40 protein-coding genes and 4 pseudogenes (1 of these 44 running past the window's edge) are annotated in these 57,671 nt (G+C 69.9%); 16 read left to right on the top strand and 28 right to left on the bottom strand.

Translation table 11 applies throughout. The features are described 5' to 3' along the window. Together ACFWPS_RS37645 and ACFWPS_RS37640 are read left to right on the top strand one after the other, a co-directional pair. Positions 1-387, top strand: the final stretch of a protein-coding gene (locus ACFWPS_RS37645) for an aldehyde dehydrogenase (protein WP_383713937.1). The gene continues 1,062 nt to the left of window position 1, outside the view; the window shows 387 of its 1,449 coding nt (coding positions 1,063-1,449); its start codon lies off the left edge, out of view; its stop codon occupies positions 385-387. Positions 388-487: 100 nt separating this feature from the next. Then, complete coding sequence (locus tag ACFWPS_RS37640) at positions 488-1,357, top strand: DUF2637 domain-containing protein (RefSeq protein ID WP_383713935.1); 870 nt, start codon at positions 488-490, stop codon at positions 1,355-1,357. Here the strand turns inward: ACFWPS_RS37640 and ACFWPS_RS37635 are convergent. After that, positions 1,306-2,529 (bottom strand): ISAs1 family transposase, encoded by a 1,224-nt coding sequence (locus ACFWPS_RS37635; RefSeq protein WP_383713934.1) that lies wholly within the window; start codon positions 2,527-2,529, stop codon positions 1,306-1,308. The two genes, ACFWPS_RS37640 and ACFWPS_RS37635, sit on opposite strands and share 52 nt — an antisense overlap. 133 nt (positions 2,530-2,662) lie before the next feature. Between ACFWPS_RS37635 and ACFWPS_RS37630 the strand changes: the two genes are divergently transcribed. Together ACFWPS_RS37630 and ACFWPS_RS37625 are read left to right on the top strand one after the other, a co-directional pair. After that, positions 2,663-3,922 carry an MFS transporter gene (locus ACFWPS_RS37630; protein ID WP_383713931.1) on the top strand — a complete coding sequence of 420 codons (1,260 nt, stop codon included), beginning with the start codon at positions 2,663-2,665 and terminating at the stop codon, positions 3,920-3,922. Positions 3,923-4,512: 590 nt separating this feature from the next. After that, positions 4,513-4,881: pseudogene (locus ACFWPS_RS37625) on the top strand (DUF5655 domain-containing protein); the annotation flags it as partial. 177 nt (positions 4,882-5,058) lie between these two features. Here the strand turns inward: ACFWPS_RS37625 and ACFWPS_RS37620 are convergent. Continuing rightward, positions 5,059-5,376: a DUF317 domain-containing protein gene (locus tag ACFWPS_RS37620; protein ID WP_383713928.1), complete on the bottom strand. Its 318-nt coding sequence runs from the start codon at positions 5,374-5,376 to the stop codon at positions 5,059-5,061. A gap of 158 nt (positions 5,377-5,534) precedes the next feature. Then, a pseudogene (locus ACFWPS_RS37615) lies at positions 5,535-5,741 on the bottom strand (DUF317 domain-containing protein); the annotation flags it as partial. A gap of 501 nt (positions 5,742-6,242) precedes the next feature. Here ACFWPS_RS37615 and ACFWPS_RS37610 point away from each other — a divergent pair. Next, positions 6,243-7,154, top strand: coding sequence for a DUF3592 domain-containing protein (locus ACFWPS_RS37610; RefSeq protein WP_383713925.1), 912 nt, complete (start codon positions 6,243-6,245; stop codon positions 7,152-7,154). A gap of 860 nt (positions 7,155-8,014) precedes the next feature. Next, positions 8,015-8,203, top strand: a complete 189-nt coding sequence (locus ACFWPS_RS37605; RefSeq protein ID WP_383713923.1) for a hypothetical protein — start codon at positions 8,015-8,017, stop codon at positions 8,201-8,203. 120 nt (positions 8,204-8,323) lie between these two features. Here the strand turns inward: ACFWPS_RS37605 and ACFWPS_RS37600 are convergent, their stop codons facing one another. From ACFWPS_RS37600 to ACFWPS_RS37555, 10 genes are all read right to left on the bottom strand, one after another. Continuing rightward, entirely contained in the window at positions 8,324-11,503 is a 3,180-nt protein-coding gene (locus ACFWPS_RS37600; RefSeq protein ID WP_383713920.1) for an ATP-binding protein, read from the bottom strand. Between the two features lie 18 nt (positions 11,504-11,521). Continuing rightward, positions 11,522-11,944 carry a transposase gene (locus tag ACFWPS_RS37595; protein WP_383713918.1) on the bottom strand — a complete coding sequence of 141 codons (423 nt, stop codon included), beginning with the start codon at positions 11,942-11,944 and terminating at the stop codon, positions 11,522-11,524. A 746-nt stretch (positions 11,945-12,690) separates the two neighbouring features. Then, positions 12,691-13,509: a hypothetical protein gene (locus tag ACFWPS_RS37590; protein ID WP_383713917.1), complete on the bottom strand. Its 819-nt coding sequence runs from the start codon at positions 13,507-13,509 to the stop codon at positions 12,691-12,693. 482 nt (positions 13,510-13,991) lie between these two features. Then, on the bottom strand, positions 13,992-14,132 hold the full coding sequence (locus ACFWPS_RS37585) for a hypothetical protein (protein WP_383713914.1): 141 nt from the start codon (positions 14,130-14,132) through the stop codon (positions 13,992-13,994). Between the two features lie 57 nt (positions 14,133-14,189). Further along, positions 14,190-15,962 (bottom strand): family 43 glycosylhydrolase, encoded by a 1,773-nt coding sequence (locus tag ACFWPS_RS37580; RefSeq protein WP_383713912.1) that lies wholly within the window; start codon positions 15,960-15,962, stop codon positions 14,190-14,192. A gap of 136 nt (positions 15,963-16,098) precedes the next feature. After that, a complete protein-coding gene (locus ACFWPS_RS37575; protein WP_383713909.1) occupies positions 16,099-17,514 on the bottom strand; it encodes a glycoside hydrolase family 5 protein in 1,416 nt (471 codons plus the stop codon). Positions 17,515-17,625: 111 nt separating this feature from the next. Further along, positions 17,626-19,743, bottom strand: coding sequence for a beta-galactosidase (locus ACFWPS_RS37570; protein ID WP_383713907.1), 2,118 nt, complete (start codon positions 19,741-19,743; stop codon positions 17,626-17,628). Positions 19,744-19,869: 126 nt separating this feature from the next. Next, positions 19,870-20,610 (bottom strand): carbohydrate ABC transporter permease, encoded by a 741-nt coding sequence (locus ACFWPS_RS37565; protein WP_383713904.1) that lies wholly within the window; start codon positions 20,608-20,610, stop codon positions 19,870-19,872. Between the two features lie 158 nt (positions 20,611-20,768). After that, positions 20,769-21,674, bottom strand: a complete 906-nt coding sequence (locus tag ACFWPS_RS37560) for a carbohydrate ABC transporter permease (RefSeq protein WP_383713901.1) — start codon at positions 21,672-21,674, stop codon at positions 20,769-20,771. Then, complete coding sequence (locus tag ACFWPS_RS37555; RefSeq protein WP_383713899.1) at positions 21,674-23,008, bottom strand: ABC transporter substrate-binding protein; 1,335 nt, start codon at positions 23,006-23,008, stop codon at positions 21,674-21,676. Before ACFWPS_RS37555 ends, ACFWPS_RS37560 begins: the two co-directional genes overlap by 1 nt. Positions 23,009-23,357: 349 nt before the next feature. Here ACFWPS_RS37555 and ACFWPS_RS37550 point away from each other — a divergent pair, with 349 nt between their 5' ends. Together ACFWPS_RS37550 and ACFWPS_RS37545 are read left to right on the top strand one after the other, a co-directional pair. Next, positions 23,358-24,410, top strand: coding sequence for a LacI family DNA-binding transcriptional regulator (locus tag ACFWPS_RS37550; protein ID WP_383713897.1), 1,053 nt, complete (start codon positions 23,358-23,360; stop codon positions 24,408-24,410). Positions 24,411-24,432: 22 nt separating this feature from the next. After that, positions 24,433-27,099, top strand: a complete 2,667-nt coding sequence (locus ACFWPS_RS37545; protein ID WP_383713895.1) for a family 78 glycoside hydrolase catalytic domain — start codon at positions 24,433-24,435, stop codon at positions 27,097-27,099. Positions 27,100-27,306: 207 nt separating this feature from the next. On the opposite strand, the gene ACFWPS_RS37540 is transcribed toward ACFWPS_RS37545, so the two are convergent. The 4 genes from ACFWPS_RS37540 to ACFWPS_RS37525 are packed head-to-tail and all read right to left on the bottom strand — an operon-like array spanning position 27,307 to position 32,438. After that, positions 27,307-28,143, bottom strand: a complete 837-nt coding sequence (locus ACFWPS_RS37540) for an ATP-binding cassette domain-containing protein (protein ID WP_383713893.1) — start codon at positions 28,141-28,143, stop codon at positions 27,307-27,309. Further along, positions 28,140-29,900 carry an ATP-binding cassette domain-containing protein gene (locus tag ACFWPS_RS37535; protein ID WP_383713890.1) on the bottom strand — a complete coding sequence of 587 codons (1,761 nt, stop codon included), beginning with the start codon at positions 29,898-29,900 and terminating at the stop codon, positions 28,140-28,142. Before ACFWPS_RS37535 ends, ACFWPS_RS37540 begins: the two co-directional genes overlap by 4 nt. Continuing rightward, entirely contained in the window at positions 29,897-30,841 is a 945-nt protein-coding gene (locus ACFWPS_RS37530; RefSeq protein WP_383713887.1) for an ABC transporter permease, read from the bottom strand. The genes ACFWPS_RS37535 and ACFWPS_RS37530 overlap by 4 nt, the downstream gene beginning before the upstream one ends. A gap of 10 nt (positions 30,842-30,851) precedes the next feature. Then, a complete protein-coding gene (locus ACFWPS_RS37525; protein ID WP_383713884.1) occupies positions 30,852-32,438 on the bottom strand; it encodes an ABC transporter substrate-binding protein in 1,587 nt (528 codons plus the stop codon). Positions 32,439-32,865: 427 nt separating this feature from the next. Here ACFWPS_RS37525 and ACFWPS_RS37520 point away from each other — a divergent pair, with 427 nt between their 5' ends. From ACFWPS_RS37520 to ACFWPS_RS37510, 3 genes are all read left to right on the top strand, one after another. Next, positions 32,866-33,483: a TetR/AcrR family transcriptional regulator gene (locus ACFWPS_RS37520; protein WP_383713881.1), complete on the top strand. Its 618-nt coding sequence runs from the start codon at positions 32,866-32,868 to the stop codon at positions 33,481-33,483. Further along, entirely contained in the window at positions 33,480-34,277 is a 798-nt protein-coding gene (locus ACFWPS_RS37515) for a sugar phosphate isomerase/epimerase family protein (RefSeq protein ID WP_383713879.1), read from the top strand. Before ACFWPS_RS37520 ends, ACFWPS_RS37515 begins: the two co-directional genes overlap by 4 nt. Positions 34,278-34,959: 682 nt before the next feature. Beyond that, a complete protein-coding gene (locus ACFWPS_RS37510) occupies positions 34,960-35,922 on the top strand; it encodes an alpha/beta hydrolase (RefSeq protein WP_383713877.1) in 963 nt (320 codons plus the stop codon). Positions 35,923-36,177: 255 nt separating this feature from the next. Here the strand turns inward: ACFWPS_RS37510 and ACFWPS_RS37505 are convergent, their stop codons facing one another. Continuing rightward, positions 36,178-36,762 carry a TetR/AcrR family transcriptional regulator gene (locus ACFWPS_RS37505; RefSeq protein ID WP_383713875.1) on the bottom strand — a complete coding sequence of 195 codons (585 nt, stop codon included), beginning with the start codon at positions 36,760-36,762 and terminating at the stop codon, positions 36,178-36,180. A gap of 149 nt (positions 36,763-36,911) precedes the next feature. Here ACFWPS_RS37505 and ACFWPS_RS37500 point away from each other — a divergent pair, with 149 nt between their 5' ends. Beyond that, entirely contained in the window at positions 36,912-37,382 is a 471-nt protein-coding gene (locus tag ACFWPS_RS37500) for a hypothetical protein (RefSeq protein ID WP_383713873.1), read from the top strand. Between the two features lie 470 nt (positions 37,383-37,852). On the opposite strand, the gene ACFWPS_RS37495 is transcribed toward ACFWPS_RS37500, so the two are convergent. Then, on the bottom strand, positions 37,853-38,437 hold the full coding sequence (locus tag ACFWPS_RS37495; protein WP_383713870.1) for a TetR/AcrR family transcriptional regulator: 585 nt from the start codon (positions 38,435-38,437) through the stop codon (positions 37,853-37,855). Between the two features lie 426 nt (positions 38,438-38,863). Between ACFWPS_RS37495 and ACFWPS_RS37490 the strand changes: the two genes are divergently transcribed. The 3 genes from ACFWPS_RS37490 (at position 38,864) to ACFWPS_RS37480 (ending at position 42,661) form a co-directional block, all read left to right on the top strand. Further along, positions 38,864-39,646, top strand: coding sequence for a hypothetical protein (locus tag ACFWPS_RS37490; RefSeq protein ID WP_383713869.1), 783 nt, complete (start codon positions 38,864-38,866; stop codon positions 39,644-39,646). A gap of 501 nt (positions 39,647-40,147) precedes the next feature. Beyond that, entirely contained in the window at positions 40,148-40,774 is a 627-nt protein-coding gene (locus tag ACFWPS_RS37485; RefSeq protein ID WP_383713866.1) for a DUF1269 domain-containing protein, read from the top strand. A gap of 516 nt (positions 40,775-41,290) precedes the next feature. Beyond that, positions 41,291-42,661: an alpha/beta hydrolase gene (locus ACFWPS_RS37480; RefSeq protein ID WP_383713863.1), complete on the top strand. Its 1,371-nt coding sequence runs from the start codon at positions 41,291-41,293 to the stop codon at positions 42,659-42,661. A gap of 659 nt (positions 42,662-43,320) precedes the next feature. Here the strand turns inward: ACFWPS_RS37480 and ACFWPS_RS37475 are convergent. The 9 genes and pseudogenes from ACFWPS_RS37475 to ACFWPS_RS37435 form a co-directional block, all read right to left on the bottom strand. After that, positions 43,321-43,821, bottom strand: a pseudogene (locus ACFWPS_RS37475) (cation:dicarboxylate symporter family transporter); the annotation flags it as partial. After that, positions 43,809-43,967, bottom strand: a pseudogene (locus ACFWPS_RS37470) (LysR family transcriptional regulator); the annotation flags it as partial. The pseudogenes ACFWPS_RS37475 and ACFWPS_RS37470, both read right to left, overlap by 13 nt. Positions 43,968-44,603: 636 nt before the next feature. Next, complete coding sequence (locus tag ACFWPS_RS37465; RefSeq protein ID WP_383713860.1) at positions 44,604-45,206, bottom strand: DUF1269 domain-containing protein; 603 nt, start codon at positions 45,204-45,206, stop codon at positions 44,604-44,606. Positions 45,207-45,733: 527 nt separating this feature from the next. After that, entirely contained in the window at positions 45,734-47,518 is a 1,785-nt protein-coding gene (locus tag ACFWPS_RS37460) for a family 43 glycosylhydrolase (RefSeq protein ID WP_383713857.1), read from the bottom strand. 276 nt (positions 47,519-47,794) lie between these two features. Further along, complete coding sequence (locus ACFWPS_RS37455; protein ID WP_383713854.1) at positions 47,795-50,452, bottom strand: family 78 glycoside hydrolase catalytic domain; 2,658 nt, start codon at positions 50,450-50,452, stop codon at positions 47,795-47,797. Between the two features lie 62 nt (positions 50,453-50,514). Further along, entirely contained in the window at positions 50,515-51,855 is a 1,341-nt protein-coding gene (locus ACFWPS_RS37450; RefSeq protein WP_383713851.1) for an MFS transporter, read from the bottom strand. Between the two features lie 624 nt (positions 51,856-52,479). Next, on the bottom strand, positions 52,480-54,291 hold the full coding sequence (gene uidA / locus ACFWPS_RS37445) for a beta-glucuronidase (RefSeq protein ID WP_383713848.1): 1,812 nt from the start codon (positions 54,289-54,291) through the stop codon (positions 52,480-52,482). Positions 54,292-54,334: 43 nt separating this feature from the next. Then, on the bottom strand, positions 54,335-55,150 hold the full coding sequence (locus ACFWPS_RS37440; protein ID WP_383713845.1) for an SDR family NAD(P)-dependent oxidoreductase: 816 nt from the start codon (positions 55,148-55,150) through the stop codon (positions 54,335-54,337). A gap of 28 nt (positions 55,151-55,178) precedes the next feature. After that, on the bottom strand, positions 55,179-56,381 hold the full coding sequence (locus tag ACFWPS_RS37435; RefSeq protein WP_383713843.1) for a glycoside hydrolase family 1 protein: 1,203 nt from the start codon (positions 56,379-56,381) through the stop codon (positions 55,179-55,181). 480 nt (positions 56,382-56,861) lie between these two features. Here ACFWPS_RS37435 and ACFWPS_RS37430 point away from each other — a divergent pair, with 480 nt between their 5' ends. After that, positions 56,862-57,383 carry a VOC family protein gene (locus ACFWPS_RS37430; RefSeq protein WP_383713840.1) on the top strand — a complete coding sequence of 174 codons (522 nt, stop codon included), beginning with the start codon at positions 56,862-56,864 and terminating at the stop codon, positions 57,381-57,383. The last annotated feature ends 288 nt before the right edge of the window (positions 57,384-57,671 follow it).

Below are 57,671 nucleotides of genomic sequence, written 5' to 3'. Positions count from 1 at the left end.
AATATCCCGCCGGGGCTGGAGAACGGCAACTACGTCACCCCGACCGTGTTCGCCGACGTCGACAACTCCCTGCGGATCGCCCGGGAGGAGATCTTCGGCCCGGTCCTCGTGGTCATCGCCTACGACGACGAGGACGACGCCGTACGGATCGCCAACGACTCCGAGTACGGCCTCTCGGGCGGCGTGTGGTCCGCCGACGAGACCCACGCCCTCGCAGTCGCCCGCCGACTGCGCACCGGCACGGTCACCGTCAACGGCGCACCCATCTCCTTCGACGGCCCGTTCGGCGGCCACAAGGCCAGCGGCATCGGCCGCGAGTACGGCGCGGCAGGACTGGCCCAGTACGTCGAGTACAAGTCGGTGACGCTGCCGGCATCAGGGGCCTGACTTGGAACGCCGCTGACCTGGGTCAACTCCCTGACACCCCGTCAGCAGTTCCCGCGAGTTCCCTGGATTTCCCGGGAATTCCCGTCCGGGTGTGCACTGGATGTGCACTGGGGGCGGGGAGGGCGGAGGCCGGGTGACCAGGAGGGAAGAGCCCGGCGAGCACCCGATTTCTCGCCCGGCGTTCGACATGGAGGCGTGGGTGCGGCCGCTGTGTGCGCTGGTTGTGGCAGGAGTCGCGGCTTATGCGTCTTATGTTCATCAGCGGTCGTTCGCCTTGCAGGGTGGCGCGGACCGGGTGAGTGCGTCGTTGTGGCCCTTGTCGGTGGACGGGCTACTGCTGTTGGCCACGCTGGGCCTGTTGAAGCAGGAGAACGGTGTCGGCCGTCGCGCCAAGTGGGCAGTCTGGCCGCCTTGTTGCTGTCGGTGGAACTCCTGGTCCACCGGACAGGTGGTCGTCCTCTGGACGGGGAAGAGCGGTGGCTTGACCGAGATGGGGCGGAGGCGGGCGGGGTGGAACTGGATGAGGATCCGCTGCTGGCGCGAGCGAGGAAGCTCGATCTCCAGCATCGGGAGCTGCATCAGCGGCCGGCTTCGGCAGAGACGCTGCGCAAGGAGCTACACATCGGAGCGAGGAAATCGAGGGTGTTGGCTGCGCGGATGCGTGGTCGGCTGGAAGAGGGTGCGGTCGGAGAGGGAGCCGGGGTTGGATGACGGCACGTTTTGCTCTGTGGGTGGGAGAGAGAGGACTGCCCTTTGCTCGACGCCCGTCGCATGGAGCCAAACCCTCAGCGGAATTGAGTTCGCAGTGTTGTCATTCCCTGCGTCCTACGAGTCCGGGTTCGGCAGGACAATTGCAGCGATTTGGCGGCGGGTGAGGTCAATTCAGTCCTCTGCTTGCTGGTCAGGCGTGATGCGTGCTCATCCGGTGAGACCGAGTGCGCGTAGGGCGTCGGCGGGATGGTTGCGGTAGTGGTCGTGGGCGGCGGCGTTGTTCCTCCACCCGGCGAGGTGGGCGAGGCTGATCGCCAGGCTGCGGAAGGTTGCGAGTGCCCGGGGCAGGCTGCCGGTGCGGGCGCGGCAGGCGTCCTCGCCGAAGGTCACGTCGCGGACGAAGTGCTGTGCCTCGATGGCCCACTGGCCGCGGACGCAGCGGGCGAGGACGGCGGTGTCGGCAACGTCGAGTGGGGCAGTGGTGATGCCGAGTTCGGCGTCCGTGTGGATCTTTCCGTCACCGCGTCCGGTGGTGTATCGCTCGACGGGCAGGGCCCGGGTGGCGTGCGGGAAGTTCACCTGCCCCGGTGTGAGGGGCTGCGCGCGCACGATGCGGATCTCGTGGCGGCCTGAGTTGGTCTCCTGTGTGCGGTGCACGGTGATGTGCGAGTTGGTGGTCTCGTCCCAGTCGAGGGTGTCCAACTGGCCGAACGGGGTGGAGCGGTTCTCCTTGACGGGGAAGAGGCCGAAGGCGCCGCGGCGGTGAAGGTAGTGGGCGTGACCGGCGACGGTGTGCAGGGCATCGGCGGTGATGATCGCGCCGGTGATGTCGGCGATCAGGTCGAGAGCGGCGGTGAAGTGCACCGTCTCGTGCGGTTTGTGGCGCATCTCCTGCTGGGCGAGCATCACAGCCGGGTCGACCTGGTAGACGCCGAGCAGGTGCAGCTGCAGGCCCTCGCTGTCGCGGGCGCCGCGCACGGTCTTGACGTCCGTTGCCAGCTGCAGCACGGGGGGGTCTCCGGCGATGTCGGCCAGCGGGTCGGCGGTGTGGGCCTGCACGAACGCACCGACGGCGGCGTCCAACGCGTCGGCGTCCACCCGGGCCGGCGCGCGGGTGAGGGTGGTGGCCACCGGCAGTCTGTCCGGGGCGCCGTCGGGGACTTCGAGGGCAGCGAGGGTGCCCGCGCCCTGGCCGCTCGCCCAGCGGACCACGCCGCGGACCGAGCGCACCCCGCACAACAGGGCGCAGGCGACCAGGCCGAGCAGCGTCGGCAAGGGGTGAACGACCAGGTGCGCCGTGCGCGGATCTGGGACGGTACGGACCGCGTCCAGCAGCGAAGGAAGCGCCTCGGGTGTGCACAACTCCTCGGCAGCGAGGCCGTGTTGCTCGGCGAGTTGGCGGGACGTGGGCAGGGTCGGGCAGGATGCCATGCGGGCACGGCCTTCACGATCATGCTGAGTGTAATCAACGTGATCAAGGACAGTCGCACCCTTCGACGTTCACCCGGCTCCCTGTCCAAGATCGGACACCTGGGCGACGACCTCGGCGCCTATCGTGTTGGGGGTGAGCGACGCCAGCGGAATCGAGACGGCCACCGATGTGCCACAACAGGTTCCGCTCCGGCGCAACAAGGGCTTCCGGATGCTGTGGATCGGGCAGCTGCTGTCCGATACCGGCACGCAGATCAGCGGGATCGCCTACCCGCTGCTCATCCTGGCCCTGACCCACTCGGTGGTGCTCGCCGGGGTGGTGGGCACGGTGCGGGCCATTACCGTGCTGTGCCTGCAGCTGCCCGCCGGGGCGCTGTCGGACCGGTTCGACCGGCCGCTGACGATGATCATCTGCGACATCACGCGGACCGTGCTGCTGGCTCTGCTCGGCATCCTGATCGTGCTGGATCTCGCGTCCTGGCAGGTGGTCCTGGTCGTGAGCCTGATCGAGGGGGCTGCCGGTGCCATCTTCGACCCGTCCGCCGCCGCCGCGCTGCCGGGAATCGTGCCGGACGGGCAGCTGGAGCAGGCGTGGGCCGCCACCGAAGGCCGGACGTACGGTGCCAGCCTGGCCGGCCCGGCGCTCGGCGGGGTGCTGTTCGGGATGGGCCGGGCCGTCCCGTTCCTGGCCGACGCCGTCTCCTTCGCGGTCTCGTTCGGCACGGTGAGCCGGATCCGCGGGCGGTTCCGCCCGGAGAGCGCGGGCGGGCGCAAGGCGTTGTGGCGCGAGGTGACCGATGGCCTGCGGGTCGTCTGGCAGGTGCCCATTCTGCGAGCGACGGTGATCCAGACGCCCCTGCTGAACTTCGCCTTCAGCGGCGTGATCTTCAGCATCACCCTCGCGATGCGACAGGGCGGTACCTCCACCGCGGTGATCGGTCTGGTGCAGGCAGCCATCGCGGCCGGCGGGCTGCTCGGCGCGGTGGTCGCACCCCGGCTGCAAGGGCGCATGCGCCTGGCAACCCTGGCCACCACGATCACCCTGGCCGGGGCCCTGCTGTTCGGCGCTGCGGCCTTGCTCATCCCGTCACCGCTGGTGGCGGCGCCGGTCGCCCTGGCGCTGCTGCTCGCGCCGGCCGCGAACGCCGCGCTGGTTGCCGCGGTGCTGCGCAGCGCGCCGGAGGACATGCGCGGCCGAGTCATCAGCACCGTGATGATGGCGGCCACCGCGCTGGCAACGCTGGCGCCGCTGATCGCCGGCCTGATCATCCAGCACGCGTCGGGCGCCTGGGCGGTAGGCGTCTTCGCCGCCACGACTGCCGTCGCGGCCGTCCTGTGCCTGACCCTGCCAGGTTTTCGACAGGCGGAGTCCCCGGCGGCCGCACCGGGCTGAGTGGCTGAACGAACAGGCCGCCTGGGGCGGTGCCCAGCCTTCGGGCAAGGACTGAACCCGCGTCCTCGCATTCGCGCCGAGCACGCATCACACCTGACTTGCTGGAGGTGCACGGCAGATTCTTCGTCTGCTGGTGGTACACGACTTGCATGGCTCTGACCAGTACGAATGCGGGCTTTGAAGCAGGGGTGGTGGGCTCTGGCCCGTGTATGGTCCGGAACTTGGTCCTGAACTGGGCGAGGTGGGAGTCGGAGATGGCCTCGCTCAAGACGGGGCGTGATGCTCGAAGTCGGGAGGACGAAGAGATCTTCTTCAAGTCGTTTACCTGGTGGCGCTGACCTGCGGCGATGCTGCTAGGAACGCCTCTGGCCTAGGCCGATCCGTCTTTCTGGGCCTTTCGCGCTCGTGCCCGGTTACGCAGTCGATTCTCCCCACGTGCTCCCCAGCGCCGCTCATACTCCCCAGATTCTCCCCAGGGAATGGCCCCGAGCGGGGTCGGTGGGGCGTGCCAGGGAAGCTGCTCCGGTGAGTCCGATGATCACAGGCGGTTGCTGCCGAGGGTTGCGACGAAAGCCGTCGGCAGCCGCTGCCGCCTGGCACGGCGCCAGCCGGTTGCCCGAGCGGTGGCCGGCTTCCAGGGCGCGGCGATGATGGAGTTGGCGGGCGCGGTCGACGAGGTTCTGCTCGGGCTCGGTGACGGCGTGAACCGGGTTGAGCGCAAGAGCTACCGGGCGTATCAGCGGCTGCGGAACTTCGCCTGCCTGTGTCCGCCGCAGCGCAGCAAGCTGCTGGTCTACCTGAAGGCCGACCCGAAGGACGTCGACCTCGTTCCGGGCTTCACCCGGGACGTGTCCGGGCTCGGTCACCACGGGACGGGCGACCTGGAGGTCCAGCTCCGTACGCCGAGAGACGTGGAGCGGGCGCAGGATCTGTTCTGGGCGAGCTATGCGGCGGCGTGATCGGATGCCGCCGCCCGTCTCGTGGCGGGCTGCGCTTCGTGCTGTGTCTGCGGTCGTGGGCGGGGCCTTTCGACGGTCGGGCAGGGGGTGGCGGTGGACTGTCTATGGTCTGCGGGATCGCCGGTTCGGCCAACCGGCGATCCCTCGTTACGTTGCCCTGCTCGGGGAGGCCGATGATCAGCGTGAACGGCTGACGGGTCGGCCGGCCGTGACCGCCGGAGCTGCCGGCGTACTGGCGGCGAGGCGGGTCTTGTGCTCGCGGCCCGGCTGGGCCTGGCGCGTGCCGGTCTCGTGGGCGAGGGATTCGGAGAGATCGGTCGGCAGCCAACGCGGGGTGTGCGGGGACGCGGTGATGGCCCAGGTGGGCCGGTCCGGACCGGGTGCGGCCCAGACGGGCCAGGTGGCCAGGTGGCCAGGTTCTGATCCGGGTGCTGTGCGGTGAAGGCGTCGAACTGGACGCCAGCGTCCTCGTCGGGGGATGTCCGGCGGAGCCATCGCCCGTCCACGGTGTGCTTCCATCCGGCGTCGGAGAGCGGCTGGGTGGCTGTGGTGACCTTCTTCTCGTCCACCGGGGCGCCGATGGCGGTGTCCCAGCCGTTGCCGTCAGCGAGGTGGGTGAGCAGATCCTGCAGCACCGGGGCGGGGGTGGCGCCGGTCGCGGTGAGGACCCACATGCGGTCGGAGACGGGTGTCTCGTAGGCGGCTACGGTCCAGGCGGTCTCGTGGGCGGGGGTTTCGTGGACGCGCTCGATGCGCAGGGTCTGCGACTCGTGGACGGCGTGGGTCGTGTCATCCGACCGGGTCCGTTCCCTGTCAAGTTCTGCGTGTTGAGGTGCTGTTGGACTGCGCCGCCGGCCCATGGCTTTGGCGGCGGTTCGTGACCCACTTGGCAATCCGGGCTGGGGCCACCGGTGTTGACGGCAGGGGGTGTGAGGGAGTTTTGGCTCCAGCGTCGACTCTGCTACTCAATTCGGCCGGGCAGCAGAATCCGGCTGGGGAGACCGTAGTCATCGCCTCGGCATCGCGGTCGCGGTCCTTGCGGCGGAGGCATCTCGGAATTGCGCAGCAGAGCCACCGCGTACAGCAAAACATCGATGCGGACAGGGACACCAGGAAGAAGAACCGGACGGAATACCGGAAGTTTTACCGGAACAAACCAAGAGCGCGAGCCCCACGCTCCTGGTCACGCGCCACCGACCGCGATCAGACTGCGGGATCCTTGGGCATATTTCGGTCGGAACGCGCAAATCAAAGGGTGACCACGGCTGAAGGACCGAAGTTGACGCCAGGATTCGGCGCAGGGTAAGACTCCTGACGATTCGAGGGATTGACGTTGAGGGGCAGTTATGTGGTTGCTATTCGTGCTATTGCCGCTAGCCGGCCTGCTGGCCGTCGATATCGGCGCCTTCTTGTGGTGGGCACGCCGGAGTCAGCTGCTGAACAGCGGCGTGCCCACGACCGGCGAGGTCGTGCGGATCAACATCACGGTGACCCATCACGTCGACACGGCCACGCGGTTGAGCTCCTCCTCCACCACGATTCGCCCGGTGGTGCGCTTCACCACGCAGACCGGTGAGCTGATCACCGCCTCACCGATGCGCAGCGCGGTCGACAAACTCCTGATCCCCGGCGATCCGGTCAGGATCCGCTACAGCGCGGGGAACCCGATGCGCTGCGTGGTGGACCAACGCGGCGCCAAGCAGGGCACCGTGCCCATGCTGGCAGGCCTGGTCTTCTTGAACATCTTCCTGATCGGCTTCGCCTCCATGGGCGGGCGCATCGCCGGGGAGTTGCAGAGCGACGACCAGCCGCCTACACCACCGCCCATCGCCCAGGGGCTCGGCCAGCCGGCCGGTTCCGGGACCGGAAGCCGGACGACGTCCCCCACACCGCTCCCCGCCGCGACGGCCACCGGCGCGTGGTCCGCCGCCGACGGCGCCCTGACCGTGACCGTCGTCAAGGTCGTCAACGCCGGCGGGAACGTCAGTCTGACGGTCAGCGCGCACGACGGCGCCGCCGCATCGGTGACCCTGCCGATCTTTTCCAACTTCACCGCGACCGATGGTCAAGGCAACTCCTACACGGCACACCCGCTCGCACCGATCAGTGTGCCGGCCGGCGGCACCGTCTCCGACACGCTGACGCTGGATCAGACCGTCCCGACATCGGCGCGGAGCCTGAAGGTCGCGTGGACCCATGTCTTCTCCCAAGATCCGGCACTGAACGGCTCGATCACCGTCACGGGAGTTCCGCTGCCACATCACTCAGGTTGAACGTACGTCCAGCAGTCCGAGGCACCGGGCGAGAAAGGAGGCCTGGTGCACCGGATGCCAGCTCGGCGCAGCCGGCCTGGGCACCGACGATCTCACCTGTTCTGGTCCCGGGTGTGGATGGTCGACGTCGTCACGGTTGATCTGGTCCCGCTCACTCGCGTCGGTCACTCGGTACACGAGCGACCACGTCGTCTCGCAGCTGACAGGCGCGGCTCACAGTCCTACCCGAGGTCCACATGACAGTCGGCATCACCACCAACGGCCTTCGGCCGAATGGGCGACGGACGCCATCGGACCGAACCACAAGATCAACAACAAGCGGCTTTTCGGGCCTACCACGATCTCTCAGAGGGCCCTTGAGGTAATCACGGGCTCCGGTCGGCGCGAGGCCGGGACGGCAATGCCGTTACAGCGACTCCGGGTTGGGACAGCGCTTCACGCAGTTGCCGGTTCTCCACGGTCAACTGGTGGCGGCGTCTCTTGCAGGATGCGGTCCATGGCCGCGCGGATGCGGTCGCGTCCGTCGGGTGCGGGGCTCATGCGGTTCCGTCCTGGAGGGTGATGCGGGTGCGGTGGTGGGCGTCGGCGAGGTCGCGCAGGCGTTCGGCGTTGCCGTGTAGCCGCTCGCCGAGCGGGCCGGGTACGTGGGCTGCCCGCTGATCGAGTGCGGTGGCGCGGTGCTGGAGGCCAGCGGCGTGCTGATCGGTACGGGCGATGTTCGTGCAGGTGGGGACGGACTGGTCGGGGCTGGGGGTGTCCTTGATGTCGCGGTGGCGGCGGCCTTGTGGGGGAGTTCTGCGAACGGCTGGGCGGAGCCCACACGGACGCCGTCCCGGCCATGCCCGACACCGTCCGGAGTGATGACGGTCGTGGAAGACCTCCTGCGGGGCTTGGGAGCCGAGTCCCTTCACCAGCCGGCGCTCTTCGGGTTCTCCACGAGGAGGGGCTGCTCGACACCTCACAAGCAGAACATCGACACGGACACGAGTACCGGGAAGAAGCAGGGGACGGACTACCGGAAGATCCACCGGAGCGAAACGGGAGCGTGAGCCAGAAGCCCACACCTCCGGCGACGTCCGGTTCCAGGCTCCCCGGCGACCGTGACATCCAGGTCCTGGGCAAGCCGGCTGGGGGTGTGGCGGGAAGCCCGCTCTCGAGCCCCACGGTACCTACCGGGCGTGGCCGGCTCCCGCCAGGCGTGCCAGTTCCGACCGGTTGGTCACCCCCAGCTTGCGGCCCACTCGCTCCACCAGGCCGGTCACGTCCTGCGTAGTCAGCAGCAGGGCCTGGGCGACCTGACGGTCGCTGTAGTCGGCGCCTACCAGCTCCAGCACCCGGTGCTCGGTCAGCGACAGACTCGGGGCGACTGCCGACGCGGCTCTCGGGCGCACCCCCAGTTCGGTCAGCGCCCGGCGTACCCGGCCGGACAGGAGGAGACTGCCGCAGGCATCGGCGAGGTCCAGCGCCTGGGTGAGAACCTGGCCGCTCTGGTGGGTCTCTCCTCTGCGCGACAGCGCGACGCCCAGCTCGTACCGGGTCCGGGCCAGTTCCAGGCGGGCCGGAGACCGCTCCAGTATGGCGGTGGCCTCGCGCAGGAGGGCCTCCCCTTCGGGGCCGCCCATGACGACCCCCAGGCAGCGCGACGCCAGGCCGATCACCCGCTCGGTGCCCCAGCGGTGGGCCAGCTCCAGTTCCTCGGTGGCCAGTTGAAGCGCGTCGGTCCGCTGTCCGAGCGCCAGGTGCAGCAGCGCCGCCCGCGACCGCCAGGGCGCCCCGGTCAGGTTCGTGACCCGCGTCCGCTTCTCCTGCGCACCGTACTCCAGCAGGACCGTGAGGGCGGCGGCCCGATTGCCCCGCGCGGCGTACACGCGGCTGCGTGCGAGGAGCATCGGTCCCTGCCACACCCAGCCGCCCCGGTCGGTGCCGGCGTCCGGCACCAGCAGCCGTGCGGCCGAGGCCAGGTCGCCCCGCTCGATCAGCGATTCGCCCACCTGGGCCATCAGCGCCAGCCGTGCCCGCGGCTCCAGGCCCTCGCCGTCCGTGACGGCGGGATGTCCGAAGTCCGCCGTGAGCGCCAGCTGTTGGCCGCGGCGCGCGCGGACCCTGAGCTGCCATATCATCGCCGTCGACACCATGAGGAACACGCCCCACCGCGCACCGATGTCGGCGATCTGCTCGAACCGGGCGGCCGCGTCGTCGAGACGGTCCGTGGTCAGGAAGACCGTCCCGGCCAGACTCACGAGCATCTGCGACTGGTCCATGGCTGCCAACCCGCCGCGCAGAGCCCGGTCCAGAAGGCTGTTGGCGACCTCGGCGCCGGCATCCCCGGCGACGGCCGAGGCGGCCAACGCGGCCAGGACCGCGCACTCACCCGGGGTGTCACCGGCCAGCTTGTAATCCCACAGCCGGCCGGCGAGTTGCCGGGCCGCGGGGAGAGTGGACAGCTGGTCATAGCCGATCAGGAGCATCTGGGCCTGCAGAAACCATGACACCTCACGGGCCGCCCCGGTGCCGTCGTCGGCTTGCCGCAGGTCCTCCACCGCGCGGGCGAGCACCTCGACGGCATCCGCGTGCTCATGCCCGAGGAACAGCGCGTTGGCGAGTAGATAGGCCGCCTGAGCGCGGGAGTACGGGTCCGTCAACACCGCGGATGCCTGCGTCAGATGATGCCGCGCGGCACCGACATCGAGCTGCAACTCGTCGCCGCCCAACTCCAGCAGCAGTGGGCCGCGTTCTTTGCCGGACATCGGCTCCCGCAGGGCACGGCGCAGATAGGCCGCGGTGACCTCCGGGGCGCCTCGGCCACGCGTGGCCCGCGCCGCCTGCCGCAGGGCTTCGACCCGCCAGGGCTCACCGCTCGGTTCGGCCAGCAGCAGGTGGGCGGCCACCAGATCACCGGCCGCCCCCTCGCGCCGCAGTAGTTCGGCCGCCCGCGCGTGTCCGGCGGCCAGCTCCACCGGTCCGACGACGGTCTCGGCGATCGCAGCACGGATCAGGGGATGATCGAACCGCACCGGCTCACCAGGTGCCAGCACACCGATCCGCCGCAACCGGCGCCCGTGCTCACGGGCCTGCGCCTCGCCCAACTCCGACAGTTCGGCCGCCAGATGCCAGTCAGTTCCGTCCCCCAGCACCACCAGGGCCTCGGCCAGCCGCCGGGTCGGCTCGGGCTGGCCGATCAGCCGCTTGACCACGGTGTCCGCCAGGATCCGGCCGCGGAACTCCTCGACCAGCCGTGCTCGGTCATCGACGGGCCTGACACTCTTGTCGGCAAGGGTGCGGAGCAACTCGCGCAGCAGCAGGGGGTTGCCCTGGGTCGCCTCGGCGCAGGCGGCGACGAACCGCGGTTCGGCGTCCTGGCCCAGACTCGCCCGCACCAGCCCCGCCACGCTGTCGACGCCCAGCGCCGGCAACCCGACCCGCACGCAGTGCGGCTGGGCGGCGATTCGCTCCAGCAGCGGTTCGGCCCCGGTCCCGCTGTCCGGCCGTGCCGTCAGCACCAGCAGCAACGGCAGACCGCGCAGACGTCGCGCCAGGTACTCCAGCCACCGTACGGACGGGCCGTCCGCCCAGTGCGCGTCGTCGACCACCAGAGCGATCGGCCCGTCGTCCGTGACATGCACCATCAGCCAGTACAGGCTGTGCAGCAGGCCCTGAGACGCCTCCGACGACAGGCCTCCGGCGTCACCGAGTCCAGCCACCCGCAGGGCGTGCGACGCCGGCTCCGCCGGACCCGAGAGCAGCCGCTCCCGCCCGGCCCGACCGGCACGGGCCAGCAGCGGCTCGGCCAACTGCCGCAGTACCGAGAAGGCGAAGTCCTGCTCCAGCTCCGCCCCGCTGCCCCGCACCACCCTGATCCCACGCGGCTGCTCGGCCTCCGCCCAGGCGTTCACCAGGGAGGTCTTCCCCATCCCCGCGCCCGCCCGCACCAGCACCACCGCACCCCGACCGGCCCGGGCCTCACCGGCCGCGCGGTCAAGTACCGCCAGTTGACGGCGACGATCGAGCAGACCCGATTCGGTGGCGCCGTCATCGGCCGGAGGACCGCCCTGCCGACCAGAACGGTCGGCGGCAAGCAGCGCGACGGCGTCGGCGTCGGTCAGTCCCAACGCCGTCACCAGCAGCTCCAGCGTGCGGCGCTGCGGCCGCTGCCGACGGCCCCGCTCCAGATCCCTGATCGACCTGGCCGTCAGCCCGGCGGCCTGGGCGAGCTCCTCCTGTGTCAGCCCTGAAGCCCGGCGCAGATCCCGCAACTTCTCACCGAAGGTCATCACACGCCCCCACAGCCAGCCCAGAACGCCGACCACCGAGAAGACGTGACGGTATGTCGTCGTGCCAATAGTGATCATCAACGTCTGGGCAGAACCCTACCGGGGGACCACGAGGCCTGCGAGCACGACGTCCGGTGTCCAGGATCCACTAGAGGTGTTTGGTGAACTTTCCCTCTCTGTATGCCAGTTGCTCTCGCAGGTCAGACCGGCCTCGCCCAAGGCGTCGATGATGCGGTGAGTGCGGGCCGCCTTGATGTCGTTCCCGGTTCCGGGCAGTGCGGCGTAGGCCCGCAGCAGGCGGCCGAACGGGTCGGCGAGGGCTTGGACATGCATGCCGTGCTTGCGGTGCCTGCCCGAGTGGAAGGGCCGGCCGGTGGCGATCCGGTCACTGGGCAGCCGGGTGTCGTCCAGGATCACGAACGCCTCGGATGCCGCGCGATCGAGGGCCTGTTGAAGTGTGGGAACCAGCGTGGCCAGGGGGCCCACGGCCTCGCGGACGCAGCGGTGGACCGTGGCCACACCCTTGCCGGAGGAGGCCGCGAGCCGGGTGCGGGTGTCCCCGGCTCGCCGGGGGAGGATCTGCCTGAGACGTACGGTTCGTGGAAGGGCGTGGACAACCGGCTGCGGGCGTGGGCGATCGACGGCATGTGGCAGACGGTGTTCACCGTCCTGACGGCGCAGGCCGACGCGCGATCTCGACGTGTCTCCCTCAGTGGCCTCGGCCTCGGCGGAGTATTTCCTCGAGTGCCCCGCCATCGAGGTGGAGCTCCCCTGAGGCGGTCCGGAGGATGACCAGGAGAGGAAGAAGTTCCCGCTCTGTCTTCGGCGTTCCGGTCCCGAAGTGCGCTTACCCTCCGTGATGCTCGGCGTCTGCCTTTGATGCTGATGCCCCAAGTTTCGGCAAGACCGTTGGCCCGCGGCGGGGAGAACCGGCCGACATGGAGTACATCTCGTTCTCCCCGGATTCTCCCCAGCGGCTTTGGCGGCCCTTCTGGCGACCACCTCGGCTCCCTCGCGGCCCCGGCGTCGGTCCTCAGCAGCCGGTTGCTCAGAGCCAGTCCTTGCGCTTGAAAATTCTCCCCAGGGAACGGCCCCGCGCGTGGTCGGTGGGGCGTGCCAGAGAAGCTGCTCCGGCGGATCAAGTGATCGCAGAAAGTTACTGCCGAGGGGCGGGGCAGAAAGCCGTCGGCAGTTGCTGCCACCCGTTTTGCGTGCCCCGCTATGACCACCGGAAGATACTGGTCCACTTGGCGGCGCACCATTCGTCAGGGCAGCAGGTGAATGGCCAGGACGGAGCCGTCCTGGTGTATCGAGACGGGACCGTCCCACTTCTCGTCCCACGTGTCCGAAGGCCACGCGGAGCGCAGAGCGTAGACATCTCCGCGGTACTGCTCCAGGCGGCCGTGGCTCAGGTGGCCGAAGAGATCGGCGTGGACTCCGGAGAATGCCTCCACGCGTGTTCCATTGAGTCGGAAGATGTGGTCGGTGCCGACGAACGGGATGCCGAGCAGACTGTATTTGACGTCCTGGACGCTGTCGGTGGCCGCGTGGGCGATGCCGGCAGAAAAGCGGCGGCATCCCTGGCGGGTAGTGAGGTACGGGGTGGTGGAGTTCCCGTCGCCGGCGAAGGCGGTGAGCCCCGCGGCGGATGTGCGTGCGAGGACTCGCTGGAACCACCCGGTGATTTCCTCGGTGACGTGAATGCCGGGTTCCGCGGACGGCCCTTTGCCATTTTCGGCCGGTGGGTGAATGCCTGGAGGCCATGCCTCGTCCTGGAGCAGTGTGTTCAGGCTCCCGAGCGGGGTAGTGCTTGTACCGGACAGCCAGCCGTCCGAGCCTTCGGCCTTGAGAGCGTGCACGGTGAGCGCCTCATCCAGCGGCAGCCGCGTACTGAAGACCAGGCCGGGAGTCTCGTCGTAGGCGCCGACGTGGACTCCCTCTATGTAGGCAGAGGCGTCAGCGAGTTGGCCGTAGGAGGTGGTCGCCGTGCCATGGTTTCCGCGGGAGACGATAGGAAAGATCCGCGAGGGCTCTCCTGGTTTCCAGATCTCGCCGAAGTACTGCGGGCGGTACCGGTAGCCCACCGTGGCGCCCTTGTCCTTGCTGTTCGGGGCCCAACCCGCGCGGAGGGCTGTGTCCGAGGGAACGACTGAGAACCGCGAGCGAGAGCCCTGGCTGGGCGGGGTGCCTGAGGCGGGTAAAGCGAGAACGCTGGTCACACGCCGTCTGGCCGCACACGATCGTCACGACTGCACTATGCCACCTGCGACGGCCGCGCCCCTCGACGGTGCTGTCCTGCCCACGACGGCACCGTGGAACCTGTCATTGGTCGGAACCCGGAACATAGGCACGAGCACAGGCCGCCGCCGACAGGGCCGCTCGTAAACGCGGCCGTGACCGCCTAGAGGCGTGTGCCCTACTGGATGGACGGCGACTCAACCGGGCGCTGGACATGCCGCGCCACCGACGCCGGTACGCAAGGGTCACCCCGGCGGTATGGATGAGCGGGCGCGAGTCGCCCTTTGGCTCAAAGAACGGGAACAGCAGGACCAGGGCCGTCCCAGCATCATGCGGGCGACGTCGTCGCGGGTACGCCCCGTCGGCCGATCGGGTCTGGCTCGATCACGGACATCAGGGTCTCGGCGCCCAGCTCGGCCCCGGCCGCGGCGAGGCAGGCCCGGGCGTCGCCGTCGTCTACGACGTACACGACCGCCTTGCCGTCAGGATCACGCCGGGCGGCAGGCTCGTCGCGCGCTGCCTGCGATCACCTCACTCGCACTGCAGTGCCAGGTGTGATGCCACCTTCGCCGAACGCGTCCACCGCCACCCAGTACTGTGCGTCAGAATTGAGCGAGCGCAGGTCGAGCGAGGTCCGCTCGTGTATCAGCCAGCTGTGGTAGAGCTTCTCCGGATGGCGGCCGTAACGGATGTTGTAGCCGGTGGCTCCGGTGACGGCGTCCCACTCGATCCTGGCGGTGCGCCCGTCTGTCCGGCTGGCCTTGGCGCGGACAGAGCGCGGAGCCGCGCCGTCACCGATCCCGAAGACCCGTACACCGCTGACCGCGAAGACACCGTCGAACGGCATACGGCCACTGGTGATCCGGACGAATCGGGCGCGAAGGGGGGAATCGAGCACGATGAACGCGTGTGGAGCATCGGTGTCCGCTCCCCGGGAGTCGCGCAGGACAGTCCACTGCTGCCCGTCCTGAGAGATCTCCACCACCGTCTCCGCCGGCTGGTGGCTGGGAAGGATGCCGCGCCAGATGTGGTCGTTCCAGTCTGCGCCTTCGCAGCCCAGGGGGACCACGTCGCCCAGTCCGTGATCCGCCAGGTTGACCTGCACCGCGTGTACGGTCTTGCACGCGCCGAGGTCGACGGTCAGGGATTCGCCAGGCTCGCGGCCGGCCGCCGCCCACCAGGTGCGGATGTCCTCGTCGACCGCCGACGCCGGGGTGTGGCCAGGGGCTGAGGACGAGGCTGTCGCATGCGCCTTGTAGGACAGCAGCATCCAGGCCGGCGGCGTCCACGGGTCGAAGGGGCCGTCGGGGACGGTGAAGGGGTAGTCGGCGAAGTTCTGGTTGCAGAACAGCACGCCGTCCTGGTCGAATCCGGCAGGGAAGATCCCGATACGCCGCTCGAAGTCGTCGTTCACCGAGATGCGCATGGTCGCCGCGTGCCACCAGTTTCCGTGACGGTCCTGGAAGGTGCTCCCATGGCCTGCCCCGGTGATGAAACCGCCGGGTGTCGACGAGAACGGGCTGTCGAGCGAGTACTCGAACGGGCCCAGAGGAGATGAGGCCGTGTAATACCCGTCGGCGTAGGTGTTGAGTTGCGTGCCGGGGGCCGCGTACTGCAGATAGTAGGTTCCGTCGTGCTTGGTCATCCACGCGCCCTCGATATACGGGTTGCCGTCGAGCCGGGCGAGGAGTTCCTCCTGACCGGGGGGCGTCGGTGTGGCGCCGTAGTCCTCGCCGACCTGTTCCCAGCCGTGGGCCGCGGCGTCGGCCCGGATCAGCGGTACTGGTTGGCCGACAGCCTCGAGGGTGTCCGAGAGGCGCACCCCGTAGAGGGGGGTGTGGTTGTCACAGCCCCAGTAGAGGTAGACGGCGCCGTCGTCGTCCTGGAACAGGTTCGGGTCCCAGAAGGGGAAGGTGCCTGGCGTGACCTCGACGAAGTCGTCGGCCAACGGGTCCACGCTGCGGAAGAAGGGGCAGTTGTCCTTTCTCCTGGACGCGCTGATGTACAGGGCTCCATCGACCTCCCGGACATCCGGAGCGTAGTCCAGGGCGGGCAGCTTGGAGGTCGCGCGGTACTCCCACCGCAGTAGATCCTCCGAGTGCCAGAACCCGGCCGACATCGACGCGAACATATAGAAGTGGCCTTGGTACAGCACGATGGAGGGGTCCGCGGCCTCCCGGTGGACGGAGCGCCGCGGCTCACTGCTCTTCGTGCGGTCGGCGCTGCTGGAGGTGCGGATGTCCTGGTAGCGGTAAGCGAGGTCGAGGGGATTGCAGATCACACGTCGGGCGGAGTGCATCAGTCGGTCTCCGGGGTCGGTGGGCAGAGAATGGTGAATCCGGCCCGGCGTGGGTGACGTCGGTTCGGGCCTGCTTGTACGGCCTGGTGGCCGCGCGGGGCCCGGAAGACAGCGCGCGCCGGGTCGGGCCCGCCCTTCATCCGCCGGCGAGCAGGTCCAGGAGCCGGTCGCGCTGTACGCACTGTTCCAGCGCGAAGGAGTCGGCCAGGGCGAGGACGTCGTCGTCGCCGAGGCCCCGGAAGAGTTCGGCGTACTCCTGGACCAGCGGCTGGCCCAGCAGGATGTGCCGCAGGAGGACGTCCAGCCACTGACGGGTGCTGAACGGCTTGCCGGAGAAGCCCGGGAACTCGGTGGTGATGAGTTGTTCGAGCGGCTTGGCCAGCTCGCGGATCTCGCCGTCCGGGGAACTCCAGGCCTCCGCGCCCAGGCGGTGCTTCTTCGCCATGAACCCGGCGAAGTGCCGGTGGTAGGCGCTGCCGGGCGCGATGTGGACGAGTCCTTGCAGGCCGACGTCCTTGTAGGTCCAGATGGACCAGCTCGCCTCATGTCGTCGGTATATCTCCAGCTGGTCGGCGAGCAGTCGGGCACTCTGCTCGTCGCGCGCCGGGTCTCCGGTGTACACCGGCCCGAACTCACCGACCCAGACCGGGGTGTTGGTCTTGCGCATATAGGCCGTGCGGCGCAGGAAAGCCTCTTCGACCTGTTCCTTGTCGATCCAGGTGCCGTCTGTGTCTCCGGGGTAGCCGCCGCTGCGGGCGAAGCCGGCGCGGGCGTAGTCGTGGCAGGTGTAGACGGCGTTCTCGATGGGCTCGCCGAAGACGGCGAAGTCGGTTGAGTAGTGGTTGCCGTCGAGGAAGAGGATGTGGCGCGGGTCGACCGCGCGGATCGCGCCCGCGAGGCGGTCGTAGAAGGCGGGCAGCACCTGTCCGGAGTCGTCGGCGGGCTCGTTGACCGGGTTGTAGCCCGCCACCCACGGGTTGTCCTTGTAGCGGTCGGCGATGACCTCCCACAGGCGCACCACCCGGTCCTGGAAGTGCGGGTGGGCCCAGAAGAGGGCAAGGTGCGTGGGGTTGTCGGAGTGCCACTGGTGGTTCTGGTAGCCGGGCAGGGAGTGCAGGTCGATGATCGTGTAGATGCCGTGCCGCGCGCACAGGTCCACCACACGGTCGAGATGGGCGAAGCCCTCCTCCCGGATCTCGAAGGGGCGGGCGTCGTCCTCGAAGTGGCGGTAGTTCACCGGCAGGCGGAGGCAGTTGACGCCTTTGCCTGCGAGCAGCGCGGCGTCGGCCTCGTCGAAGAAGACGGTCAGGAACCGGTCGAAGAAGAGTTCGTAGCGACGTTCCCCGAGCACCTCCCGCATTGCGGACCGCGTCGCGGCCTCGTTGCCCGGAAACCCGGTGATGAAGTTCTCCATGTTCATCCAGCCGCCGAGCCCCGCGCCACGGAGTCGTACCGGGGTGCCGTCGGAGGTCTCGATCCGGGTGCCGGAGACTCCGAGCAGCGGGTTCGCGACTGTGCCGGAGGAACGCGTGAAAGGGGGTGGGGTGGCCATACGGGCGGGGCCCTTCGCGGTTGAGGACGGGCGGAGTTCGTGGCGATCATGGCGATCGGCGGATGCGGCGACGTGTGTACAGCAGGACGGAGAGGGCACGAAGTCGTCTTCTCAGGCTGAGGCGGCTTCGTCGTCGGCGGTGACGAGGATGCGTACGTCCCAGGCGCCCAGGTGCAGTGCCGTGCCGGCGGGGACGGCCGTGCCGTCCAGCACGTTGCACAGCGCCACGGGTACGGTGACGTGAGCGGGGTCCCAGCTCCAGTTGTGCACGACGTGGACACGGCGTCCGTCCGCGGACGTACCGGTGGCGGCGGTGACCGAGGGCGGGAGGTCCCGCCAGCCGCTGCGCGGGGTGGGCGCCAGCCACTTGGCCAGCGCCCGGGCGAGATCGTCGCCGGGAACCGTGCCGACGCAGGTGACCCGGCCCGCGCCGTGGCGGCGGGTCGTGACGGCGGGCCAGCGGCCGAAGTGCGGGTGGTCGTATGTGGCGAGGACCTCGGCGTCCAGGACGGTGAGTCCGTCGATCCAGCGGGTGGCCGTGGCCCGTTCCGGCACCTGCAGGGGGCTGCCCGGCGCCGCGAGCAGCGGGATGTCGGAGGTCAGGTTGCTGAATTCCTCGTAGCTCGCGCCGGCGGCCGCGACGAGCCGCCCGGGTGCCGGCTCCTGGCGGGCCCGGGCCTCGTGGTCGGCGTAGCCGGTTCGTGGTCCGAGTACCAGGTGTCCGCCCGCGTGCGCGTACGCGGCCAGCCAGTCCAGCGTGGTGTCGGCGGCCAGGTACAGGGCCGGGACGACCAGGACGGGGTGGCGGCGTGCTGATTCCTCGGGGCTCGGGCCGGTGCGTTCACCGCTCGGGTCGTGGAGCTGGCGGGCGTGCACGATGCGGACCTGGCGGCCCTCCTGGAAGGCACCCCGGTAGAAAGGGTCGAAGATGCCGTGATACGCGTTCGGGTCGGGCCCGCCGTCGCTGCCCAGTGGCGGGTACTTCTGCATCAGCCACTTGCTCGGCGTCGAGTAGACCATGGTGAGGTCCGCGTCCGGTTCGAGGCCGGCGACCAGGGGGCCCGCGGTCTCGAACTCGGCTCCCAGGCGGGCCAGTTCGTCGTAGATCCGACCGGCTCTGCCGCTGTGCGGGAGGATGCCGCCCACGTAGGTCTCGGTGCCGAAGTGCAGGGTGTGCCAGTGCCAGTACTCGATCATCCGGGCCCCGCGCGTGACCAGCGCCCACGCGGCCTGGCGCCACTGGCCGTCGTAGGCGGGACGGTTGTCCCAGGCGGGGCCGATGGTGCCGGCGTTGGTCTCGGTGACCAGGAACGGGGCCTGGCGGGAGGCGTACATCCAGTCCCCGAGCTGGGAGACCGCCCAGGCCCGCGCGCTGTACGACAGGGCGTCCTGCATCCCGTAGTAGGGGTTGCCCGCGGCGATGTCCAGTGCCTCGTTCAGCTCGTGGTCCTCCACCCCGGGGCGGGGATACGAGAGGCACGTGGTGACGAACTGCTCGGGCAGGGCGTACTCGCGTACGATACCGGCCTGCCAGGCGACGAACTCGGTGGTCAGGGCGGCCTGGAACTCCCGCCAGGCGACGTCGTACTGCGGCTGGCTGTTGCCGTCCGGCGTCCACAGGTCGGCCCACGTGGTCAGTCGGTGCGACCAGTAGACCAGGCCCCACTCGCGGTTGAGGGTCTCCACGTCGCCGTACCTGTGGCGCAGGTGGTCGGTGAAGCGCTGGAAGACGCCGTGGTTGTGGAAGAGCTCCAGGCCGGGCTCGTTGTCCACCTGGAAGCCGATCACGGCCGGGTGGCGGGCGTAGCGGGCGAGGATCCGGCGGATCACCCGTTCGGCGTGGAAGCGGAATGCGGGGTGGGTGTAGTCGACCTCCTGGCGGGCGCCCCAGGGGATGCGCTCGCCTGTCCGCCGCTCACCCGCGATTTCCGGGTACTGTCGCGCCAGCCACGGCGGAACCGCGTAGGTCGGGGTGCCCAGGATGACGGAGATGCCGCGTTCGTGGGCGCCGTCGAGGACCGGCTGGAGCCAGTCGAGGTCGAAGGCGTCGTTCTCCGGTTCCCAGGTCGACCATACGGACTCACCGACCCGGATGACGGTGAAGTGCGCTTCGGCCATCAGGTCGAGGTCGCTCTTGAGCTGCTCCTCGGCCGATTCGGTGCCGTAGGGAGGCCGGTACTCGTGGTAGTACGCGGCGCCGAAAAGGACGCGGGCGGGCAGGACCGCCATGGAACAAACCTCCTGGGGACAGGCAGGGTTGACGATGCATGACTGCTTGAGGGCCCCTTCGCAGGCAGGCGGGCCCCGACTGGACAGGCGATCGGCAGTGGCGAGCCGGTCGGCGGGGAGCCGGGGTCACTTGAGTGCTCCCGCCGACAGTCCGCTGATGATGTGGCGCTGCGCGATCGCGTAGAAGACGACGATCGGGAGCACGGCGATGAGGGAGGCGGCGAGCAGGATCTGCTGTTGCGGGGACTCCGCCGAGACGAAGTTGGTGAGCCCGCGTTGCACCGGCATCAGCGAGCTGTCGTTGAACAGCACCAGGCCCATGAGGTACTCGTTCCACACCTGCATGGCCTGGATGACGGCCACCGCGACCAGGCCGGGCTTGGCGAGGGGGAGGATGATCCGCCAGAAGGTGCCGAGCAGAGAGGCGCCGTCGATGGCGGCGGCCTCCTCCAGTTCCCTGGGCTGACCGGCGAAGAACCCGCGCATGATCAGGATGGAGATCGGCAGCCCGCCGGCGATGAGGACGAGGATGTAGCCGATGCGGGTGTTGGCCAGGCCCAGCGTGATCATCAGCTTGTACTGGGCGATGAACGAGGCCGGCAGCGGGATGATCATGATGATGAGAATGGCGGCCACGACGACGCCCCGGCCGGGGAACTCGATGCGTGCCAGCGCGTACCCGGCCAGGCTCGAGATGATCAGGATGCCGAGGACCGCGGCCGTCGTGTAGAGGAGGCTGTTGGGCAGGTACTGGCTGAAACCGCCCTCGTTCCACGCGGTTGCGAAGTTGCCCCACTCGAAGGGGTGCGGGACGGGGTCGGTTCCCTTGTACAGCTGCTTGGCGCTCTGCAGGGATCCGCTCAGCATCCACAGCACCGGCAACAGCGCTTCCAGCGCCCCTGCGATCAGCAGGGCGTACAGCGCGACTCGCGGGCCGCGCTGTCGGATCCGGCGTTGTCGAGTGCCCCGCGTCGGCGCCGTTGCCGTCTTTGCCCTCGGTGCCGCATCGAGAAGCGTGTTCACCCTCAATTGCCCTTCTGCGCGGGGGAGTCCGTGCTTCCGCCGAGCCTGCGGGAGACCCACAGCTGGACGCAGGCGAGGACGACCAGGCACACCCCGAAGATGACCGACATCGCGGCGGCGGGGCCGTACTCGTTGTACTGGAAGGCCTGTTGGTAGATGTGCAGGGTGGGGACCTCGGTGTGACCGGCGGGGCCGCCGTTGGTCAGCACCTGCACCGTGCCGAAGATCTGCAGGCCGCTCAGCAGGGTCAGCACGCTGACGATGCCGGTGACATGGGACATCCCGGGCCAGGTGATGTGGCGGAACTGGGCCCAGCCCCGTGCCCCGTCCAGCGACGCGGCTTCGTACAGCTCCTTGGGCACGTCCTGTCGGCCGGCGAGAAAGAGGATGAATCCGAATCCCCAGTGGTACCAGGTGAACACGACGGCCACTGCGATCAGGGCCGTCTTGGGATCACCCAGCCAGTTGTGCTGGAGACCGCCGAGGCCGAGGGTCTTCAGCGTCTGATTGACGATTCCGATGTTCGGGTCGAGGAACCACGAGAACATCACGCCCACCACCACCGTGGAGAACACCCCGGGCAGGTAGTAGACGGTGCGGAAGAACGCCGATCCGCGGCGGGCGCGGTGCACGGCCAGGGCCATGACCATCGACACCGCGTTGGCGACGACCAGCCCTACGGCGCCGAAGACGACGGCGTTCTTCATCGAGTCCCAGAACCCGGTGTCGTGCATCACCTGGCGGTAGTTGGCGAGGCCGACGAACGGCGTGTCCAGGCTCACCCCGTCCCAGGACTGGAAGCTCAGCAGGATGCCCTGAACGAAAGGGACCACCGTGAACACGGCGATCACGGCCAGAGCCGGCGCCAGGAAGAGACAGGCGGCCAGCACCCGAGTGCGGCGCCTCATTACGCGCTCCGCTGCGCCGCGTCGAGGTCACCGAGAACCTGGTCCACCGTGCGCTCCTTGAGCACGATGGCCTGAGCTCCCTTCTGCAGGGCGGTGATGACCTGCTGCCGCATCTGGTTCTGGACGAGCTGGACATCGGAGATCTTCGCGGCGATACCGGCCAGCTGCTGCGGGATGTGCTTATCGGACACCGCGCGCGCGGAGGGTATGAGCGGCACTTTCTGGGCGAAGGCCGTCTGCTGGGCCGGCTCGGTCAGCCACTGGACGAACTTCAGCGCCTTGGCCGCGTTCTTGCTTCTGGGGTTGATCGCGGCGCCCTTGGCGGCACCGGCGACCAGCCGCGGATCCTGCGTGCCGTCGTCGGCCTTGGGGAGCGGGAAGGAGCGGAAGTCCGTGAAGTCCGGGGCGGTCGCTCGGGCCACACCGACGGCCGAGGTGCCGTCGAAGACGGCCGCGACGCCCTGGGTGTTGAAGAAGGCTTTCTCGACGGTGGGGTTGTCGTTGTTCCCGGAGGGAAGCGAGCCTGTGGCGATGACGCCGGCGTCCCGCAGGTCGACCAGGATCTGCAGGCTCTTGCGCCAGCTGTCGCTCTTCCAGCTGGACTTGCCGATGAAGGTGGCGTTCAGCTCATCGTCGGTGAGGTAGTTGGACGCGTACCCCTGGACCAGCTGGTTCACCAGGCTGGTCGCGAACCAGAAGGGGCCCTTCCCGGACTTCTTGATCTTCACGAGTTGGTCGATGAACTCGCTCATGCCGGCCGGCGGCTGGTCCGGGTCCAGGCCGGCGGCCTTGAACATCGCGGAGTTGACGAAGATGCCCAGCGCGGGGGCCTCCCAGTGGGCGCTGTAGATGCCCGGCTTCACTCCCTGCGGGTTGTCCGCCGTGAAGGTCGACGTCTTGAGCGTGGTGGGCCGGAAGGTGTCGCCCCAGCCGGACTTCATCCGGTCGGTGAGGTCCATGGCCCAACCGGCCTTGTAGTACGGCGCCATGGAGAAGGAGTCGACCGCCGAGTAGATGTCCGGCATGTCGCGGGACTGGGAGCTCGACTGGAGCTTGGTCAGGAAGTCGGTGGGGCCGACGTCGTCGATCCTGATCTTCACGCCGGTCTGCTTCGTGTACTGCTTGGCCAGCGCTGCCAAGGCCGCGGCCTGGCCGCGGGACTGGTTCATGAACACGATCTCCGAGTCGCCCGATCCGGCCGACTGGCCGGAACCGCAGGCCGCCAGCGAGGTGGTGGCGATGCCGGTACCGATCGCTCCCAGGAGGAAGCCGCGCCGGGACAGAAAGGTGGGGCCGGTCGGCGAAGCTGCCGCCGCAATGTGGTCTCGCCTCATTGCGAGTCCTCCTCGATGGGTCGCTGACTGAGGTGTCGGGGTGCCAGGTGATCCGTTCCGACGCGGAGCGTGGTTGCTCGGTGGGTCGGCCGGGCGAAAGAGAACGGCGGCGCTACTGGCTCGCGCAGCGCGGTTCGAAAAATAAATGCGCAATTGATCGAAACTGTTTTCCTGGATCGCTTGCTGACGGTGAACGCTAGGGAGGGTGATGACCTTCGTCAACCCTTCGGGCGCGACTTTTTCTCCCAGCTCAGGGCGCCTGCTGGCCAGTTGATGTTACGAAAAAAGTTTCGGTGTTAATGTGCTACCCACGAGGAATACTCAGCCCGAATCGTCATCAGGGGGAACCATGGCATCCGTTTCCAACCGAGTGACACTGGCGCAGATCGCCCGGCAGGCCGGCGTCTCGGTGGCCACCGTCTCCAAGGTCATCAACGGGCGCCCCGACGTGGCCCAGCAGACCCGCGACCTGGTCATGGACCTGATGCGCCAGCACAACTACGGCGGCAACCGCGACGATCTGCGCGCGCACCCCACCGTGGAACTGTTCTTCGGCTTCGAGCGGCTCAGCATCTACCACACCGAGCTCATCCAGAGCGTGGTGGACGCCGGGGCCCGTGAGGGCGTCGCAGTGGTGGTCAGCAGACGTGGCGACCTCGACCCGGCGGCCGACCCTGCCGCCTGGGCCCGCGGCCTGGCCGCTGCCGGTCGCCGCGCGGTCATCACGGTGACGGCGAACACCTTGTCGCCCCCGATCATCGAAGCCCTGAACCGGGTTCGGCTGCCGGTGGTGTTGCTCGACCCGGAGTCGTTGCCCGACGGCTCGATCGTCAGCGTCGGTGCGACCAACTTCGCCGGCGGTCACACCGCCGCCACACATCTGCTCTCCCTCGGTCATCGCCGGATCGCCTTTCTCGGCGGCACCGAGCACGCCTGGTCCAACCAGGCCCGACTGCACGGGTTTCGCAGTGCGATGGAGGCGGCCGGCGCGCCGGTACCGGGCGAACTGATCCGTCACGCCGGCACCTTCCACGCGGCGGAGGGCGTCGAGCACGGCGGACGGCTGCTGGCCATGGATCCCGCGCCGACCGCGGTGTTCGCCGCCTCGGACGAACTGGCCGCCGGGCTCATCGAAGCGGCTCGGCGGCGAGGCCTGCGCGTACCCGACGACCTCAGCGTCGTCGGCTTCGACAACACCCCGCTGGCCCAGGTGATCTCACCCGCGCTGACCACGATCCACGGCCCTGTCCCCGAGATGGGGGCCGTCGCGTTGCGCACCGCTCTGCGTCTGGCCGCCGCGGAGGACATCGACTCCCACCACGTCGAACTGGCCACGAGACTGGTGGTCCGGGACTCGACGCGACAGGTGCGCGCGACGACCGATGTGGGTGAAGGCGATTAGTCGGCCCACGGGGATGGAGACGATGGCCACGCTTGCTCCGTACGATCTCACCATCGACTTCGGCGGCGACCGGTTCCCGGTCTCCGGAAGCCGTCCGCGGCTGTCGTGGAAGCCACCGACGGGCACCACGGCCTGGACCGGCCACGAGCTGGAGATCCACGTCGACGGCCGACCCGCCCAAACCGCCACCAACAGCGGTCAGTTGTACGTCGACTGGCCGTCCAATCCCCTGCACAGCGGCGAGCGCGTACGGTGGCGGGTGCGTACCCGTGCCGACATTCAGGTCTCCGAGTGGAGCGCCTGGAACGACTTCGAGGCCGGGCTGCTCGACGAGGACTGGACGGCGCACTGGATCACTCCGGCGGACGATCCGCAGGCCGCCCATCGCCCGCCCGGCACCCGTCCCGCGCACGTTCTGCGTGCCACCTTCACCACCACCGAGACGGTCCGCGCGCGCCTCTACTCGACGGCTCTCGGTGTGTACGAGGCGTTCGTCAACGGCGAGCGCGCGGGAACCGCCGAACTCGCGCCGGGCTCGACGTCGTACGACCGTACTCTGTACGCCCAGGCCGCCGACGTCACCGCGTCCGTCCGCCCCGGCGCCAACACCATCGAGGTCGTGCTGTCCGACGGCTGGTACCGCGGCCGGGTCGGCGCCTTCCGCAAGCCGGCCGGCTGGGGTGAACTGCTGGCCGTGCGGCTGGAGTTGCATCTGGAGCACGCCGACGGGACGCGTCAGGTCGTACGCTCCGACGAGCGCTGGACCTCCGCCCCGAGCCGCATCACCCGGGCCGATCTGATGGACGGCCAGGTCACCGACTTCACCCTCCCGTACGGGCCCCGGCGGCCGGTACTCGTGGACGCCGTCACCGCGCCCCCGATCGACTGGTCCCCGGCCCCGCCCGTGCGCCGCATCGAGGACCGCCCAGCCGTCTCGCTCACCCGACTGCCGGACGGCGCCTGGGTCGCCGACTTCGGCCAGAACGCCTCCGGCTGGATCGTCCTCACCGACCTCGGCCCGGCCGGTACCCGCACGGTGATCGACCACGGCGAACACCTCGACCCCGTCACCGGCGACCTGACCACCTCCCACCTCGACATCCAGCGACCGGGCGATCCGGTGACCGTCTTCGTCCAGCACGACGAAGTCGTCTCCTCCGGCGCCGCGGGCGAGGCCTTCGAGCCCCGTCACACCGTGCACGGTTTCCGTTACGCCCGCCTGGAGCGCGGCGAGGTGCCGCTGGACTCGTCGAGCCTTGCCATGCGGGTGGTCCACACCGACCTGCGCCCGACCGGCACCTTCGCCTGCTCCCACCAGGACCTCAACCGTCTGCACGAGGTCGCACGCTGGAGCTTCAGAGGCAACGCCGTCGACGTGCCCACCGACTGTCCCACCCGCGAGCGCATCGGCTGGACCGGCGACTACCAGGTCTTTCTCCCGAGCGCCACGCGTCTCTACGACGTGTCCGGGTTCAGCCGCAAGTGGCTGCGTTCGGTCCGCGACGACCAACTGGACGACGGGCGTATCGCCAATTTCTCCCCGGACGGACGGCGCATCAAGCTCCGCGGCGATCAGCGGCTGGACATGATGACGGGCTCCGCCGGCTGGGGCGACGCCATCGTGCTGGTGCCGTGGGAGCTGTACGAGACATACGGAGACCGCCGGGTGCTCGACGAGAACTGGGACGCGATGGTCCGCTGGCTCGAGTGGGCGCTGGCCACCGCCCGCACCGCCCGCCACCCTTCCCGGGTGGCCCGCTCGGCCGAGCCTCTGCCGCACGAGGAGTTCATCTGGGACGGCTCCTTCCACTGGGGTGAGTGGTGCGAGCCCAAGCCCCGCGCCGCGGACGGCTCGCTCATCGAACCGGCGGACGACGAGCCCGAGGCCTGGATGAAGACCGACAAGGGCGAGGTCGGTACCGCGTTCCTGTACCGCTCGACCAGCACCCTCGCCAGGATCGCCCGGGTCCTGGACCGCGAGACCGACGCCGTCCGCTACACCCGGCTGGCGGAGCGGATCATGGAAGCCTGGCGGACGGAGTTCCTCGACGACAGTGGCCGTACCACCGTCGACACCCAGGCGAGTTACGTCCGCGCCCTCGCCTACGGCCTGGCGCCCGACCAGCTGCGCGACGCCGTGGCCGCGCGACTGGCCGCGCTCATCGAGGCGGCCGGCACACATCTGGGCACCGGATTCCTCTCCACCGCACACCTGCTGCCCGTCCTCACCGACACCGGTCACGCCGACCTCGCCTACCGGGTGCTCCTCCAGCGCACCTCACCGTCGTGGCTCGGCATGCTGGACCGCGGTGCCACCACGGTCTGGGAGGACTGGGACGGCGTGGACGAGAGTGGCGTCGCCCGCGACTCCCTCAACCACTACAGCAAGGGCGCCGTCATCAGCTTCCTGCACACCCACACCCTCGGACTGCGGCAGGCCGAGAACTCGGTGGCCTGGGAGCGGTTCGTCGTCGCGCCCGTACCCCACGCGTCGGTCGACTGGGCGCGCGGCACCTTCGACAGCCCGCGCGGCACCATCGCGGTGGAATGGCGCACCGAGGGCGACGAACTCCACGTCAGCGTCGATGTCCCGCCCACTTCCACCGCCACCGTCATCCTTCCTGACGGTGTTGAGACGGAGTTGGGGCCGGGGCGGACCACGATACGACGACGCGTCGGCGTGCGGTGAACGTGGAGGGACCGGCGTCGGGCGTGCTGCCGGCCCGGCAAGGCGGCCTTGAGCGTGGCGGCGGCCACCGGTCGCGGTGATCCGGAGGTGCCGGCGGGAGCACCGACCCGCAGGTCCTGCCCCGCGCCGTCGTCCACGGCGCCACGCTGATCCTCTTCCCGGTTCTTCGGTTCCCGACGGACGACGGCTCGTGGATCGTAGACACACCTACGGTTGTACGACGGGACGTGACAGGTGTTGCCGCGCTTCGCGCCGCCGGCGCTGCTCGGCCGGGTCCGCGACCGGCGCTGCGAGCAACAGCTTTTGGGTGTAGGGGTGTTCGGGGCTCGCGGTGACCGCGCCAGCCGGTCCGGTCTCGACGATGTCACCCCGGTGGATCACGCTCACGCGGTGGCTGACGTGCCGGATGACCGCGAGGTCGTGAGAGATGAACAGGTAGGCGACGCCGGTGCGGCGCTGGATGCCGACGAGCAGGTCGAGCACACGGGCCTGGGTGGTGAGGTCGAGTGCGGAGACGGGTTCGTCGCACACGATGAGGCGCGGGGCGGGTGCCAGTGCGCGGGCGATCGCGATGCGCTGCCGCTGACCACCGCTGAACTCCCGTGGCAGCCGCTGCGACGCGTCCTTCGGCAACCCCACCTGGTCGAGCAGTTCGGCGACTCGTTGCCGGGCCTCGGCTGCCGTGCTGCCGTGGACGACCAGTGGCTCGCCGAGGATGTCACCGATGGTGAGAGCCGGGTTGAGGGAGGAGTACGGGTCCTGGAAGACGACCTGGATGTCGCGGGCGAGGGCGCGGCGTTTCTTGCGTCCGGCGTGGGTGATGTCGTGGCCCCGGAAGCGGACGGTGCCGCCGCTGGGCGTGGCGAGGCCGAGCACGGACCGGCCGATGGTCGTTTTGCCGGAGCCGGACTCGCCGACGATGCCGAGGGTCTCGCCCTGGTCCACGGTGAGTGACACTCCGTGCAGAACCTCGTTGGGGCGGGCCCGGAAGCCGCGTCCGGGGTAGGTGATGCGCAGGTCGCTGACCTCCAGCAGGGTGGTCATCGGGTCTCCGTTTCGAGAACGTCCGCAGCGGGGGCCGGAGGGTCGGTGCGCAGGACCGTCTCGTCGAGGATCGAGTCCAGGAGCCCCCGCGTGTACGGGTGCCGGGGCGCGGCGAACAGTTCCTCCGTCACGCCGGTCTCGACGACCGTGCCCTCTCGCATGACGGCAACGCGGCCGCAGATGTCCGCGACCACGCCGAAGTTGTGCGTCACGAGGAGTACGGCCATGTCGAGGTCCTTCTGCAGGTCGCGCAGCAGGTCGAGGATCTCCGCCTGGACGGTGACGTCGAGGGCGGTGGTCGGTTCGTCGGCGATGAGCAGCAGGGGACGGCTGGCGACGGCGCCCGCGATGAGGACGCGCTGTGCCATCCCGCCGGAGATCTGGTGCGGGTAGGAGCGGAAGGTGCGCTCGGGGTCGGGGATGCCGACCCTGGCGAGGAGGGCGACGACCCGCTCGCGTGCGTCCGCCGTGGACATGGGCGTCGCCGCGCGCACGCCCTCGACGAGCTGGGCGCCCACCGTGCAGGACGGGTCCAGGTTGGACATGGGTTCCTGGGGGACGTAGGCGACGGACGTCCCCCGTACCGCCCGCAGTTCGCGCTCGCTCAGGCCGAGCAACTCCCGGCCGTCGAGCCGGATCGAACCGCGGGTGACGACGGCCTCCGCCGGCAGTACGCCCAGCGCGGCGAACGCGGTCTGTGTCTTGCCGGAGCCGGACTCGCCGACCAGGCCGAGGGTCTCCCCGGCCGCCACGGTGAGCGTGACACCGCTGACGACCTCCTTGAGCTCGCCGGTGGGCGTGGGGTAGGCGATCGCCAGGTCGTCGATGGTGAGGAGGGCGGACGTGGTGTCCTCGGGGGCGCGGGGCGGCCGGTACGCGGTGGCGGTGACGATCCGGGCCGGTTTCGGACGCCCGCCCTCCAGGGCGTCCCGCAGCGCGTTCCCGAGGAGGACGAGGGAGGCCGTGATGAGGCCGAGCGTGATGCTGGGCCACAGGAACTGCAGGGGCTCCTCGTACAGGTTGGTGAAGCCTTCGGAGATCATCGCGCCGAAGCTGGGTACCGTGGTGGAGCCGACGCCGAGGAAGGCGAGCCCCGACTGGACGGCGATGGACGACCCGGCGAGGAACGCCGTGGCGATGATCACCGGCCCGCGCACCACGGTGAGTACGTGCCGGCGCAGGATGCGCCGGTCGGGGAGGCCCGAGACGCGGGCGGCGTCCACGTACAGCTCGTTCTTCACGCCGAGGACGAGATTGCGGACGAGCCGGTAGATGCCCGGGGAGAGCAGCACACCGAAGACGACCATGGTGGCCCGGTAGTCGCCCTTGGTCACCGGCATCAGGATGATGAGCAGGAGCAGCCCGGGGAACGTCATGATCAGGCTGAACAGCCACTCGGTGACTCCGCGCACGCGCCGCCCGAAGTACCCCCCGATCAGCCCGGACGTGATCCCGATCGTGAGGGCGACGCTCGCGCCGATGAGCGCCGACACCGTGCTGGTGTCGATGGAGTACAGGAGTCCGGCGAAGATGTCACGGCCGCTCTTGTCCCCGCCGAGCAGGTAACCGTGTTCACCGGGGCCGGCGTTGACGGCGTCCAGGTTCGCCTGGTTGGCACCGTGCTCGGTGAGGACGGGGGCGAGCAGGCCGAGCAGGACGATGACGACGAGCAGGCTCGCGCTGCCGACGGCCTGGGGGTCGCCGAGCAGGCGCCGCAGGGTCGACCGGCGGCGCGTGTTCGTATTCGCGGTGGTCAACTGGTCGTCCTCGCCTTCGGGTTGAGCCAGCCGTTGAGGAGATCGACGACGAGGTTGACGACCACGACGAGGAGCACACCGAAGAGGCTGATGCCCATGATGATCGGCACGTCGCCCTGCAGGGAGGCGTTGAACGCGTACTGGCCGAAGCCCGGCAGCGCGAAGATCTGCTCGATGATCAGGGCCCCGCCCAGCATCTGGATGAACTCCAGGGACAGCACGGTGAGGGCCGGTCCGGCGGCGTTGCGCAGGGCGTGCCGCAGGACGATGGAGCGGGTCGGGATGCCCCGGGTGCGCAGGGTGCGCACGTAGTCCTTGCGCAGCTCGCCGATCATGGCGCCGCGGATCTGCGAGGTGAGACTGGCGACCCCGCCCATCATCAGGGCGACCACGGGGATGGCGATGGAACTCGCCCAGCGGGTCGGGCTCTCGCTGAAGTCCGTGTAGCCGGTGGCCGGGAAGACATGCAGCTTGATGGCGAACACGTAGACCAGCGCGATGGCGACCAGCAGGCTGGGGACGAGGTAGCCGGTCATCGCGGCGCCCTGCGCGAACCGGTCGACGGCGCCGCCGCGCGCGGCGGCGGCAACGCCGAGCGCCACGCTGATGAGCGAGGTGGCGAGCAGCGCGACGACGACGATCGACAGGGTGACGCCGAGCCGGGCGGTGATGGCGGAGCGGACCGGCTCGCTGGTGAAGTAGGAGGTGCCGAGGTCGCCCCGGACGGCGTGCGCGAGCCAGTCGGCGTACTGGACGGCCACCGGCCGGTCGAGGCCCATCAGAGCCTTCTGGGCGGTGATCTGCCGGTGGGTGGCGCCGTTGCCGAGGACACTGCTCGCGACGTCGTCGAAGGTCGTGCTGAGCAGCAGGAACGTGATCATGGTCACCAGGACCGCGAGCACGAGGCCCGCGGTCAGGCGACGCAGCACATAGAGCGTCATGGGTGTCCGCTCACCCTCCGGACTGCGCGGAGCCGGCCACGCCGAACTGCCGGATGGTGGCCATCGTGGCGGAGCCGTCGCCGAGGTAGGTGATGCCCTTCTTGGTGGCCCAGTCGGTGCCGATGTAGAAGACGGGTGTCAGCCAGGCGTTCTCCACGCCGAACTCGTTGATCTCCCGGTAGATCCCGGCCGACTTCGCCGGGTCGAGCTCCTGGGCGGCCTGCCCGAGCAGCTTGGTCAGCTTCGGGTCGGTGGAGTGGAACACGTTGCGGAAGCCGGTCGGGCTGTAGAAGCTCCTGGTCATGCCCGGGTCGGAGCTGAGGCCGTCGACGATCAGGTACATCGGGTACTTGCCCGACGAGACGGCGGTGGTGGACTGCTGTGCGGGCACCGGCTCCCAGGTCACCTTGATGCCGATGTCACCGAGCGCCTGGGTGAAGATCGGCTCGAAGCTCTTGGTGAAGACGAGGCTCGGCATGGTGACGGAGAAGCCCTTCGGGTAGCCGGCCTCGGCGAGGAGCTTCTTCGCCCCGGCGACGTCGAAGGGATACATCTTGTCGAGCGCCGCGTCGTAGGCCCCGCCCTTGGGGTTGAACAGTTGGTCGGTGGCCTTGCCGGAGCCCTGCAGTATCTGCTGGACGATCTTCTGCCGGTCGAAGGCCATGTTGATGGCCTTGCGGACGCGCAGGTCGCCCAGTGGCTTCAGCTTGCTGCCCGTGCGGTCGCCGAGGACGAGGTAGGCGCCCGCGGTCGCTTCCACATGGGTGATCCGGAACCCGGCCGCCTTGATCGCGGACACCTGCGAGGGGTCGATGGTGCCTGAGTTGGTCTGGCCCGCCTTGAGGGCGTTCGCCGATGCGGTGGGGTCGGTGATCACGCGGATCTTGACCGTCTTGAAGGGGTACGCCTTCTTGTTCCAGTAGTCGTTCCGGCGGTTGAGGACGTAGACGGAGCCGTTGACCGTCGACTTCGTGTCGAGGGTGTACGGGCCGGAGCCGACCGGGTTCAGGGCGGTGGACTTGTTCGCCATCGTCTTCGGGTCGCCGATCACGCCGGGGGCCGTCGACAGCGAGAGGAGCAGTGAGGCGTCGGGCTGCTTGAGCCTGATGACCACCGTGGAGGCGTCGGGGGCTTCGACGGAGGAGACGGCGGCCAGCGACAGCTGGCTCTGGCCGGGTGTCGAGTGGATCCGGTCCAGGGTGGCCTTCACCGCGTTCGCGTCCACCGGGTCGCCCGAGCTGAACTTCATGCCCTGACGGATCTTCAGCGTCAGCGTGCGGCCGTCCTTCGAGTACGACCAGCTCTGCGCCGCGCCGGGGTGGAGCTCGCCCTTGTTGTCCTGGAGGAGCAGCGTGTCGAAGATCGAGTCCCAGACGTAGGTCTGCTGGCCCTCGATGAGCTGGGCGGGGTCGAACGAGTTGGGGGTGCCGAGGATGGACAGCGCGAGGGTCTGGTCGGCGCCGGAGTTCGAGGTCGCGGCCGGGGTGCTGTCGCACGCCGCCGTGGCCGTCGCCAGCAGGGCTATGGCCACCGCGGCGGTCAGGGCCTGCGAGTGCGGCCGTGGCCTGGGCCGGGAGTGCGAGAAGCGGATGCGCATGGGTGGATTCCTTCGTCCTGGAACCTGGAGAGCCGAGGCGGTCGTCGGTGCGTCGGTAGGTCGGTGCGGTCAGGCACGGGTGCACGCATGGGTCGATGCAGGTGTGGGGTCGTGCGGCGGAGCCCTGGGCGGTGCAGGCGTGTGGTGGTGAGCGGGGCCATCGCAGCGGTCGCGGTTCCGTCGCTGTGCCTCGCCATCCGAACAGTTACCACGTGGTCGAATTTCACTCGGAAGGTAAGCCTCGCCGCGATGCGCGGGAAGAGTGGAGGTCGCGTTCGTAATCAGAGCGTTATCTGGCGTGAAATCGCCGCGTCCCGCCCCTTGCGTTCGCGGTGATCGCGGCTCAGACTCCGGGCAGGCTTGAAATTTTAAGCCTTGGAAGGTTTTCGGCATCGTGATGACGGGGCTCGAGAGGAGGAAGCGCACTGTGGCTCAACCCAGGGCCCGCGGCCCGTACACCAAGACCCCGGCCAGGCGGGCGGAGATCGTCCGGGCGGCGCGTGCGAGCTTCGCGGAACACGGGTTCACGAAGGCTTCGCTGCGGGACATCGCCGAGCGGGCCGGGATCACCCATGCCGGGCTGCTGCATCACTTCCGCAACAAGGACGACCTGCTCGCCGCCGTACTCGCCGAGCGCGACACCGAGGAGCGGCGGTACGCCGAGTCGAAGGTCCCGGACATGGACCACCTCGCGCCGTACCTCGGCGACATGCTGCGCCACCATCAGAAAGCCCCCGAGCTGATGCGGCTGTGGATCGAGCTCGCGGTTGCCGCCTCACGTCCCGGGCATCCCGCGCACGGATACTTCGCCCATCGCTACGCCTGGGGGAACGACCGGTTCACACGAGGTATGCGCGGCAAGGAACGGCGCGGAGAACTCCACGAGGCGCTCGCCCCCGAACACGCCGCCACCCTGCTGCAGGCCGTGCTCAACGGCCTGCAGTTGCAATGGCTGCTCGACCAGGACCTCGACATCGTCGGCCCGGTCCGGGCCTTCATGAGTATGACTTTCCCGCAGGTCGCACAATCAGAGGACGAAGAATGAGACCTGGCACCCTCGCCGTCCAGCTGTACAGCGTGATCGAGGCTCTGCAGACCGACCGCCGCGGCACTCTCGCCCGCCTCGCCGCGCTCGGCTTCCGCCACGTCGAGCCGTTCGCGCTCGGTCTGTGGAACACACCTCCCGGCGAACTGGCGGCCTCCGCCCATGCGTTGCGCGCGGACCTGGACGCGGCCGGCCTCGGTGTCAGCTCCGTGCACGTCGCCGTCTCGGCCGACAGCCAGGCGTCGGTGATCGAGACCTGCCGGATCCTGGGCACGGACACCGCCTTCGTGCCGGTTCCCTGGCTCGTCGACGGCTTCGACGAGCGGTCCCTGGAGAGCGTTGACGGAGTACGCGCCTTCGCCGACCGTCTCAACGAGGCGGCGCGGGAGCTGGTCGGCGCGGGTATCCGGCTCGGGTACCACAACCACCACTTCGAGTGGGCCCGGCTGCCGGGCGGCGCCCCCGCCTTCGACCTGTTGTGGGATCTGCTCGACGCCGAGGTCCTTGCCGAGGTCGACGTCTACTGGGCCGCCGTGGCCGGCCAGGACCCGGCCGAGGTCGTCGAACGCCTCGGCGAACGCGTCGTGGCCGTCCACCTCAAGGACGGGCCGGCCATACGGGAAGCACCGCAGACACCCATCGGTACCGGAGACATCGACATCCCGGGTGCGTTGCGCGCGGGAGCCCACCTGCGGTGGCACATCACGGAGATCGACCAGACGGAAGCCGACCGCTTCGAACTGCTCGCGGCCAACCGGCAAGCCCTCCTGGCGGGCGGCCTGACCATCCCCTGACGCTCCCGAGCCGCCGGCGTCCCGCGGCAGGGAACCGCGCGGTCCGACGGAAACGCGTCGGGGGAGCGGGACCGGTTCGGGCCGTGCCGGGTGTACGGCGTCTGCCGCGATGACGGGCCGCGCCGACGAGGTCACCGCGCCACAGCCGGTCCGCTACCGCCCCGCCCGCGCGCCCTCTGGACCGACGTCCCGGACGGCCGCGGGCTGCGGGCGGACCAGCCGGACCGCGCAGTCGTGGAAGACGCCTGCCCCGCTGCGCCAGGAGATTCGACCACTGAGCGCCCGTACCGAACGAGCAGACGGAGAAACGATCACATGCGATCGGCTACTCCCCGCGACCGCACCGTCGAGCGGCTTGTCCAGCCGGAGTCGGTGTGGACTCCGAGCCCGGGACCTGCGGGTCCTCACCGAGAACTACGAGGCCATGCGTCGCCGGGGTCCGCTGGGTCCGCGAGCGTGCCGAGAGTGACCTCACGGAGAAGTGCCGCGGTCTTCCCGAGAACGACCCCGTGGGGTCAGGGGCCACGAACTCGGCGATGAGCGTATCTCGGTGGAGACAGAGGTCGGCGTACCCGGCAACACCCGAGGAGTGCGAGTCCTTCGCCTGCCGGGGCCGGGAGGACCCGCACCTCCGACCCGGCAGCCATCCGATCCCCGTTCCTTCGTCATGACCGGAGACACCATGCCCCACCCCGTGCCCACCACCTTCGAAGAGGCACTCGCAGCCGTTGATCCCGCCTTCATGGCACCCTTCTTCGACGTTCCCGATGCCGACCTGGATCCCGTGCTCGCCCTGCGGATGGCGCGGGAGACCGGCAGCGCGAAGACGGAGGTCCGGGCCGGCGTGCGTGCCGAGCGCCGAGCGGTACCGGGTCACCCCCAGCTCACCGCGATGGTGTACGAGCCCGACGGCCGCGAGCGGCCCGGCGGGGCGCTTCTCTGGCTGTTCGGCGGCGGCCTCATCATCGGATCCGCCGAGCACTCCAACGACATCGCGTCCGCCTTCGCCGTTGACCTTGGCGCGCTCGTCGTCGTGCCGGACTACCGGCTCGCACCCGAGCACCCCTGTCCCGCGGCCCCGGACGACTGTTTCGCGGCACTCCAGTGGATGCTCACTCACGCCGACGAACTCGGAATCGACCCGGAACGGATCGTCGTCGGAGGCGAGAGCGCGGGTGGCGGGCTCGCCGCGACAGTCGCCCAGCGGGCCCACGACACCGGGGTCGGGCTGCGCCTGCAGGTGCTGGTCGCACCCATGCTGGACGACCGGACCGTCGTACGGGCGGAGGCGGAAGGCCGAGTCAGCGTCGCGTGGACGGTTCCCGCGAACAGGTTCGCGTGGACCAGCTATCTGGGACATGCTCCGGGCGAACCGGAGGAACGCCCCTATGCCGTGCCGGGCCGGCGCGCGGACCTCGGCGGACTCGCGCCGGCGTGGATCAGCGTCGGAGAGATCGACCTTTTCCATCAGGAGAGCGTCGACTACGCGCGGCGCCTCGACGAGGCCGGTGTGAAATGTGAGCTGACGACCGTACCCGGCGCCCATCACGCGTTCGAGTTGGTCGCGCCCGAGCATCCTGTCGTCAGAGCACTGCGGCGGGCCCGGCTGGAGGCGATGCGCGAGGCTCTCCGTCCGCGGGACTGAGCCGAACGACCGTGTTGCCCCGTGCTTCCGTCACTCCCAGGTGCGCCCGCTCCATCGGGAGCGACGGGAAGACCCCCTCATCGAGATCCTGACGGGTGGCGCCGTTCCCGGGCCGCCCCGGGGCGTCGCCGCGATCAGGTCGAAGGTGTGGATGGCCCCGAGCAAGGTGACGACGACGGTGAAGGTGAAGGCGGAGCGGTGACAGCGGGCGAGGCCGTCCCGCGCGTCCGGGTCGGCCGTCGTCTCATTGGTGTGTCATGTCTTGGGCAGCCAGGGGGCCAGGGCGCTGTCGACCTCGCCGGCCACGGTGTCCTTGTCGATCGGTTCGCCGAGCACGGAGCGCCGGAAGAACAGGGGGCCGACGATGCGGGCCATGAGCTGGTGGGCGTGTGACTGGACGCCGGGGCGGAGTTCGCCGCGGCGGGCGGCAGCGCTGAGGGCGTCCCTGAAATGCTGGTCGACGCGGCCGAACACGTCCTCGCGGATACGCCGTGCCTTCTCGTCGCGTTCGGCTCGTTCGAAGACGGCGGCCATGATGGACGCGGAGGACGGCTGGTTGAGCCAGCTGGTCTGCTTCTGCAACTGGTCCGTCAGCTGGTCGCGGACTGGGCTGTCGTCGAAGGTGAGCAGGGGGCGGACACTGTCGGCGAGCGCGTCCATGAGCAGGCTGTGCCGGTCGGGCCAGTGGCGGTAGACGGTGGCGCGGCCGATTCCGGCGCGGCGGGCGACGGTGGCGTGGGTGACGTTTTCGGGGCCGCCTTCGACGAGGAGTTCGGTGGCGGCGGTCAGGGCGGCGGCGCGGCTGCGCAGGGCGCGGGGGTCGTCGTTGGTCCGGGGCATCGGGACACCTCTCTCGCACAATCTATGAGACGGATTGACTCACACTCTTCTTCGATACATACTGTCTCACAGATGGCCGGGTGATCACCCTGCCACCGTCAGCCGCAGGTCCGCCAGGGGGCCTGCCGCATGGTCCGAGGAGACGGCTCATGCCCATGAACGAGAACGTCATCACTCTCCACTTCACCGACCGTGCCGCCGCGTTCAGGGCGCTGAACGGCCTGAAAGACCTCAGCGCCGAGAACGCGCAGGTCCGTTCCACCGTACTGATCGAGTGCCTGGAGGGCGGCTCGGCGCGCGTCACCGGGGACACGGACGGCGCGGTGGAGCCGTACACGGCGGCCGTGGCCCGCGTCGCACGGATCCCGCTCGAAGGCGCGGTCATCCTCGTCGAGGTCCGGGAAGAGGGCACCGACACCATCGACATGCTGGCCCTGTGGTACGGCGCGGTCCTGGAGCGCTTCCCGGCCGGCTCCGTGTGCGGGGGGCTGCGTGTGGTGGAAGGCGGCGTCGCGGACGCCAGGGGGGAGGGGGCGGCCCGGTCCGAGGACGAGCCACCGGAAACCGCGTGGGAGTTCTCGGCCGCGGTCGCGACACTCCGGCGGACGACCGCCGCATAGCCGGGCCACAGGGCCGGCGGGCGCGGCGCGGTTCCCTGCCGCCCGTGACGCGGGCTCACCTTCACGGCTTTCATCCGGCGGCGCCCTCGGGTGCCGCCGAGTTTCCGGGTCACGGCAGCGGCCCGCCGCCCTCCTGGTGGCCGTCGCGGACGGGGATGTGTGACCCGCGACGGATCCGCGAGGCAGGCATGTGACGACCGCGCCTACGGCTGTGGCTGCGACGTGGACGCGCACCAGGTGAGCGGCGCCTGCGGTCGGTGCCGTCGGTGAACCGGCCTTCGTGCACCGTTCCGGTGGGGCGGGCGAGGGCGGGGGCGGCGCGGCGGCACCGGTCGACGCCTTGTGCGCGGCGCGCTGTCCTGGCGGGGAGTGGCCACCGGGGGTGGGTGGGTCCGGCTCCACGGCCCGGGGCGAGGCGGCGGAGGCGGGCGTGCGGTTCGACGGCTGACGGCGTGGACCACACGGGCGGTTCACGCGTGCGGCAACCAGGGTGCAAGCGCCGCGTCGACCAGGCTGACCACCAGGTCCTTCTCAAGCCGTTCACCGTGCAGGAAGCGGTGGAAGAGCAGCGGCCCAACAATGCGCGCGATGAGATCCTTGGCGTGCTCCTGGACGCCGGGGCGCAGTTCACCACGTGCGGCGCCGGCGGCCAGTGCCCGGGTGAAGTCTTCGTCGGCCGTGCCGAAGATCTCCTCGCGGATGCGCCGCGCGTCCTTGTCCCGCTCGGCACGCTGGATGACCGTGGCGATGACCGACACGGCACTCGGCTGGTTGAGTCGATCGGCCATCTGCACCAGTTGGGCGACCAGCTGGTCGCGGACGGGGCCGTCGTCGAAGGCCAGCATGGGCCGGACGTCGTTGGCGAGTGCGTCGATGAGAAGGGCCTGCTGCTCGGGCCAGTGGCGGTAGACGGTGGCGCGGCCGATTCCGGCGCGGCGGGCGACGGTGGCGTGGGTGACGTTTTCGGGGCCGCCTTCGACGAGGAGTTCGGTGGCGGCGGTCAGGGCGGCGGCGCGGCTGCGCAGGGCGCGGGGGTCGTCGTTGGTCCGGGGCATCGGAACACCTCTTTCGCGGCTCTTGTGAGACGTATTGATTCATAATCAATCTTCGATACATATCGTCTCACAGGTGGCGGTGAAAAGTCCCGCCGAGGCCCGACCCGTATCTGTTCAGTGGTCCGTGCGGGCGCGTGGGGCGGCCGTCGACCGAGAGCGGGCCCACGTCCGTGAACGGTGACGCGGTCGTCCTGCCTCTCGATGGCCGTGGTGCCGCCTTGGCGGAACGCCTCGAAGGCGGTATGTCGCGTGTCACCGCGGCACGCGCGCCGTCCTCGCGTGCCGTGGAGCATGGCCCGTGGCCTGCGCGCCGAGTGGACAAACCATGGAGGTGCTTTCGGGCGGGTCCGGGAGCCCGCGATGTGGAGCAGGGTGGGACCGCGGCGCCCTCGTGCGCTGGGCGAGGCGGGGCCGGGTGGGAACAGCATGGCGAGAGCCTTCGTATGCGGAACGCGCGCGACCGTATTCGCGGCGACGGCCGGACTCGCACTGACCGTCGCCTTTCTGCCCGGTGCCGCGGACGCGGCCCTCGGAGGCCTGACGGACCCCTTCGGCACCGGCACCCCAATGCCCCGGACGCCGCCTGCCTCCTCGCAGGAGACGCTCGTCCTGCGCGACGCCCGGCTGAGCCGGGCCGAACAGCGGCCCGGCGTACGGAACCTGCGCGAACAACTCGGCGTCCAGGGCGTGCCCGAACTCGATCCGAACATGGCATCCGCCCGTCAAGTGGACGCGCTCGACGGATACCTGACGCCGTGCAGTGACGCCGACCCGGCCGACGTCGGCCGGCGGCATGTGCGAGCCCGCCCCGACGTCATCGGCCTCACCGCCGGCGAGGTCGAGGACCTGACGCCGGGCAAGCAGTGCACCGATGTCGCCAGCGCATGCCACCTCTCCTCCGTGCAGTCGTCGACGGTCCCGGTGTTCGGTGACGGCGTCAAGGAGAACGTGTCGTGCGACGGCTGGCTGATCAGGGTGCTCGGGGCACCGGCGCGGAGCCTGCCCTCGGGGCTGGCGGCCGCACGGGGCTCCGGAAGGCAGGCCAAGCGCGCCGCCGTAGGGGCTGTCCGGGCAGCGAGGGCGCGTGCACTGCCGGCTACGCCCAAGGCGACTACGGCAGGGTTGGCGACGGACCCGAGCCGCGTGCCGACGGCGAGATCTGGGGCCTGCGCACCGTGCTCGGCAGCAGGCTCACCCGGTCGCTGGTGACCCGCGCGACGGAACTGTCGCCCGCGAACCCGGTCTTCCTCGACGAGCGAGCCGCCGCCGCTGCCGGTTGTCGGTCGCAGGGAAGAACGATCCGGGCAGTCCGGTGGTCGGCCGATCCGGGTGCCTGCTGGTGAGGCGCGGAGCATTGCCACATCGGCGCCTCTCTCGTCTCGCGCGATGCCGGTCGGCACGGGGAGTACTGGATGCCGATGGCGTCGTGGAGTGAGTTCTCGATGTCGCCGCGAAGCGCGCTCGGACTGTTCGTCGCCCTGTACCGCCCCAGGCCTGTCGCCCCGGCCTGTTCTCGTCCAACTCGCGCTCTCCGCCCGGGAAGTGACGGCAGTACTCGCCACCCTCAACTTGTGAGACAGATTGACTCACAACCTCTCTTCGATACATACTGTCTCACAGATGGTTCGTGAGGTCCGGCGAGGCCCGGTACCGCGGCCGTCCACCACTGAACGCGGCCCCGCGAGGGGTCTGTCGACCGAAGGAGAGTCCATGTCCGTGCATGAGAACGCCCTCACCTTGCGTTTCGCCGAGCGCGCAACGGCCTACCAGGCCCTCAGTGACCTGAAGTACCTCAGCCCCGTCACGACGCGGGTCCGCGCCGCCGTCCTGATCGAACGCCTCGAAGACGGCGCCGTGCGCGTCCCCGAAGGGATGGAGACCACGGCCGGGCGCGGCGCCGCGGTCGGCGGGCTGGTCGGCTCGCTGGTCGGCATCCTCGCCGGTCCCCTCGGCGTCCTCATGGGCTGGGGCGTCGGCGCACTGATCGGCGGAGGCCACGACTACCGGCGGGCCGAGCATGTCAGTACCGCCGTCGACGCCTTCGTCCGCCATGTCCCGCCCGGCGGCACGATCATCCTGGCCGAGGTCGAGGAGAGCGACACCCAGGCACTGGACCTGCTGGCCATGCGCTACGACGCCGTACTGGAGCGCCGCCCCCTCGACAGCGTGCGCGCCGAACTCAAGGCCATGGAGGAAGCCGCCGAACAGATCCGCAAGGACGAGGCGAAGGCCGGGCGCGAGAACAAGCGCACCGAGATCGCGCAGAAACTCGGCCGACGCCCCGGCCGGCGCGAGGAGGGCGACGACACCACGCCTCAGGGGACGCTCGCGGTGTGAGCACCGGGAGCACTGCGGACGCGGGGCGCGGACCGCACCGCGGTTCACCCTCCCCAAGTGCCCGGTCGGTCGGAGTGGGCCACCCCACACCTGCCTCGGCCGACCCGCCCGGCCCGACACCCGCCGAGACCGCCCCGTCCGGCTCCGGCCGCCCCGTCCGGCGTCGGAAGAGAGCACCGGCGCCCGTGCCCTCGCCCCCTGTCGCCCTGTCCGAGGCGCGGCGCCCGTCGGCGGGCCCCGGCCGTGCGCCGGACTGCCGCTGGGCATGACCGACACCCACGACGTCCCAACCACTCGCATATGGGATACAGGCCCATATAAAGACAGTAAGGAGGAACCCGAGTTGAGCATCTCCACACAGCAACACGGCTGCAGCGCAACGGACTTCGCCTTCCCGTACCTTGACGAGCCCGAGCCGTGCCGGCCGTGGTTCCGGCCGGACCCCGTCCCTTCCGTGCACGGCCTGCGGACCGACGGCATGACCATGAGCGGCGACCGCGTGGGCGGGTGTGCCCGATGACGAAGCGCTTCATGACGACAGGCCTGTCGCGCAGGTCGGTGCTGGCCGCAGCCCTCGGCGGTGTCGCCGTCCCGGCCCTGGCCACCCGCCCCGCCACCGCCGCCGTGGGCCCCCCGGAGTCGTACGTGCCGGTCGCCGTAGGTGCCGGCGGCGGTCCGGCCGGGTCGGACCGCGTTCATGTCCTCAAGGTGGGCCCTGACACCGCGCACATCGTATTGGTGCTGGTTCCGGGCATGTTCGGGGCCGCGAACGACTTCCGGCTGCTCGCCCGGGACCTGGTCGCGCAGTTGCCCGGCGTGCAGGTCTGGGCGTTCGACCGGCGCGAGGAGAACCTGGCCGACCGCACCGGATTCACCACCACCGACCCGGCCGCCTACTACCTGGACGGCCACTACCGCTCACTCGATCCCGCCACCTCAGGCTTCGCGGGCCACTGGGGCCTGGCCCGCACCCTCTGCGACTTGCGCGCGGTCGTGCTGGCCGCGGCCGGCGGAGGCCGGCGCCGGGTCGTGCTCGGCGGCCACTCCTGGGGCGCCACCACGGCGATGGCGTATGCCGCCTGGGACTTCGACGGCAGCCCCGGATACGACCAACTGTCCGCCCTGGTCCTCATAGATGGCGGGGTGAGGGGCGCGTTCGCCGGGAACGGGGAGCCGGTGGAGAACTCGCCGGAGCAGGTGAGGGAACGGCTGGCCGCCATCGAGGGCGGTGCCGTCTTCGACCTGACCCTGAGCGCCGTCGGGCTCGGCAGCCGGGCCGAGAGCACACAGATCTGGTACCAGCTCGCCGGCTGGTACGCCTACCGCGAGCCCGATGGACCTTCCGTCCTGCAGCCACGGATGCCGGACGCCCTGCGGCCCCCGGTCCCCGTCACGAACGCCGCGCTGCTGGGCGTCCTGGTGGACAGCGGCTTCGGGTGGCCGAACGACATCAGCGTCCACTCCGGACACCTCGCGGTCGGTGGGGACGTCCGCGGCTGGGTCGACACCGGCATCACCCCCATCAGCCGGGTCGCCACGGCGTATGCGGGCGGCCCCGAGCCGGCGGTGTGGGAGTGGTACTGGCCGGCCCGGCTCTCCGTCGACCTCGACGTCACCGACGCCTACACGGACACCGACCTGACCCGATCCCTGGGCCTGCGGCTGTCCCACTCCGCCGGCCTCGACGTCCCCCTCTTCGTCTTCCAGACCAGCTATGCGCAGGGGACGATCGAGTCGGCCGCCCGCGACGTCGTCGCGAACTCCCGTATCCCGTACGCGGCTTACGAGACGGACAACGGGATGAACCACCTCGACCCGCTGTTCGCCGCGCCGGAACGCAACACCCTCACCACCTCACTCCCCTCCTTCATCACCGGACTGCACTGAACTGGGTGCAGGCATCGGCGGAGCCCCGGTTCGGGGCACCGCCGATGTCGGCGATGGTCAGTCCGGAGTGGCGGAGGGCCGGTACCCGGCGTTTTACGCGAGGGAGTGTCTCGTTCCGGTGGCGGGGCGGTAGTGCTGTGCGGCGCGAGCGCGGAGTCCCCTGCCGAGAGGGCGAGACCTCAGGCTGATCGTGACTCGATATGCGCCACGAGCATGACCGGCATGGCCGAGCCGACGGCGTCCCGCCCATGACCACAGCGGCACTTTTCCGCGAAGGAGGGCCTTGTGCTCGTCGACCGGAACGGCCCACTCGTTGCGGGACCCGCCGAGGACCGCGTCCAGGCGGCACGCGCGAGCGGTGACGTCGGCCTGTGGAGGGATCTCGCTGCTCCCCTCGTGGCCGAGCACCGACTCCAGGGTACCGGCGTCACGCAGTCCATTCGCTCGGGCGGATCCGTTCCTGATGGGCACGGTGCACGTGAAGGATCGGCCTTCGGCCGAACGTACGAGACTGTGTTTCTCGCGTCAGACGCGCGTACGACTCGGTGCCCGGGCGCAGTACGGCCGGGCACCGAGGGGGCACACGCGTCTGGCGTGTGCGGATCCCGGGGTGGGCGCGACGATCACCCCGGGACGTGCTGTGGCGGAGGCCGACCCGGTCAGGCCTTGGTCGGCACTTCGGCCGGGCCGGCGGGGGGCTGGTCGAGGACCTGTACCTGTTCTGCCGGGGGCTGGGGTTTTCCGGAACGCAGGACCTTGTTCACGTGCGCGGTGTCGAGGGCGTTCTCCCAACGAGCGACGACGAGGGTGGCCACGCTGTTGCCGGCGAGGTTGGTCAGAGCGCGGCATTCGGACATGAACTTGTCGATGCCGAAGATGAGCATGATGCCGGCCGCGGGGATGGGGCCGGCGGTGGAGAGGGTGGCAGCGAGTGCGATGAAGCCGGCTCCGGTGATGCCGCCCGAGCCCTTGGAAGTGAGGATCATGACGGCGAGCAGTCCGAGCTGCTGGCCGAGTCCGAGGGGGGTGTCGGTGGCCTGCGCGATGTAGACGGCGGCCAGGGACAGGTAGATGGAGCTGCCGTCGAGGTTGAAGGAGTAGCCGGTCGGGACGGTCAGTCCGACGATGTCCCTCCGGATGCCGAGACCCTCGAGCTTCGATGGAAGAGATCCGCGCCCAGATCCCGCTCCAGCGCCCGCACAGCCTGCGACAACGACGGCTGGGAGACATAGAGCGCCGCTGCGGCACGGTTGAACCCCCCGTGATCGACGATCGCCAGGAAGTATTCCAAGTGCCTGATGTCCACACGTACCCCTACTGATTGGCGGCCTCGAACGGGTTTTCCAGCGCCAGGAGGTGAGCCGGGAGCTCCGGGCCGTGAAGAGGCCACCATCGAAGCGCCGATCTCGCCGCGCGACCGTCACCGACGACTGAGGCGACCGTCAGCCGTGGGCAGTCGCGTTCCGGAGGGCTCCGCAGAGCCGTCCCCGCCCGGCCCGCCTCGGCTCGGCACGGTGACCCGGACGTTGCGTTCGGCCAGGCTGTGCATCTGCTCCGCCACCTCGCGAACTCCTACGGTGAGGTCCTGCAGCTGTCCGAGATACCTCTGGATGAAAGCATGCTGAAGCCGCTGGCCAGGCGGAAGGCGAAATGGTGAAGGACGAAGGGATGAGCGCCGAGCTCGAAGAGCGCGCGCGGGTCGGCGGTCGCCAGCGCCGTGCGCGCGTCCTCGGCCGGGTGCGTGCCTTCGTCCTCCCAGTGCAGTAACCGATTCGGCGGCGATGATGACAGCAACGCCGTCCGCCACCGTCACCGTGATCGTTCCGGATCCCGAGACCACGGCGACGGCGCTGACCGGACGATGACAACGGTGGTGGGTGTGGGCACGGCTTGGCTCGCCTCCGCCCTGCGGGGCTGGGGGACCCCGTGCTCGTGCGGCCGGCTAGCGGGTGATCTTCTGCTTCAGCTGCGCGACGCCGCCCTTGATCTTCTGCTCGGTCTCGGTGCGCTTGCGGTCGCGCCGGTCCTTGGCCTCGTCCTTCCGGATCCGGTCGGCGGCTTCCTCCATGGCCTTGAGTTCGGTGCGCACCGAGTCGGAGGGGTGACGCTCGAGGACCGCGTCGTAGCGCATGGCCAGGAGGTCGAGGGGCTGGGGGTCGGTCTCCCGGATCTCGGCGAGGATGGCGGTGCCGCCGGGCGGCATGTGCGAGGTGAGGAGGGTGACGGTGCCCGTGGCCTCCTCGGCCCGCTTGTAGTCGTAGCCGCTGCCGATCACCGCGCCGATGCCCCAGCCCGTCAATATGCCGAGGGGCCCGCCGAGGATGCCGACCAGCGATCCGACCAGCCCGCCGACGGCCGTGTTGCGTCCGGCCTCGGTCTCCAGACCCTCCGGGACGCGGACCGTGCCGTCCTCCAGGCGTTCGATCAGGACGGCCCCGCGGACCTCGAGCGTGGCGGACGTGAGGTGCTTGAGGTCGCTGAGGGCCTGGTAGGCGGTGGCGCGGTCGGCGAAGCGGAGGACGACGGCGTTCTCGTTCGTGGGCATGTTCTGTCTCCTTGGGGTTGGTGCACTGCATCTGTGAGACAGTATGTATCGAAGAGGAGTTGTGAGTCAACATGTCTCAGAAACTTGTGGGTCAACCTGTCTCGCGGCTCGAGGGGGAAAGGCGTCCCATGTTCCGTGTCGGCGTCGATCCCCGCGCTCGTCAGTCATTGCGCCGTCGCCCTCGCGGTCGCGAGCGGAACTTCAGAGTCTTCTCCCGGACACGTCGGCCGCCCCTGCCCGCACACTCTTCGACGGGTTGCGGCCGACGCGCGCGCGGGCGACTGCAGTCGCCGCCGGGTCGATGCCGCAGGTGTGCGCGGAGCAGGAGCGTGCGGCGGGTTACGCATCCCGGAGGCGTCAGTTCTCGCGGCTGTCCAGGGGAGAGGCGGCGGCGAGGAAGTGCATGGCCATCACCTGAGGTGAGAGGTGACGAGGGGCAGCGCTGTGTGGACTCCGTCGCACGAATCCCGGCCGTCTCGCGCCACCGGGGAGTTGGGACCGGCGGTCGTCCGCGGTGGCCGCCCGGATCAGGGGGCGGTCCATGGCGCAGGCACGGGCTCGCCCGGGGTGACGCCGGCTTCGCCGAACGCGTCGACCGCCACCCAGTATTCGGTGCCCGCGTTCAGGGAGCGCAGGTCGAGAGAGGTGCGTTCGTGCACGAGCCAGCTGTGGTACAGCTTCTGGGGATGGCGGCCGTAGCGGACGTTGTAGCCGATGGCGCCGGGTGCGGCGTCCCACTCGACACTCGCGGTGCGGTCGTCCGTGCGGAGGGCCCGGGCGCGCACAGCAGCCGGTGCCTCGCCTTCGCCCGTCCCGAAGACGCGGACACCGCTGACGGCGAAGGTGCCGTCGAACGGCAGTCGGCCGCTGGTCACCCTGACGAACCGGGTCTCCTGCGGCGCGTCGAGAACGAGGAAGGCGTGCGGAGTGTCGGCGCCCGTGCCGCGGGAGTCCCGGACGACGCTCCACTCCCTGCCGTTCTCCGAGATCTCGACGAGGATCTCCGCTGGTTGATGGCTCGGGAAGATACCCCGCCAGGAATGGCCGATGTCCACTCCGTCCGGAGCGTGAGGAGCGGTGTCCGCCAGCTCGTGGTCCGCCAGGTTGATCTGCACGGCGTGGACGGTCTTCGGCGCGCCGAGGTCGACGGTGAGGGATTCGCCCGGTTCGCGGCCGGCGGCCGCCCACCACGTGCGGATGTTCTCGTCGACGGCGGACGCGGGGCCGTGGCCGGGAGCGGCGGACGAGGCGGCGACATCCGCCTTGTAGGAGAGCAGCATCCAGGTGGGGGGCGTCCAGGGGGCGAACGGTCCGTCCGGGACGGCCATCGGGTAGTCGGCGAAGTTCTGGTTGCAGAACAACACGCCCTCGTCGTCGAAGCCGGCGGGGAAGATTCCCACACGGCGCTCGAAGACGTCGTTCACCGAGATGCGCATGGTCGCCGCGTGCCACCAGTTTCCGTGCCGGTCCTGGAACGTGCTGCCGTGTCCCGCCCCGGTGATGAACCCGCCCGGCTTGGACGAGAAAGGGCTGTCCAGCGAGTAGGTGAAGGGGCCCAGGGGCGCGGAGGCCGTGTAGTACCCGTCCGCGTAGGTGTTCAGCTCGGTGCCTGGTGCCGAGTACTGGAGATAGTAGGTACCGTCACGCTCGGTCATCCAGGCGCCCTCGACGAAGGGGGCGGTGCCGCTGAACTGGGCGATGAGTCTCTCCTGCTCGTTCCGGGGCGGGACGACGACGTAGTCCTCGCCCAACTGCTCCCAGCCGTGGGCGAGTACGTCGGAGCTGATCAGAGGCGACGGCTCGCCGATCGGGTTGAACGAGTCCGAGAGCCGGACTCCGTAGATCGGTGTCTTGTTGTCGCATCCCCAGTAGAGATACACCGCCTTGTCGGTGTCCTGGAACAGGTTCGGGTCCCAGAAGGGGAAGGTGCCAGGCGTGACCTCGACGAAGTCGTCGGACAGGGGGTCGACGCTTCGGAAGAAGGGGCAGTTGTCCTCCTTGCGGGAGGCGCTGATGTAGAGCGCTCCGTTCACCTCGCGGACGTCCGGCGCGTAGTCGAGGGCCGGCAGCTTGGACGTCGCGCGGTATTCCCACCGTAGAAGGTCCGTCGAGTGCCAGAATCCCGCGGACATCGAGGCGAACATGTAGTAGCGGCCCCGGTACAGCACGATCGAGGGGTCCGCTGCCTCCCGGTGCACGCTCCGCCGTGGCTCGCCGAGTTTGATGCCTCTGACGGTGCCGGAGAACCGGATGTCCTGATAGCGGTAGGGAATGTCGAGCGGGTTGCAGAAGATGCGTTCCGAAGCCGTCATTTGGGGTCTCCTAATTCGGAAGTGGGAAGTTGCAGGCCGGCGCTGTGAAGGGTTGGCCGGCCTGGCTGTGGTCCTCGGCCCGGAGCACGGTCTCGACGACCTGCGCACGGGTGTCGCCCTGGCCGTCCGGGACCTGCCGACGGGCCGGGAGGCCTGATCGGAACCGCGAGGGGCCGATGCCGGGCGGGCAGGACTCGGCCACGTGCCGGAGGGTGTCCTCGGCACCGAACGCCGGCGGAGCCGTGGCCACGGCAGGGAGGATTCGTCGCGGCCGGCTCAACGCCCTTCCCCCATCCGGCGAGTTGTGGTGAAGGTGCCCGCCTTCACGGTCTCGGCCGCGCCGTCGGGAAAGACGACGCGTGCGGTGGTGGCCGGTGGGACGTCGACGGTGACGGTGAGTTCGTCGCCGTCCGTCAGCCACTCGACGGCGATCGTGCCCTGCGGGGACTCGTGAGTGCCGCGGGCCCAGGGCACGGACGGGTGCGGTACGGGCGCGACCTCGAAGGACTCCCAGGCGGTCGACCCCGGTGTCTGCCGCAGCCCCAGGACGTGGGTGTGCAGGAAGCGGACGACCGCGCCCTTGCTGTAGTGGTTCAGTGATTCGTGTGCGGTGCCGGTGTCGTCGACGCCCTCCCAGTCCTCCCAGATGGTGGTGGCGCCGTGGTCGAGCATGTACAGCCAGGACGGCGCGGTGCGCTGCAGGAGCAGTTCGTAGGCGACGTCGGCGTGGCCGTGGTCGGCGAGGACCGGAAGCAGGTCGCCGGTCGAGAGGAAGCCGGTGGTGAGATGGGTGCCGGCGGCGCGGACCAGCTCGACCAGGCGCGCGGCGGCGGCCTCGCGCAGCGCGTCGGGGACGAGCCCGAGGGACAGGGCGCGCACGTAACCGGCCTGAGTGTCGCCGGAGGTGCGGCCGTCCGGGGAGAGGAACTCGGTGCGCCAGGCGTCGCGGACCCGTTCGGCGAGCACGGCGTAGTGGGCCGCGTCCTCGGCGCGGTCCAGCACCCGTGCGACACGGGCCAGGGTCGTCGTCGAGCGGTACAGGAAGGCCGTGCCGATCTCCCCCTTGTCGGCCATGAACCAGGCGACGGGATCGTCCTTGACCGGGTCGATGCGGGTGCCGTCGGCCGCCTTCGCCCTCGGCTCGGTCCATTCGCCCCAGTGGAAGGAGCCGTCCCACAGGTACCGCTCGTGCGGCAGCGGCTCGGCCGAGCGCTCGACGCGGGACTGGTGGCGGAGGGTGCGCGCGGTCGTGAGGGCCCACTCGACCCAGCGGACCATCGCCTCCCAGTTCTCGGCGAGGACCTCCCGGTCGCCGTAGGCCTCGTACAGCTCCCACGGGACCGCGACGATGGCGTCTCCCCAGCCGGCGGAGCCGGTCATCATCGCGAACTGGTCGTCGAGGTGGTGTTTGATGCGGCGGCCGTCGGGCGAGAAGTTGGCGATCCGGCCGTCGGGCAGCTGGTCGTCGCGCACGGAGCGCAGCCATTTGCGGCTGAAGCCCAGGACGTCGTAGAGGCGCATCGCAGTGGGGGCGAAGACCTGGTAGTCGCCGGTCCAGGCGAGGCGTTCGCGGGTCGGGCAGTCGGTGGGCACGTCGACGGCGTTGCCGCGGAAGCTCCACTCGGCGATCTCGTGGAGGCGGTCGAGATCGCCGTGACCGCACGCGAAGGTGCCGGTGCGGCGCAGGTCGGTGTGGACGACCCGCATGACGAGGCTCGCCGGGTCGAGCGGGGCGCCGTCGCGGCGGATCCGGGCGTACCGGAAACCGTGCACCGTGTGACGGGGCTCGAACGTCTCGCCACCGCCTGCGGAGACGGCCTCGTCGCGCTGGACGAAGGGGAGCGGGACCTGGCCGGGGCGTGCGGAGTCCAGGTGAGCGGTCGTCAGGTCGCCGTCGGGGCCGAGGTGCTCGCCGTGGTCGACGACCGTGCGAGTGCCGGCCGGACCGAGATCGTCCAGGGCGATCCGGCCGGAGGCGTTCTGGCCGAAGTCGGCGATCCACACGCCCTCTCCGAGCTGTGTCACGGACTGCGCCGGGCGTGACTCGACCACGCGCACCGGCGGCGCCGGCGACCAGTCGACCGCGGGCGCTTCCACCTGGTCGACGAGGACGGGCCGCCCCGCCCCGGGCCGCAGCCGGAAGTCGGTGGTCTGCCCGTCCATGAGGTCGGCCCTGGTGATGGCCGACTCCGCGCTCGTCCATGTCCCGTCGGTGCGTACGACCTGGCGTGCGCCGTCCTCGTAGTCGATGTGGAGTTCGGCCCGTGCGCCGGTCACCGTCCCCCAGCCGGCCGGGAGGCGGAAGGCACCCACCTGACCCCGGTACCAGCCGTCGGACAGCACGATCTCGAACCGGTTGCCGCCCGTCGTGACGGCTGCCGTGACGTCGGAGACCTGAGCGTAGAGCGTGCGGTCGTAGGAGGTGGACCCTGGTGACAGTGCGGCGGTGCCGGCCCGCTCGCCGTTGATGTACGCCTCGTACACTCCGAGCGCCGTCGCGTACAGCCGTGCCGAGCGCACCCCGGCTCGCGCCTCGAACGGGGTCGACAGGACGTACGCGGGCCGTCTGCCGTATCCGGGCTCGCCTGACTCGGCGGGACTGATCCAGCGTGCCTTCCAGTCGGCGGCCAGAAGTCCCGACTCGAAGGTGTGCCACGGCGACCACGGCGAGCCGTCGCCGCCGAGCGCCCGGACCCGCCAGGCCACACGTTGTCCGCTGGTCAGCGGTGTCCACGGCCAGTGGACGAACCGGTGCGCCCCGGCGGCGGTGGTCACAGCGGGCAGCGCCTCTCCGTCGACGGTGCACTCCACCTCGTAAGCCACCGGGTGTGCCGCGTCCGCCGACGGCTTCCACGACAGCCGGGGCGCTGGCCCCGACACCGGGAAGGTGTCACCGCCGCTGTCGATGACCAGGTCGTACGGTGCGTTGTGCATGCTGCGCCTTCTCGATACTCGGTGGGATGTGACGTTTTCGGGAAGCAGGCCCGGAAGCCGCGCTACCGGACCGCCTTGACCTTGAACTTGACGATGAGGCCGCCGGCCAGCGCCAGGGCAGCGCCGATCAGATAGAGCACGGTGTAGTTCTTCTCGCCGCCCTCGCTGCCACCCAGCGTGATGACGAGCGGGGCGATCAACGGGGCGACGGCGCTGGGGATCTTCTGCGCGAAGGCGACGACGGCGAGGTAGCGGCCTGCCTCGGCCAGGTCCGGGAGGACGGCGAACACGATCGCCTGGTCGACGGCGCTGAACATGGCGATGGCGAACTGCATCAGCACCGCGCCGACGACGAGTTGGGGCAGCGAGTGAGCCAACGCCTCGGTGACGGCACCGACGACGAACACCGTGGAGCCGATCAGAGTGAACAGCTTGCGCCGACCGAGCTTGTCGGACAGGAAGCCGCCCCCGATGGCGCCGCCCGCCGCGGCCACCACGCCGATGGTCCCGATGACCGCCACGATCCCGGCGACGTCCTTGACGGCCATGTCGAGCCGCTGGGCGTAGAAGAAGGTACCGAAGGCCGTGTTGAAGTACAGGCCCATGAAGAAGACGAAGCGGCCGAGCCAGTTCCAGCCGAAGTCCGGGTACCTGCGCGGGTTGAAGCCGTAGCTGGCGACCATGCTCCGTACGGTCACGCCGCCGGTGCGCACGAGTGTGCGGGAGTCGCCCTCGGGCTTGAACACCGGGAACAGCAGCACCAGGGCAGCACCCAGGACGCCCGGGACCAGGAACACCAGGAACGTGCTGGAGGCCACCCCGTACGCGAGGCCGATGCCGATCACCGGGGCGATCTGGGTCACGACGCCGGTCAGCGCCGAGACCCGGCCACGCTGCTCTTCGGGCACCCGGTCCGCCTGGACGTTCTGGATGGCCTGCCCGGCCGTGGACCAGCCGACCATGCCGACGGCCCAGGCCAGGCCCAGCAGGCGGACCGACGGAGCGAGGGCGACCCCGACGAGCGCGACGGTGCCCAGCAGCGTGCCGCCGATCATGAAGGGGGTCCGGCGGCCGAGCCGGGACCGGGTCCGGTCGCTCCAGAGGCCGATCAGGGGGCTGAGGACCAGGTAGCCGAACTGGGCGGAGCCGGTGACGTAGCCGAGCTGTTCCTCGTGCCCGGGAGCAAGGGCGGAGATGCGTACCGCGAGCGAGTAGGAGAGCGGGACCATCAGGGCCAGGGAGCCGCCGAAGCTGGCGATCATCAACCAGACAAGGTAGTCCCGGCCGACCCTCTGCAGCGGCCGTGCCTCGATCTCGGGTGCGGCCGGCTCCTCGGAGGGGTCCTGCGGTGACGCCTCCGGAGGGGGAACCACCACGCTGACGTCCCGGTCGTCGTGAGGCATGAGGACTCCTTTGTCACATGATGGCAAGAGCCGGCCGCGACCGCCGGTGTCGGGGACGGCCGTGGCCGGGCTGGGCCAGGGGACGAGCGGCCATGGCGTTCCGAACCGACGGACCGGACCGGTCGGACCGGCAGGCGGGCAGAGGGAAGTGCGGACGGTCAGGGGAGGCAGGTACGTGGGGCGGAGCCCGCCTGGTGCGGGGATCGGGATACCGGCGGTCTCGGGGCCGGGATCCGTTTGTCGTCGCGGCAGGGGGAGCGGTGGTCCGGCCGCAGCCCGGCAAGGTGCGGTCGTGCCCGACGTGGTGGGGTCGGCCGTCGACGACTCCGCTGCCGTACCGCCGGAGGTCCTGCGGTACGGCAGCGGAGTCACGGCGCCCGGCTCCCGTGGTGCCCGCTGTCGGCGACCCCGTACTGTCGGCTCGGAGGACGATGAGGGACGACCGGACGGGCGACGGACGCGGAGCGGCTGTGCCCCGCGCCACCGGATGCCGGGCCGAGAGCGGCCCGGCACCCGGCACCCGCCGCCTCGGCGGTGTCAGGTTGCGCCCGGCGGCGGAGGCATGGGCCGGCCTTTCCCGGTTGCGGCGAGGCGCGACCGGAGCGTGGCGCGACGCCGCAGGTGTCAGTCGGACGCGGTCCGGCCGGGCTTACGGCCGCCCAGCGCGTGCCAGCGTCGGCGTAGGGCGAACGCGGCCGACTTGGGCTTGCGGTCGCGGGTGAAGACGCCCTTCTTGTTGCCGTCGACGCGGTGGATGCCGGCGGACGTCTGGAAGTCGGCGAAGTTCCAGACGTGTTCGCCGACGAACTCGGGGATGCCGTCGAAGACCCGGTGGTACATGGCGAGGAAGTCGCTCTGGTACTCCTCGCTCCAGGGGGTGTCCCAGACGGAGTGCAGGCCGGGCTGGGTGTCGGCACCGTACTCGGACATCATGACGGGCTTGCCGAAGCGCTGGACCCAGCCGCGCAGGTCCTGTTCCAGGTACCCCTCGGCGGTCGCGAGGTCGCCGGTGAAGAGGTACCAGCCGTAGTAGCGGTTGATGCTCAGGACGTCGAACAGGTCGCCGATCCGGTCGTTCTGCGGCGTCGCGAACATGACGGCGGAGTAGGTGAGGGGCCGGGTCGGGTCGAGCTTGCGGGCCAGTTCGACCAGCGGCTCGAAGTACTCGCGCGCACCGTCCTCGTTGGAGGCCGGCTCGTTGGCGAGGCACCACATCACCACGCTCGGGTGGTTCTTGTCCCGCTCGATCAACTCCCGCAGGTGCTGGGCGTGGACGTCCCGTGTGGTCCCGCCGAAGTTCTCCGGGGCGAAGGTGGGGGTCGGCGGAATGCCGGTGAGCCCGCCCTGGACTCCCAGGTTGAGGCCGACGGCCGCGGTCTCGTCGATGACGACGATGCCCTGACGATCGGCGAAGTCCAGCACCTCCTCGGCGTAGGGGTAGTGGGACGTGCGGAAGGAGTTGGCCCCCGTCCAGTCCATGAGCTGGAAGTCGTGGACGAGGTAGGCGTCGTCGTGGCCCTTGCCCCGGACGGGGGTGTCCTCGTGCTTGCCGAAGCCGGTGAAGTAGAAGGGCTCGCCGTTGATGAGGAACTCGGTGCCCCGCACCTCGACGGTACGGACTCCGAAGGCCTGGGTGTAGCTGTCCACGGTCTCGCCGTCCACGGCCGGCTCCACGACGAGGTCGTAGAGGTGGGCCGCGCCCGGCTGCCAGAGCGTGACGTCCTCGATGCGCAGGATGCCCTCGGTGCCGTGTCCCTCCGCGACGGTCCGGCCGGCCTGGTCGACCGCGCGCACCCGCACGGTGACCGTGTCGGCGTGCTCGCCGGCGACCTCTACGCGGTAGGCGACGGTACCGGCCGCGCCGTCCCGTCCGGTGACGACGGTGACGTCCTCGACGAAGGTCTTCGGCGTGTTGTAGAGGCGCACGGATCGGGCGATGCCCGCGTAGTTGTAGAAGTCGTGCAGGTACGACTGGCGTTCGCGGCCGTCGGGACCGGCCGTGACGGTGCCGGGCGGGATGGTCACGTTCGTCAGCCGGTTGTCGACGGCGACCGTCAGCCGGAGCTCCGTGCCGGGCTCGGCGATACCGGTCAGGTCCGCCTCGAACGGCGTGTAGCCGCCGGTGTGCTCGGCCACGAGCCGGTCGTCCGCATAGACCTGCGCGGCGTGGGTGACGGACCCGAAGCGCAGCACGACCCGTTCGTCGGTCCAGCCGCGTGGGACGCGTACGTCGCGCTGGTACCACACGACGCCGACGTGGTCACGGATCTCCGCGTCCACGAACAGGTCGTTGTAGCTGGCGGGGACGGGGACTTCGAGCGGTGTGGCGAGCCGTGACGTCCAGGGGGTGGCGCCGGCCCGGGTGTCGAGGGCGAACCGCCAGAGGCCGTCGAGACCGACGATGTCACGGGTGGGGCTGGTACGGGGCGAGAGCATGGGGATTCCTACCGGGTGTTCGGGGCGGTCGGGGCGGCGTGCGTCAGGCCGTTTCACCGGCGTCCGCGAGGAGCGTGCTGCCCGTCATGAACGCCGAGAGGTCGCTGGCACAGAACAGCACCACCCGGGCGATGTCGTCCGGCACGCCGATTCGGCCCAGCGGACCGGGCTGCATCACGGACATGATTGCTTCGGAGTCCACGCCGGCCGCCGCGGCCGCCGCCAGGTTCCCCTCGGTCGGCACGAACGTCGGCGCGACACCCAGTACGCGGATGCCGAACGGAGCGAATTCCAGGGCGAGTTGACGGGTGAGGCCACGTGCCGCGTGCTTGGAGCCGACGTATGCGGCCAGCCCGGGGGCCGTCCCGCGGAACCCGGCCGTGGAGACGACGTTGACGATGACGCCCCCGTGCCCGGCCTCGCTCATCCGGCGTGCGGCCTCCCGGGAACCGAGGAAGACGCCGCGGGTGTTGACGGCGAACACCTCGTCGAAGGCCTTGTCGGACATCTCCAGCGCGGCGACGCTGGGGACGATCCCGGGGTTGTTCACCAAGATGTCGACTCCGCCCAGCTCCCGGACAGCGAGGTCGGCGACGGCGGCGACGCTGTCGGAGTCGGTGACGTCCAGATGGGCGGCCAGGGCGCGGCCCCGGCCACGGGCGCCGAGTTCCTCGGCGGCGGCGGTGGCGAGTTCGTCCTGGATGTCCGCCACGAGCACGTCCGCTCCGGCTTCGGCCAGCCGCTCGGCGACGGCCCGGCCGAGCCCCTGGCCCGCTCCGGTCACGACGGCGCGCCGCCCGGTCAGCGAGACGAGTTCTGTCAGGGACTTGGCCGAGACATCGGGTACGGATACCTGCACGGTGTGTCCTCCGCGTGTGGGGGTGTGGTCAGATCCGGCCGCGGCGGGCGGTCTCGCCCAGCCATGCGAGAGAGGGCTTGGGCCGGCGCTCGAACGTCTCGCGGTCGACCGCGACCAGACCGAACGTCGGTGCCCAGTGGCCCCACTCGTAGTTGTCGAGCAGGCTCCAGTGCAGATAGCCGCGGACGTCCACCCCGTCGGCGATCGCCTTGCCGAGGTACTCCAGGGCCTCGCTCGTGTAGGCGATGCGGCGAGTGTCGTCGCCGATGGCGATGCCGTTCTCGGTGATCAGGATCGGCAGGCCGTCGGTGATCTCGGCGGTGTGCCGTACCGCGATGCTCAGCGCGTCGGGCCGGTAGGCAGTCCCGACGAGGGTGTTGTCAGGGTGCGGCGGGTAGGGCTCGATGCCGTCCGGGCCGACCCACTGGCTGGAGTAGGACTGCACGCCCACGAAGTCGTCGCCGCGCGACCCCTCCAGGTAGAGGTCCTCCCAGACGTGCTCCAGCTCGCGCTTCTTCTCCTCCGCGCCGGGGCGGGCCACGAAGGCGCGGTTGGCGACCGTCCAGCCGACCTTGGCGCCGGTGCGCTCGTGCAGCACCTTGCGCGCGGCGTGGTGCACCTCGACGAGCCGCTCGCCGATCGCCGTGTCGGGGGCGGGCAGCTGCGGGCGGGGGCCCTCGTTGTCGAGAGTGGGGCTCTGCCACTCCCCGCCGGCCTGCGCGTTCTGGAACGCCCGCGCCATGCCGACCATGATGGCCAGCATGTTCGGCTCGTTCATGGTGACGACCCACTCGACGCCTTCGAGGATCGGGGCGACCGTCTCCACGTAGGTCCGGAACCGGTCCACCGCGCGGTCGCCGAGCCAGCCGCCCTCCTCGGCGAACCAGAGCGGGCTGGTGAAGTGATGCAGGGTCACGACCGGTGTCAGACCGAGCTCGAAGGCCGTGTCGATCATGCGCCGGTAGTGGGCGAGTTCGGCGCGTGAGACCAGGCCGGGGAGCGGCTCGATCCGTGCCCACTCGATGCCGAAGCGGTAGGCGTTGAGTCCGGCGTCCGCGAGCAGTTGCATGTCCTCGCGGTAGCGGTGGTAGCTGTCGCAGGCGTCGCCGCTGCGCTCCATGCCCGGGATGCGCCCCTCGTTCGCCCAGAAGTCGCTGTTGAGGTTGTTGCCCTCGATCTGGTGCGGTGCGGTGGACGCGCCCCAGAGGAAACCGGGAGCGAGTTCGGTCATCGTCGACTGCCTTCCTGAGTGCCGATGGTGACGGGCCCCACGGCGCGCCGACCAACTGTTACCATGTGGTTGGTTTTCGCTGGAAGGTAATCCGAGATCGAGGACTGGGGAAGGCTGCCGGGGTGTTTCGTAACCTGAGCGTTACATTCGGGCGGTCGCCGACGGGGTCCGGAGCGGTGTCGCCCCGGCCTCCGGGTAGGGGTCCTCGCATCGAGAAGAACGCAACTCCGCATGGTTGAAACTCCATTCGCGTCATGCCAGAGTTGCCTTCTCCTCAGAGAGATCAAAGTTCTCCACCGCGAGGCGGTGCAGGCGTCGGCATGACGCACGACGGCACCCCGCACGCCTTTTCCGGCTGTACCTGAAGCCGCATCACGTTTGCCAAGGCTGACCGCGCGCCCGCCGTCGGAGCCGTCCGCCGGACCCGGATCGCGCCCACACCCCCAGAACTGGAGAGAACCCTTGATACGCAGACGAGCCATGCTGTTTGCCGTGCCGCTGTTGCTGGCGGTCGGGTGCGCTGCGCCCGCCGCGACCCATACGGCCACCAACTCGCAGGGAGCCCCCGCGAAGGCGATCGCCGCGCGGGCCGTCCATTCGACAGGCAACGCCGCGTCGACGACAGGTTCGGCTTCGGACGACGCGCCCGCACCGACCGGAACCATCGTCATGGTCAAGCTCTACGTCGGCACCCTCGATGCCGCTGAGCAGTTCTACGGCAACGTGTTCGGTGCGAGGTTCGCCGTCGCGCAGGGCGACAACGTGCACATTGTGGTGTTTCCCAGCGGCGGGCCGGGACTCGTGCTGATCAAGAAGGGTCCCCACGACAAGAAGAAGCACGGGGCGTTCATCATCCAGGTTCCGGACAAGGACGTCGCGGAGGCGCGGGCGGTCGCGAACGGCGCGAGGATCCAGGCCGAGTTCGAGGCCCCGGACGGTTCGCGGTCCGTCGACGTCCTCGATCCGTGGGGCAACCAGGTCGAGATCCTGCAGAGGGGCTGAGTCCGGCACCCGGCGTTCCGCGCCGCGTGCGCCAAGGAGCGCTCCGTCGGGTGGCACGGCCATCCTGGCCTCGTCGGCCCGGATGGCCGTGCGCCGCTGCGCGGCTGCCGGACGGTGCGCGGCGGCGTGAACGCTCGAAAACGCGCCGACGAGGAACTGCACCCCGCCACGTCCGCGTCACGGACGCGCGCCGGGACGACACCGCCGGCATCGTCGGCGACATCCTCTCCTTGCGGGCCCTGGAGCGTCGGCGCGGCGGGCGTCGGTGCCGGCGGACCGGGCTGAACC

It is taken from the genome of Streptomyces sp. NPDC058457 (assembly GCF_042720695.1).
GTDB lineage: Bacteria > Actinomycetota > Actinomycetes > Streptomycetales > Streptomycetaceae > Streptomyces.
The sequence above is the reverse complement of the archived record's forward strand: the minus strand, read 5'-3'. Positions and strand labels throughout refer to the sequence as shown.

What these genes read in the sequence shown, in the direction of transcription:
- ACFWPS_RS37495 (WP_383713870.1), bottom strand. Translation starts at nt 38,437, where the DNA reads ATGCCCCGGACCAACGACGACCCCCGCGCCCTGCGCAGCCGCGCCGCC.
- uidA (WP_383713848.1), bottom strand. Translation starts at nt 54,291, where the DNA reads ATGCTCTCGCCCCGTACCAGCCCCACCCGTGACATCGTCGGTCTCGAC.
- ACFWPS_RS37435 (WP_383713843.1), bottom strand. Translation starts at nt 56,381, where the DNA reads ATGACCGAACTCGCTCCCGGTTTCCTCTGGGGCGCGTCCACCGCACCG.
- ACFWPS_RS37490 (WP_383713869.1), top strand. Translation starts at nt 38,864, where the DNA reads ATGGCGAGAGCCTTCGTATGCGGAACGCGCGCGACCGTATTCGCGGCG.
- ACFWPS_RS37430 (WP_383713840.1), top strand. Translation starts at nt 56,862, where the DNA reads ATGCTGTTTGCCGTGCCGCTGTTGCTGGCGGTCGGGTGCGCTGCGCCC.
- ACFWPS_RS37545 (WP_383713895.1), top strand. Translation starts at nt 24,433, where the DNA reads ATGGCCACGCTTGCTCCGTACGATCTCACCATCGACTTCGGCGGCGAC.
- ACFWPS_RS37640 (WP_383713935.1), top strand. Translation starts at nt 488, where the DNA reads ATGTGCACTGGGGGCGGGGAGGGCGGAGGCCGGGTGACCAGGAGGGAA.
- ACFWPS_RS37465 (WP_383713860.1), bottom strand. Translation starts at nt 45,206, where the DNA reads ATGCCCACGAACGAGAACGCCGTCGTCCTCCGCTTCGCCGACCGCGCC.
- ACFWPS_RS37460 (WP_383713857.1), bottom strand. Translation starts at nt 47,518, where the DNA reads ATGACGGCTTCGGAACGCATCTTCTGCAACCCGCTCGACATTCCCTAC.
- ACFWPS_RS37530 (WP_383713887.1), bottom strand. Translation starts at nt 30,841, where the DNA reads ATGACGCTCTATGTGCTGCGTCGCCTGACCGCGGGCCTCGTGCTCGCG.
- ACFWPS_RS37500 (WP_383713873.1), top strand. Translation starts at nt 36,912, where the DNA reads ATGCCCATGAACGAGAACGTCATCACTCTCCACTTCACCGACCGTGCC.
- ACFWPS_RS37575 (WP_383713909.1), bottom strand. Translation starts at nt 17,514, where the DNA reads ATGGCCACCCCACCCCCTTTCACGCGTTCCTCCGGCACAGTCGCGAAC.
- ACFWPS_RS37605 (WP_383713923.1), top strand. Translation starts at nt 8,015, where the DNA reads ATGACGGTCGTGGAAGACCTCCTGCGGGGCTTGGGAGCCGAGTCCCTT.
- ACFWPS_RS37455 (WP_383713854.1), bottom strand. Translation starts at nt 50,452, where the DNA reads ATGCACAACGCACCGTACGACCTGGTCATCGACAGCGGCGGTGACACC.
- ACFWPS_RS37515 (WP_383713879.1), top strand. Translation starts at nt 33,480, where the DNA reads ATGAGACCTGGCACCCTCGCCGTCCAGCTGTACAGCGTGATCGAGGCT.
- ACFWPS_RS37450 (WP_383713851.1), bottom strand. Translation starts at nt 51,855, where the DNA reads ATGCCTCACGACGACCGGGACGTCAGCGTGGTGGTTCCCCCTCCGGAG.
- ACFWPS_RS37635 (WP_383713934.1), bottom strand. Translation starts at nt 2,529, where the DNA reads ATGGCATCCTGCCCGACCCTGCCCACGTCCCGCCAACTCGCCGAGCAA.
- ACFWPS_RS37620 (WP_383713928.1), bottom strand. Translation starts at nt 5,376, where the DNA reads ATGGCTCCGCCGGACATCCCCCGACGAGGACGCTGGCGTCCAGTTCGA.
- ACFWPS_RS37570 (WP_383713907.1), bottom strand. Translation starts at nt 19,743, where the DNA reads ATGGCGGTCCTGCCCGCCCGCGTCCTTTTCGGCGCCGCGTACTACCAC.
- ACFWPS_RS37580 (WP_383713912.1), bottom strand. Translation starts at nt 15,962, where the DNA reads ATGCACTCCGCCCGACGTGTGATCTGCAATCCCCTCGACCTCGCTTAC.
- ACFWPS_RS37555 (WP_383713899.1), bottom strand. Translation starts at nt 23,008, where the DNA reads ATGAGGCGAGACCACATTGCGGCGGCAGCTTCGCCGACCGGCCCCACC.
- ACFWPS_RS37480 (WP_383713863.1), top strand. Translation starts at nt 41,291, where the DNA reads ATGACGAAGCGCTTCATGACGACAGGCCTGTCGCGCAGGTCGGTGCTG.
- ACFWPS_RS37600 (WP_383713920.1), bottom strand. Translation starts at nt 11,503, where the DNA reads ATGATCACTATTGGCACGACGACATACCGTCACGTCTTCTCGGTGGTC.
- ACFWPS_RS37505 (WP_383713875.1), bottom strand. Translation starts at nt 36,762, where the DNA reads ATGCCCCGGACCAACGACGACCCCCGCGCCCTGCGCAGCCGCGCCGCC.
- ACFWPS_RS37525 (WP_383713884.1), bottom strand. Translation starts at nt 32,438, where the DNA reads ATGCGCATCCGCTTCTCGCACTCCCGGCCCAGGCCACGGCCGCACTCG.
- ACFWPS_RS37540 (WP_383713893.1), bottom strand. Translation starts at nt 28,143, where the DNA reads ATGACCACCCTGCTGGAGGTCAGCGACCTGCGCATCACCTACCCCGGA.
- ACFWPS_RS37485 (WP_383713866.1), top strand. Translation starts at nt 40,148, where the DNA reads ATGTCCGTGCATGAGAACGCCCTCACCTTGCGTTTCGCCGAGCGCGCA.
- ACFWPS_RS37560 (WP_383713901.1), bottom strand. Translation starts at nt 21,674, where the DNA reads ATGAGGCGCCGCACTCGGGTGCTGGCCGCCTGTCTCTTCCTGGCGCCG.
- ACFWPS_RS37510 (WP_383713877.1), top strand. Translation starts at nt 34,960, where the DNA reads ATGCCCCACCCCGTGCCCACCACCTTCGAAGAGGCACTCGCAGCCGTT.
- ACFWPS_RS37565 (WP_383713904.1), bottom strand. Translation starts at nt 20,610, where the DNA reads ATGCTGAGCGGATCCCTGCAGAGCGCCAAGCAGCTGTACAAGGGAACC.
- ACFWPS_RS37550 (WP_383713897.1), top strand. Translation starts at nt 23,358, where the DNA reads ATGGCATCCGTTTCCAACCGAGTGACACTGGCGCAGATCGCCCGGCAG.